At 69.6% G+C, this 53842-nt stretch carries 54 protein-coding genes (1 of these 54 cut by a window edge); 30 read left to right on the top strand and 24 right to left on the bottom strand.

Going from position 1 to position 53842, the window contains the following annotated elements; all coding sequences use genetic code 11:
* From AC1DYP_RS12870 to AC1DYP_RS12860, 3 genes are all read right to left on the bottom strand, one after another.
* Positions 1-343: the beginning of a M10 family metallopeptidase C-terminal domain-containing protein gene (locus tag AC1DYP_RS12870; RefSeq protein WP_477046664.1), read on the bottom strand. Its footprint begins 1886 nt before the window's first position; 343 of the gene's 2229 nt are visible here — the first part of the coding sequence; its start codon is at positions 341-343; the stop codon falls past the left edge of the window.
* A 159-nt stretch (positions 344-502) separates the two neighbouring features.
* Positions 503-1267 (bottom strand): DUF72 domain-containing protein, encoded by a 765-nt coding sequence (locus AC1DYP_RS12865; RefSeq protein ID WP_477046663.1) that lies wholly within the window; start codon positions 1265-1267, stop codon positions 503-505.
* Between the two features lie 38 nt (positions 1268-1305).
* Positions 1306-2280: an NAD(P)H-quinone oxidoreductase gene (locus AC1DYP_RS12860; protein WP_477046662.1), complete on the bottom strand. Its 975-nt coding sequence runs from the start codon at positions 2278-2280 to the stop codon at positions 1306-1308.
* 89 nt (positions 2281-2369) lie between these two features.
* Here AC1DYP_RS12860 and AC1DYP_RS12855 point away from each other — a divergent pair, with 89 nt between their 5' ends.
* Positions 2370-2576 carry a DUF1192 domain-containing protein gene (locus tag AC1DYP_RS12855; protein WP_477046661.1) on the top strand — a complete coding sequence of 69 codons (207 nt, stop codon included), beginning with the start codon at positions 2370-2372 and terminating at the stop codon, positions 2574-2576.
* A 177-nt stretch (positions 2577-2753) separates the two neighbouring features.
* On the top strand, positions 2754-3260 hold the full coding sequence (gene rcdA / locus AC1DYP_RS12850) for a protease adaptor protein RcdA (RefSeq protein ID WP_477032593.1): 507 nt from the start codon (positions 2754-2756) through the stop codon (positions 3258-3260).
* A 232-nt stretch (positions 3261-3492) separates the two neighbouring features.
* Here the strand turns inward: rcdA and rpmE are convergent, their stop codons facing one another.
* Positions 3493-3720, bottom strand: a complete 228-nt coding sequence (gene rpmE / locus AC1DYP_RS12845) for a 50S ribosomal protein L31 (RefSeq protein WP_477032590.1) — start codon at positions 3718-3720, stop codon at positions 3493-3495.
* A 112-nt stretch (positions 3721-3832) separates the two neighbouring features.
* Between rpmE and AC1DYP_RS12840 the strand changes: the two genes are divergently transcribed.
* Positions 3833-5686, top strand: a complete 1854-nt coding sequence (locus AC1DYP_RS12840; protein WP_477046660.1) for an ABC transporter transmembrane domain-containing protein — start codon at positions 3833-3835, stop codon at positions 5684-5686.
* Positions 5687-5754: 68 nt separating this feature from the next.
* The gene (locus AC1DYP_RS12835) at positions 5755-6297 is read left to right on the top strand and encodes a hypothetical protein (protein WP_477046659.1); all 543 of its coding nucleotides are present in this window, start codon (positions 5755-5757) and stop codon (positions 6295-6297) included.
* Here AC1DYP_RS12835 and AC1DYP_RS12830 read toward each other — a convergent pair.
* Both AC1DYP_RS12830 and AC1DYP_RS12825 read right to left on the bottom strand, forming a co-directional pair.
* Complete coding sequence (locus AC1DYP_RS12830; RefSeq protein ID WP_477046658.1) at positions 6294-6647, bottom strand: hypothetical protein; 354 nt, start codon at positions 6645-6647, stop codon at positions 6294-6296. The two genes, AC1DYP_RS12835 and AC1DYP_RS12830, sit on opposite strands and share 4 nt — an antisense overlap.
* Positions 6648-6895: 248 nt before the next feature.
* On the bottom strand, positions 6896-7603 hold the full coding sequence (locus AC1DYP_RS12825; protein ID WP_477046657.1) for an ArsR/SmtB family transcription factor: 708 nt from the start codon (positions 7601-7603) through the stop codon (positions 6896-6898).
* Positions 7604-7813: 210 nt separating this feature from the next.
* Here AC1DYP_RS12825 and AC1DYP_RS12820 point away from each other — a divergent pair, with 210 nt between their 5' ends.
* Together AC1DYP_RS12820 and AC1DYP_RS12815 are read left to right on the top strand one after the other, a co-directional pair.
* Positions 7814-9232 carry an MFS transporter gene (locus tag AC1DYP_RS12820; RefSeq protein ID WP_477046656.1) on the top strand — a complete coding sequence of 473 codons (1419 nt, stop codon included), beginning with the start codon at positions 7814-7816 and terminating at the stop codon, positions 9230-9232.
* A gap of 145 nt (positions 9233-9377) precedes the next feature.
* Positions 9378-11663 (top strand): PAS domain-containing sensor histidine kinase, encoded by a 2286-nt coding sequence (locus tag AC1DYP_RS12815; protein WP_477046655.1) that lies wholly within the window; start codon positions 9378-9380, stop codon positions 11661-11663.
* A gap of 232 nt (positions 11664-11895) precedes the next feature.
* Here the strand turns inward: AC1DYP_RS12815 and AC1DYP_RS12810 are convergent, their stop codons facing one another.
* The 3 genes from AC1DYP_RS12810 to AC1DYP_RS12800 form a co-directional block, all read right to left on the bottom strand.
* Positions 11896-12123, bottom strand: a complete 228-nt coding sequence (locus tag AC1DYP_RS12810; protein WP_477046654.1) for a hypothetical protein — start codon at positions 12121-12123, stop codon at positions 11896-11898.
* Between the two features lie 93 nt (positions 12124-12216).
* On the bottom strand, positions 12217-13770 hold the full coding sequence (locus AC1DYP_RS12805; RefSeq protein ID WP_477046653.1) for a hypothetical protein: 1554 nt from the start codon (positions 13768-13770) through the stop codon (positions 12217-12219).
* On the bottom strand, positions 13767-14462 hold the full coding sequence (locus AC1DYP_RS12800) for an ABC transporter ATP-binding protein (RefSeq protein WP_477046679.1): 696 nt from the start codon (positions 14460-14462) through the stop codon (positions 13767-13769). Before AC1DYP_RS12800 ends, AC1DYP_RS12805 begins: the two co-directional genes overlap by 4 nt.
* Positions 14463-14738: 276 nt before the next feature.
* Between AC1DYP_RS12800 and AC1DYP_RS12795 the strand changes: the two genes are divergently transcribed.
* Positions 14739-15041 carry an autorepressor SdpR family transcription factor gene (locus AC1DYP_RS12795; RefSeq protein ID WP_477032581.1) on the top strand — a complete coding sequence of 101 codons (303 nt, stop codon included), beginning with the start codon at positions 14739-14741 and terminating at the stop codon, positions 15039-15041.
* Complete coding sequence (locus AC1DYP_RS12790; RefSeq protein WP_477032580.1) at positions 15038-15427, top strand: ammonium transporter; 390 nt, start codon at positions 15038-15040, stop codon at positions 15425-15427. The genes AC1DYP_RS12795 and AC1DYP_RS12790 overlap by 4 nt, the downstream gene beginning before the upstream one ends.
* On the opposite strand, the gene AC1DYP_RS12785 is transcribed toward AC1DYP_RS12790, so the two are convergent.
* The 3 genes from AC1DYP_RS12785 to AC1DYP_RS12775 form a co-directional block, all read right to left on the bottom strand.
* Complete coding sequence (locus tag AC1DYP_RS12785) at positions 15424-15888, bottom strand: hypothetical protein (protein WP_477046652.1); 465 nt, start codon at positions 15886-15888, stop codon at positions 15424-15426. The genes AC1DYP_RS12790 and AC1DYP_RS12785 overlap by 4 nt on opposite strands.
* A gap of 174 nt (positions 15889-16062) precedes the next feature.
* Positions 16063-17568, bottom strand: a complete 1506-nt coding sequence (gene argJ, locus AC1DYP_RS12780) for a bifunctional glutamate N-acetyltransferase/amino-acid acetyltransferase ArgJ (RefSeq protein ID WP_477046651.1) — start codon at positions 17566-17568, stop codon at positions 16063-16065.
* On the bottom strand, positions 17565-18548 hold the full coding sequence (locus AC1DYP_RS12775; protein WP_477032577.1) for a peptidylprolyl isomerase: 984 nt from the start codon (positions 18546-18548) through the stop codon (positions 17565-17567). Before AC1DYP_RS12775 ends, argJ begins: the two co-directional genes overlap by 4 nt.
* Positions 18549-18837: 289 nt before the next feature.
* On the opposite strand from AC1DYP_RS12775, the gene secA reads away from it, so the two are divergent.
* A complete protein-coding gene (secA, locus tag AC1DYP_RS12770) occupies positions 18838-21603 on the top strand; it encodes a preprotein translocase subunit SecA (RefSeq protein WP_477046650.1) in 2766 nt (921 codons plus the stop codon).
* 201 nt (positions 21604-21804) lie between these two features.
* On the opposite strand, the gene AC1DYP_RS12765 is transcribed toward secA, so the two are convergent.
* The 4 genes from AC1DYP_RS12765 to AC1DYP_RS12750 form a co-directional block, all read right to left on the bottom strand.
* Positions 21805-22599: an FkbM family methyltransferase gene (locus tag AC1DYP_RS12765; protein ID WP_477046649.1), complete on the bottom strand. Its 795-nt coding sequence runs from the start codon at positions 22597-22599 to the stop codon at positions 21805-21807.
* 151 nt (positions 22600-22750) lie between these two features.
* A complete protein-coding gene (locus AC1DYP_RS12760) occupies positions 22751-24205 on the bottom strand; it encodes a DEAD/DEAH box helicase (protein WP_477046648.1) in 1455 nt (484 codons plus the stop codon).
* A gap of 255 nt (positions 24206-24460) precedes the next feature.
* Positions 24461-26065 carry a hypothetical protein gene (locus AC1DYP_RS12755; RefSeq protein ID WP_477046647.1) on the bottom strand — a complete coding sequence of 535 codons (1605 nt, stop codon included), beginning with the start codon at positions 26063-26065 and terminating at the stop codon, positions 24461-24463.
* Between the two features lie 71 nt (positions 26066-26136).
* The gene (locus tag AC1DYP_RS12750) at positions 26137-26472 is read right to left on the bottom strand and encodes a PRC-barrel domain-containing protein (protein ID WP_477046646.1); all 336 of its coding nucleotides are present in this window, start codon (positions 26470-26472) and stop codon (positions 26137-26139) included.
* A 179-nt stretch (positions 26473-26651) separates the two neighbouring features.
* On the opposite strand from AC1DYP_RS12750, the gene AC1DYP_RS12745 reads away from it, so the two are divergent.
* From AC1DYP_RS12745 to AC1DYP_RS12730, 4 genes are all read left to right on the top strand, one after another.
* On the top strand, positions 26652-27935 hold the full coding sequence (locus tag AC1DYP_RS12745) for an MFS transporter (RefSeq protein ID WP_477046645.1): 1284 nt from the start codon (positions 26652-26654) through the stop codon (positions 27933-27935).
* 7 nt (positions 27936-27942) lie between these two features.
* Positions 27943-29583 carry a glycoside hydrolase family 43 protein gene (locus AC1DYP_RS12740; protein WP_477046644.1) on the top strand — a complete coding sequence of 547 codons (1641 nt, stop codon included), beginning with the start codon at positions 27943-27945 and terminating at the stop codon, positions 29581-29583.
* 76 nt (positions 29584-29659) lie between these two features.
* On the top strand, positions 29660-30064 hold the full coding sequence (mutT, locus tag AC1DYP_RS12735) for an 8-oxo-dGTP diphosphatase MutT (protein ID WP_477046643.1): 405 nt from the start codon (positions 29660-29662) through the stop codon (positions 30062-30064).
* Positions 29980-30234, top strand: a complete 255-nt coding sequence (locus AC1DYP_RS12730) for a Flp family type IVb pilin (RefSeq protein ID WP_477046642.1) — start codon at positions 29980-29982, stop codon at positions 30232-30234. The genes mutT and AC1DYP_RS12730 overlap by 85 nt, the downstream gene beginning before the upstream one ends.
* A 25-nt stretch (positions 30235-30259) precedes the next feature.
* Here AC1DYP_RS12730 and AC1DYP_RS12725 read toward each other — a convergent pair whose 3' ends face one another.
* On the bottom strand, positions 30260-31174 hold the full coding sequence (locus AC1DYP_RS12725) for a methyltransferase domain-containing protein (RefSeq protein ID WP_477046641.1): 915 nt from the start codon (positions 31172-31174) through the stop codon (positions 30260-30262).
* Here AC1DYP_RS12725 and AC1DYP_RS12720 point away from each other — a divergent pair.
* From AC1DYP_RS12720 to AC1DYP_RS12705, 4 genes are read left to right on the top strand one after another with little or no spacing between them, the layout of a single operon-like run.
* Positions 31173-31952, top strand: coding sequence for a phosphoribosyltransferase family protein (locus AC1DYP_RS12720; RefSeq protein ID WP_477046640.1), 780 nt, complete (start codon positions 31173-31175; stop codon positions 31950-31952). The genes AC1DYP_RS12725 and AC1DYP_RS12720 overlap by 2 nt on opposite strands.
* Positions 31953-31983: 31 nt before the next feature.
* Entirely contained in the window at positions 31984-32238 is a 255-nt protein-coding gene (gene grxC, locus AC1DYP_RS12715; RefSeq protein ID WP_477032565.1) for a glutaredoxin 3, read from the top strand.
* Complete coding sequence (locus tag AC1DYP_RS12710) at positions 32235-33071, top strand: carbon-nitrogen hydrolase family protein (RefSeq protein WP_477046639.1); 837 nt, start codon at positions 32235-32237, stop codon at positions 33069-33071. The genes grxC and AC1DYP_RS12710 overlap by 4 nt, the downstream gene beginning before the upstream one ends.
* 15 nt (positions 33072-33086) lie before the next feature.
* Complete coding sequence (locus AC1DYP_RS12705; RefSeq protein ID WP_477046638.1) at positions 33087-33521, top strand: DUF1178 family protein; 435 nt, start codon at positions 33087-33089, stop codon at positions 33519-33521.
* A gap of 68 nt (positions 33522-33589) precedes the next feature.
* Here AC1DYP_RS12705 and AC1DYP_RS12700 read toward each other — a convergent pair whose 3' ends face one another.
* From AC1DYP_RS12700 to ubiG, 3 genes are all read right to left on the bottom strand, one after another.
* Positions 33590-33901, bottom strand: a complete 312-nt coding sequence (locus tag AC1DYP_RS12700) for a glycine zipper 2TM domain-containing protein (RefSeq protein ID WP_477046637.1) — start codon at positions 33899-33901, stop codon at positions 33590-33592.
* Between the two features lie 148 nt (positions 33902-34049).
* A complete protein-coding gene (locus AC1DYP_RS12695) occupies positions 34050-35087 on the bottom strand; it encodes a glycine zipper 2TM domain-containing protein (protein ID WP_477046636.1) in 1038 nt (345 codons plus the stop codon).
* Between the two features lie 168 nt (positions 35088-35255).
* Positions 35256-36032 (bottom strand): bifunctional 2-polyprenyl-6-hydroxyphenol methylase/3-demethylubiquinol 3-O-methyltransferase UbiG, encoded by a 777-nt coding sequence (ubiG, locus tag AC1DYP_RS12690; protein ID WP_477046635.1) that lies wholly within the window; start codon positions 36030-36032, stop codon positions 35256-35258.
* A 182-nt stretch (positions 36033-36214) separates the two neighbouring features.
* Here ubiG and AC1DYP_RS12685 point away from each other — a divergent pair, with 182 nt between their 5' ends.
* The 8 genes from AC1DYP_RS12685 to AC1DYP_RS12650 all read left to right on the top strand — a co-directional run bounded on the left by AC1DYP_RS12685 (position 36215) and on the right by AC1DYP_RS12650 (position 45128).
* The gene (locus tag AC1DYP_RS12685; protein WP_477046634.1) at positions 36215-37462 is read left to right on the top strand and encodes an aspartate kinase; all 1248 of its coding nucleotides are present in this window, start codon (positions 36215-36217) and stop codon (positions 37460-37462) included.
* 88 nt (positions 37463-37550) lie between these two features.
* Entirely contained in the window at positions 37551-38012 is a 462-nt protein-coding gene (locus tag AC1DYP_RS12680) for a hypothetical protein (RefSeq protein ID WP_477046633.1), read from the top strand.
* 22 nt (positions 38013-38034) lie between these two features.
* On the top strand, positions 38035-38787 hold the full coding sequence (locus tag AC1DYP_RS12675; protein ID WP_477046632.1) for a helix-turn-helix domain-containing protein: 753 nt from the start codon (positions 38035-38037) through the stop codon (positions 38785-38787).
* A gap of 98 nt (positions 38788-38885) precedes the next feature.
* Positions 38886-39539, top strand: a complete 654-nt coding sequence (locus tag AC1DYP_RS12670; protein WP_477032556.1) for a glutathione S-transferase family protein — start codon at positions 38886-38888, stop codon at positions 39537-39539.
* 153 nt (positions 39540-39692) lie between these two features.
* On the top strand, positions 39693-40637 hold the full coding sequence (locus tag AC1DYP_RS12665; protein WP_477046631.1) for a DMT family transporter: 945 nt from the start codon (positions 39693-39695) through the stop codon (positions 40635-40637).
* A gap of 291 nt (positions 40638-40928) precedes the next feature.
* Complete coding sequence (locus tag AC1DYP_RS12660) at positions 40929-41372, top strand: glycine zipper 2TM domain-containing protein (protein WP_477046630.1); 444 nt, start codon at positions 40929-40931, stop codon at positions 41370-41372.
* Positions 41373-41610: 238 nt separating this feature from the next.
* A complete protein-coding gene (gene ptsP / locus AC1DYP_RS12655; RefSeq protein ID WP_477032553.1) occupies positions 41611-43875 on the top strand; it encodes a phosphoenolpyruvate--protein phosphotransferase in 2265 nt (754 codons plus the stop codon).
* 167 nt (positions 43876-44042) lie between these two features.
* On the top strand, positions 44043-45128 hold the full coding sequence (locus tag AC1DYP_RS12650) for a helix-turn-helix domain-containing protein (protein WP_477046629.1): 1086 nt from the start codon (positions 44043-44045) through the stop codon (positions 45126-45128).
* Positions 45129-45289: 161 nt separating this feature from the next.
* Here AC1DYP_RS12650 and AC1DYP_RS12645 read toward each other — a convergent pair whose 3' ends face one another.
* Positions 45290-46093, bottom strand: coding sequence for a hypothetical protein (locus tag AC1DYP_RS12645; RefSeq protein ID WP_477046628.1), 804 nt, complete (start codon positions 46091-46093; stop codon positions 45290-45292).
* 121 nt (positions 46094-46214) lie between these two features.
* Here AC1DYP_RS12645 and ispG point away from each other — a divergent pair, with 121 nt between their 5' ends.
* Complete coding sequence (gene ispG, locus AC1DYP_RS12640) at positions 46215-47354, top strand: flavodoxin-dependent (E)-4-hydroxy-3-methylbut-2-enyl-diphosphate synthase (RefSeq protein ID WP_477032550.1); 1140 nt, start codon at positions 46215-46217, stop codon at positions 47352-47354.
* 130 nt (positions 47355-47484) lie between these two features.
* Here the strand turns inward: ispG and AC1DYP_RS12635 are convergent, their stop codons facing one another.
* Both AC1DYP_RS12635 and AC1DYP_RS12630 read right to left on the bottom strand, forming a co-directional pair.
* Positions 47485-47871 carry an OsmC family protein gene (locus tag AC1DYP_RS12635; RefSeq protein WP_477032549.1) on the bottom strand — a complete coding sequence of 129 codons (387 nt, stop codon included), beginning with the start codon at positions 47869-47871 and terminating at the stop codon, positions 47485-47487.
* A gap of 82 nt (positions 47872-47953) precedes the next feature.
* Positions 47954-49333 carry an aminotransferase-like domain-containing protein gene (locus AC1DYP_RS12630; protein WP_477046627.1) on the bottom strand — a complete coding sequence of 460 codons (1380 nt, stop codon included), beginning with the start codon at positions 49331-49333 and terminating at the stop codon, positions 47954-47956.
* A gap of 144 nt (positions 49334-49477) precedes the next feature.
* Between AC1DYP_RS12630 and AC1DYP_RS12625 the strand changes: the two genes are divergently transcribed.
* The 3 genes from AC1DYP_RS12625 to AC1DYP_RS12615 all read left to right on the top strand — a co-directional run bounded on the left by AC1DYP_RS12625 (position 49478) and on the right by AC1DYP_RS12615 (position 51865).
* Entirely contained in the window at positions 49478-50152 is a 675-nt protein-coding gene (locus AC1DYP_RS12625; protein WP_477046626.1) for a LysE family translocator, read from the top strand.
* A 253-nt stretch (positions 50153-50405) separates the two neighbouring features.
* Positions 50406-51179, top strand: coding sequence for a DUF3108 domain-containing protein (locus AC1DYP_RS12620; protein WP_477046625.1), 774 nt, complete (start codon positions 50406-50408; stop codon positions 51177-51179).
* 206 nt (positions 51180-51385) lie between these two features.
* A complete protein-coding gene (locus tag AC1DYP_RS12615) occupies positions 51386-51865 on the top strand; it encodes a molybdopterin-dependent oxidoreductase (RefSeq protein ID WP_477046624.1) in 480 nt (159 codons plus the stop codon).
* 58 nt (positions 51866-51923) lie between these two features.
* On the opposite strand, the gene AC1DYP_RS12610 is transcribed toward AC1DYP_RS12615, so the two are convergent.
* Positions 51924-52436 (bottom strand): DUF1993 domain-containing protein, encoded by a 513-nt coding sequence (locus AC1DYP_RS12610; protein ID WP_477046623.1) that lies wholly within the window; start codon positions 52434-52436, stop codon positions 51924-51926.
* A 173-nt stretch (positions 52437-52609) separates the two neighbouring features.
* Here AC1DYP_RS12610 and prfA point away from each other — a divergent pair, with 173 nt between their 5' ends.
* Positions 52610-53677 carry a peptide chain release factor 1 gene (gene prfA, locus AC1DYP_RS12605; protein WP_477046622.1) on the top strand — a complete coding sequence of 356 codons (1068 nt, stop codon included), beginning with the start codon at positions 52610-52612 and terminating at the stop codon, positions 53675-53677.
* The last annotated feature ends 165 nt before the right edge of the window (positions 53678-53842 follow it).

Raw genomic sequence — 53842 nt, 5'->3', positions numbered from 1 at the left:
CGAAGTTGGCGAACAGGATCGAGGCCGAATTCGAATATGCCTGCTCCCCGCCGCTCCCCGAGCCGGCGCGGACGAAGGTGATGTTGGCCACGTCGCTCCAGGACTGCAGCGCCAGTTCGGCCTGGGCGATCTGGGCGGCGTTGAAGCGCGAAAATCCGCTGGTGTCCTGCGGCATGGTGGACGGGGCGGTGGAGCGATAGGCGTAGCTGACCGTCGCGGGTTGGCCCAAGGCCGCCGACCATCCGGGTTCGCCGCCGACGAGGTGAAGTCCCGCCTGCTCTATGGTCAGGCTGGGCTTGCCGTTCATGGCCACGCCGCCGCGCTGTTCGGCGTTCTCGAGCATGCGCGGCGCGAAACCGCCATCATCTAAAGCCAACATGGAGCTAACCTGGAAGACCTAGTGGTTAATAGCATGTTCCCTGGCGGAAGTTTCCAACAGGGTGCGTCGCGCCGCTGAGGTGTAAAGTCGCATCGGTCTCCAGGTACCGGTCTAGCGGAGCCGTCACGCGCCAAGCGGATCCGCGCCATCGGCGACGCTTTTACTGACGAGGGACATCAACTTGTCCGCATCCGCGGGCGCGGCGCTTTTCACATCGTTGTCGAAATAGCTGAACACCGTCTTGCCCTGGTCGCGCCAATCGTCGACCTGTTTGGCCCAGGCCTTCAGTTCGGCGTCGGAATATCGCCCGTGATAGCGCCCGCCGGGACCATGACCGCGCACATAGGCGAAGTCGGCGGTGGCCAGCCACGGCGAGGGGGCGTCGTGGTGGTCCGAGACGCAAAAGGCGACGCCGTGGTCGCGAAGAATGTCGAACACCGCGTCCTCGTACCAACTGGCGTGGCGGAACTCGACGGTGACGCGGTAGCCCTTCGGCAGCCATCCCAGGAACCGCTTCAGCCGCTCGTCGTCGCGGTGGAGCATCGGCGGCAGCTGCACCAGGGCCGGGCCGGCCTTATCGCCCAGCGGCTTCATCCGGCCGAACACCAAGTCGACGCTGTCGCGGCAATCCTTCAGCTTCTTGTTGTGGGTGATGTAGCGCGAGACCTTCCAGGCGAAGCAGAAGCCGGCTGGAACCTGTTCGGCCCAGGCGGCGACGACCTTTTCGGTGGGCAGGCGATAGAAGCTGCCATTGATCTCGGTCGTGTCGAACCGGCTGGCGTAATAGCGCAGACGATCCTTCAGCTTGACCGTCTCGGGATAGAACGGTCCCCGCCAGTGGTCATAGGTCCAGCCGGAACAGCCGATGCGGGGGCAAGGATGGCGCATGTGTGACCAACGCCGTCGAGCCCGCGCGGGTTCTCGGGTCAGGCCAGCAGCACCACCTTGCCCACGTGCTCGCCGGCCTCTAGGTGGGCGTGGGCCGCCGACGCGTCCTCCAGGGGGAAGGTGGCGTCGATCACCGGCTTGAGCTTGCCCGCGGCGATCCACGGCCAGACCACGCGCTCGATCTCGGCCGCCAGGCGGGCCTTCTCGTCGGCCGAGCGGGGACGCAGGGTCGAGCCGGTCAGCACCGCGCGCTTCTGCATGATCTTCATCACCGGCACCTCCAGCACCGGCCCGGCCAGGGCGGCGATGTAGACGATGCGGCCGCCGGTGTTCAGGGCGTCGAGGTTCTTGTCGAAGTAGGGGCCGCCGACCATGTCCAGCACCACGTCGACCCCGCCGGCCGCCTTGGCGACCTCGGCGAAGTCCTCGGTCTTGGCGTCGACGGCGACGTCGGCGCCCAGGGCCAGGGCCTGGGCCTTCTTGTCGGCGCCGCGGCCGGTGGCGATCACCCGCGCGCCGTGCGCCTTGGCCATGGCGATCGCCGTTGTCCCGATACCGGACGTCCCACCATGAATCAGAAGGGTCTCGCCAAGCTTCAGCGCCCCATGTTCGAACACATTGGCGAACACCGTGAACACCGTCTCGGGCAGGGCGGCGGCGTGGGCGAAGTCGAAGCCTTCCGGCAGGGGCAGCGCATGGCGGGCGTCGACCACGGCGTATTGCGCATAGCCTCCGCCGCCCAGCAGGGCGCAGACCTTGTCGCCGGCCTTCCAGCGACCCGATCCGACTTCCACCTCGCCCGCGACCTCCAGGCCCAGGGTGGTCGGCGCGCCGGGCGGCGGCGGGTACAAACCCTGGCGCTGCAACAGGTCCGGGCGGTTCACCCCCGCCGCGCGCACGCGGATCAGGATCTGGCCGGGGCCCGGTACGGGGCGTTCCACGGTCTCGGGACGGAGGGCGTCGGCCGCCCCCTTGCCGCCTTCGATGGCGATGGCGGTCATGGTCTCGGACATGGTGGAACATCCCGTGAGGCTTGCGTCGCGCCCTTGGTAGGCGTCAGATGCCGGATCGAAAAGGGGTCGAGCAAAGGGAGACCGATCCGATGATCGAAGAACCGGTCGAGCCGCGCGCCTTCCGCGGCGATGCGCTCAACGCCACCACGCATGAAGACCTGGACACCTATGGCGTGGCCGAGCTGGAAGAGCGGATCGAGGCGCTGGAAGCGGAAATCGCCCGCACCCGCGCCCAGCTGACCAAGAAAAAGGCGGGACGGGACGCGGCCAATGCGCTGTTTGGTCGCCTAGACTAACGATCGGTTTACGCTACAGGCGGACTCTCCAGCTCGCCTGACTCGGATAATCGGCTTTCGGTCGGACTTTGGGGGAGGGGCGGTCGCGAAACGGGACGATCACGTCTGGCACGGGGGTTGCAGTCCCTCGGTCTGGCGAGACGGTCTCGCGGCCTTTCGAAGGGGCAATGAGTAGCTATGACCGAGTTGAACGTGGCCCAGGCCCCCTGGCGTGCTGGCGTGATCCAGGATTTCGCCCGCTCCGAGCTGTTTGACCGCACCTTCGAGGAAGGCATGACGCTGGTCGAGGAGACCGCCGCCTATCTGGACGGAGCCGGCCGCCACGACAGCAAGATCCTCTCGCGCAACGCCGCCCTGGCCTACGCCAGCGAAAGCATGCGCCTGACCACGCGCCTGATGCAGGTGGCCTCGTGGCTGCTGGTCCAGCGCGCGGTCAAGGAAGGCGAGATGGAGGCCCAGGCCGCCTGCGCCGAGAACTATCGCCTCGGCCTGGAAAGCGGCGAGCCCGCCGCCGTCGAGGACCTGCCCTTCGGTCTGGTCAATCTGCTGCAGCGCTCCGAGCGGCTCTATGAGCGCGTCCGCCACCTGGACAAGCGCATGTACGTCGAAGCCTCGGCCAACGAGGAAGCCCCGCGCCCGGTGCAGGCCCACTTCGACCGCCTCAGCGCGGCGTTCGGCGTCTAGCTCACCCTCTTCCCCCTCTGGGGGAGGAGGGCCGAAGGCCCGGAGGGGGCAAGTGTTAGCCGCACGACCGCTAACCTCTGTCGGCCTTGCCGTCCCCTACTTGCCCCCACCTGACCGCTTCGCGGTCTGTCCGCCCCCACAGGGGGCGGAGGAGTATCCCAAAACAGAAAAGGCCGGCCCGCTAACGCGGAACCGGCCTTTCGTCGCCCTTACGGCGAGAAGCGTGAAACGCTTACTTCTTGGCGGTGAAGCCGGCGAACTTCGCGTTGAAGCGCGAAACGCGGCCGCCGCGGTCCAGCATGGCGCTGTTGCCGCCGGTCCAGGCCGGGTGGACGCGCGGATCGATGTCCAGCGCCAGGGTCGCGCCTTCTTTCCCGTAGGTCGAACGGGTCTGATAGGACGTGCCGTCGGTCATGGTGACGGTGATGAAGTGGTAGTCGGGGTGAATGTCTTGTTTCATCGGGCGATCCAACCGACTTGAGGCGGCGTAATGTGGGCGGGCGCCAAACCTTGCGGGTGGCTCTCGGAGACGCGCGGCTATAAAGAAAGCGCGCGAATTTGGCAAGGGACAGTTGATGAGCGACGTGAACGCGGGCGAGATTTCGGCCGAAGGCAGGCCGAGCGCGGGCGCGGAGCTGGTGCAGAATCTGGCCGAAGCGGCCAACCGACGTCCCCGCCGCAAGGACATCCGTCCGCTGGCCCATCTGCTGCCTTTCGTGCGCCGCCACGTCGGCGACGCCTTGGCCGCCGGCTTCTTCCTGCTGTTCTCGACCGGCGCGACCCTAGGCCTGACGGGCGCTTTCAAGGGCGTGATCGACAAGGGCTTCACCAAGGGTTCGGGCGACGCGGTCAACAGCGCCTTCATCGGCCTGGCGGCGGTGGCGCTGCTGCTGGCCGTGGCCACCGCCCTGCGATTCTTCTTCGTCACCCGCCTGGGCGAGCGCGTGGTCGCCGACCTGCGGCGTGCGCTGTATGGCCACACCCTGAAGCTGGACCCGGCCTTCTTCCTCAAGACCCGCACCGGCGAGGTGCTGTCGCGGATGACGACCGACATCACCATCGTCGAGCAGTTGGTGGGCACCAGCGTCTCGGTCGCCCTGCGCAACATCCTCAGCCTGATCGGCGGCCTGGGCTACATGGCCGTGGTCAGCCCCAAGCTGGCGGGCTTCATCGTGCTGATGGTGCCGGTGATCCTGGCGCCGATCTTCCTGCTGGGCCGCAACGTGCGCAAGCTGTCGGTCAGCGCCCAGGACAAGTTCGCCGACGCGGTGGGCTATGCCGGCGAGAGCCTGGACGCGCTGGACACCGTCCAGGCCTTCGGTCGCGAGAGCGCGGCCGACAACCGGTTCGGCGGCGCCGTCGAGGCGGCCTACAAGGCGTCCATCCGGCGGGTCAACGCCCGCGCCAGCATGACCGCGGTGGTCATGGCCCTGGCGTTCTGCGGCGTCACCCTGCTGCTGTGGGTCGGCGCGCACCTGGTGCTGTCGGGCGAGATGACGCCGGGCACCCTGGCCCAGTTCGCCATGCTGGCGGTGTTCACCGCCGGATCGGTCGGCGCTCTGGGCGAGGTCTGGGGCGACGTGCAGAAGGCGGCCGGCGCCATGGAGCGGATCTCCGACCTGCTCAACTCCGAGCCCGGCATCGCCGCGCCCGAGAAGCCCCAGACCCTGCCGGTCCCGGCCCGGGGCGGCATCGCCTTCGAGGGCGTGACCTTCGCCTATCCCGGCCGTCCGGACCTGCCGGCCCTGAAGGGCTTCGACCTGGTCGTGAAGCCGGGCGAGACCGTGGCCCTGGTCGGTCCTTCGGGCGCGGGCAAGAGCACGGTGCTGCGGCTGCTGCTGCGCTTCTACGACCCGCAGGCGGGCGTGGTGCGGCTGGACGGCGTCGACCTGCGCGCCGCCGATCCGGGCGAGGTGCGCGAGCGCATGGCCCTGGTCGCCCAGGACTCGCCGCTGTTCTCGGGCTCGGCCCTGGACAACATCCGCTTCGGCCGCGAGGACGCCACTGAGGCCGAGGCTCGCGCCGCCGCCGACGCGGCCCAGGCCACGGGCTTCATCAACGCCCTGCCGCAGGGCTTCGACACCCCGGTCGGCGAGCGGGCCAAGACCCTGTCGGGCGGCCAGCGCCAGCGCCTGGCCATCGCCCGCGCCCTGGTCCGCAACGCCCCGATCCTGCTGCTGGACGAAGCCACCAGCGCCCTGGACGCCGAGAACGAGCGCCTGGTCCAGAAGGCCCTGCACGACGCCATGAGCCAGCGCACGACCCTGGTCATCGCCCACCGCCTGGCCACCGTGCTGAAGGCCGACCGCATCGTGGTCATGGAGGACGGCCGCGTCGTGGAGCAGGGCACCCACGCCGAGCTCTCGGCCCAGGGCGGCCTCTACGCCAAGCTGGCCCGGCTGCAGTTCGGGGTCGAGGCGGCCTGACCCCGGCGGCCCATTGACCGCTTCCGGACAACCCTCGATGGTGCGGTGAAGCTTTCGAGGGGTTTTGCGTGAACGCGTTTCTGCAGTCGATCAATCCGACCAAGCCGGTCAAGACCGAGGACGAGGCGCGGGCGGCCGCGCGAGCCGGCGCCTGGGGCGCGTTCGTGATGGCCGTGCCCAGCGCGGCGGCGGCCCTGAACATGCTGCTCACCGCCGACGCCTATCTGGTCAAGCTGCGCGCGGCCACGGTCGCCCTCTATGGCGAGGGCAGCGCCACGGCGGAGGCGGCCCTGACGATGATGACGCCGCAGTTCGTCTACATCACCGCCGTCACCAGCCTGATCTTCGCCCTGGTGATCGTCGTGGTGGGCGTGGTGCAGTGGAGGAAGCCCAACCTGGTGATCCCGCTGATCCTGGGCCTGCTGACCGCCTACGGCCTGCTGACGCTGCTGCTGGGTCTCCTGAACGGCGGCGCGGCCACGGCGGCCATGGTCCCGATGTGGCGCAACGTCCTGGCGATCGTCGTCGATGTGGCGTGCCTGGCGCTGTTCTGGGCCGGCTTCCGGGGCGGCAAGCGGCTCAGCGACCTGCGGCGCGCGGCGACCGCCTAGGCCTTCGCCCCTTCCATCGGCGCCGTCGCGGCGGGGAGGGCGGCCGACAGGCCCTCTTCGCGGCGGATGATGTCGATGTGCTCCAACTGCAGCCGAAGCTCCTGGATCGCCTTGGTCTCGGGCATGCCCTGGCTTTCGGCCCAGGCGGCGACGGCGGCCAGCGCCTCGCCGATCCGGCCCAGCTGCCGGCCGTAGGTGCCGACCTCGTTCAGCACCCGGGTCTCGACCTCGGGCGCCTTGGAGGTTCCCAGGTTGATGCTGAGCAGGCTGAAATTACCGAAGGTCCAGGACCACGGATTGATCGTCTGGGTCAGCTGGTTCGGGGCGAGGGCGAGCTTGAAGTCGGGCATGGCGGGGCTCCCGGGATGACGCACTATCAATGCTGAGATGTGTCTCGGCGTGGGACATCTTCTGGGAAGTCATGACAATCGTGTTCGCGCCTAACCAACAGGCGCCTTCCCTCCCCTTTTTGGGGAGGGTGGCGGCGAAGCCGACGGGTGGGGAGCGGTGCAGGGCGTCGCTCCAGAGAACTCGGTGCGGCGGCTCCCCCACCCGACCCCTTCGGGGCCACCCTCCCCACAAGGGGGAGGGAAGGGCCTTAGGCCGCCTGACGCCCTTCGATGCTTTCCAGATCTACCCCCAGCCGCTGGCGCAGCTCCTCCCGCCCCAGCGTCGTCAGCCGGGCGGCGCGGCTGCCGGCGACGGTCTCGATCCAGCCCAGGGCGACCATGCGGCTCAGCAGGCTCACGCCCAGCGGGCCGGCCAGGTGGTGGCGGCGTTCGGTCCAGTCCAGGCACTGGCGGGCCGCGCCGCGCTTGGAGCGCATCGCGTCCAGGTCCAGGCCCAGGTCCTCGAACCAGGCGCGGCCGGCGGGCGGGACGTCGTAGAGCTTGCCCTCGACCGGACGGATGATGTCTTGGGCCGCCAGGGCGTCGGTCACCGCGATGCCCAGCCGGCCGGCCAGGTGGCCGTAGCAGCAGCGACCGTCGCGCAGGGCGCGGGCCAGGGGCGAGCGCGGCTGTTCCAGCGAGCGGACGGGCGCGGCCAGCACGGCCAGGGCCTCCAGCACGTGGGCGACCTCGGCGTTGGCCAGGCGGTAGTAGCGATGGCGGCCCTCGCGCTCGACGCTGACCAGCCCGCCGTCGACCAGCTTGGTCAGATGGTTGCTGGCCGCCTGGGCGGTCAGGCCGGCGGCCCAGGCCAGGGCCCCGGCCGGATGGGCCCGGCCGTCCTGCAGGGCCTGCAGCATGGCCGCCCGGCTGGGATCGCCGATCAGGGCGGCGGGGGAGGCGATGTTGGCTTCCATGACAATAAAAACTCCGCTCATCCCGACGAAAGTCGGGACCCAAGCTGGCTCTCAGGATTGGCCTGGGATGATCGATTGTCCGTGACCTTCCCCCAAGCTCGGCTTGGGTCCCGACTTTCGTCGGGATGAAGGGAATATAGAGGAGGCATGGGCCCGATGCTTCATCCTTGCGTGTAACATCCCGCGGCGTCCTCGGCGAAGATCGGGCCCATGACCAACGTCCGAGTCGCGTCCTCCGCCCGTCCCGCCGGCCTGCCGATGATCCTGCTGGCCGCCAGCTTCGGCTTCACGATCGTCCAGCTGGACGTGACCATCGTCAATGTGGCCCTGGACGCCATCGGCCGCGAGTTCGGCGCGCCGACCGCCAGCCTGCAGTGGGTGGTCGACGCCTACACCCTGCTGCTGGCGGCGCTGCTGCTGTCGGCCGGGGCGCTGGGCGACCGGTTCGGACCGCGCCGGGCCTTCCTGACGGGCCTGGTGCTGTTCGCCCTGTCCTCGGCCGCCTGCGGCCTGGCGCATGACGCCCTGCAGCTGATCCTGTCGCGCGCCGTCCAGGGCGCGGCCGCCGCCCTGCTGGTGCCGCCGTCCCTGGCCCTGATCACCCACGCCGCGGCCGGCGACGACAAGGCGCGGGCCTGGGCCGTGGGCTGGTGGACGGCGGCCGGCGGGGTGTCGATCGCCGCCGGACCGGTGATCGGCGGCCTGCTGATCGGCGCCCTGGGCTGGCGCTGGGTGTTCCTGGTCAACCTGCCGCTCTGCCTGCTGGGCGCGGCCCTGACCCTGGCCTTCGTGCCCGAGGTGCCGCCGCGCGAGAAGCGGCCGCTGGATCTGCCCGGCCAGGCCCTGGGCTTCGTCGCCCTGGCCTGCCTGGTCGGGGCGGTGATCGAGGGCGGCCATCGGGGCTGGGGCGATCCGCTGGTGCTCGGCGCCCTGGTCGCCGGCTTCGCGGCGGCGGCGGCCTTCCTGGCGGTCGAGACGCGCAGCGCGCATCCGGCGGTGCCGCTGGCGGTGTTCCAGAACCGGATGGTCTGGTCGGCGGTGGTGATCGGGGTCGCCGTCAACTTCACCTACTACGGCGTGATCTTCGTGCTGGGCCTCTTCCTGCAGCGGTCGGCGGGCTACGACGTGGTGCGGGCGGGCCTGGCCTTCCTGCCGCTGACGGCGACCTTCATCGTCTCCAACCTGCTGAGCGGGCGCATCGCCCATCGTTTCGGCGCGGCGCGGACCATGGCCGGCGGGGTGCTGGTGGCGGCGCTCGGCTACGCCCTGACCAGCCGGCTGTCGGCGCACAGCCCGTTCTGGGCGATGATCCCCGGCTTCCTGCTGATCCCCGCCGGCATGGGAACCGCCGTGCCGGCCATGACCAGCGCCCTGCTGGCCAGCGTCGACCGCCATTTCTCGGGCACCGCCTCGGGCGTGCTGAACGCCTGTCGCCAGGCGGCGGGCGCGGCGGGGGTGGCTGTGATGGGCGCCCTGGCGGCCGGCGGACCCGAGCGGATCGCCGCGGGCCTGCGGACCTCCGGCCTGATCGCGGCGGCGGTCCTGCTGGGCGCGGCCTGGGTGGCCTGGCGCAGCGAGGGGCGGAAGACCGCCGCGACTGTCGGCCAGCCGCCGCAACCGAATGAATGATCGGCCGTTTCCGCCCTCGCAGGTGGGAACGGGCTGATTTTCGTTGGATGAGAGTCCCACGTTCCCGCGCCGCGGCTTGAAACCCCGCCTGCCATGAGGTCTGCTGCATCTTGGCCGTTGATCGCGGCCGGGAAGGAACACGGGCATGGTGGACACCCGTGACAAGGGGCTCGCCCCGGACACGTCTGCACCCGACGACACGCTCGCGCCGGACGACATGCGCGAACGGATCGACCAGTTCGACTGGGCGGCAACCCCGCTCGGCGCGCGCGAGACGTGGTCGCCCAGCCTGAGCCTCGCCGTCGACATGATCGTCGCCAGCTGTTTCCCCACCGCTCTGCGGTGGGGCCCCGAACTGGTGCTGATCTACAACGACGCCTACGCGCCCATGCTCGGCGAGCGGCATCCCCACATGCTGGGCAAGACCTTCGCCGAGGCGCCGCCGACCTCGGCCGCCGATTCCGAGGAGCCCGAACGGGCGATCCTGGCCGCCGCCAGCGGCGGCAGGATGATCGAGGACCTGTTCCTGACCACGGTCCAGCCGGACGGCTCGGTCACCGAGGGCTATTTCACCATCCGCCTGAGCCCGATGCCGGACGCCGCCGCGCTCTCCGGGGTTGGCGGGGTGCTGATCGGCCTGAGCGACGTCACCCGACGGGTGAGGGCCGAGAAGGCCCTGCGCGCCAGCGAGGAGCGCTACCAACTGGCCCTGAGGGCGGCCAGCGGCGTGGGCACCTGGGACTGGGACATCGTCGCCGACAAGGTCTATGCCGACGCCCGCTACGCCGTGTTCCACAATGTGGACCCCGAGCGGGCCGCCGCCGGCGTCTCACTGGCCGAATACAGCAAGGCCCTGCACCCCGACGACTTCGCGCGGATGCTTCAATCGGGGCGCACCCATCTGAAGAACACCGGTGATTTCGACGAGGAGTACCGGCTGATCCAGGCAGACGGCTCGATCCGCTGGGTGCAGACCCGCGGCCGGGTCGAGCGCGACGCCAACGGCTGGGCGGTCCGCCATCGCGGTGTGATGGTCGACATCACCGAGCGCAAGCGCATCGAACAGGCCCTGGAAGCGGCCGAGGCCGACCTGCGCATCGCCGTCGACGCAGCCGGCCTGGGCCGCTGGGACCACAATCCCCAGACCGGCGAGCGCTACTGGGACAAGCGCTGCCGCGAGATCTACGGCCTGCCGGACGGCATGATCGAGAACCCGCTCGACGCCTTCGAACGCCTGGTCCACCCCGACGATCTGCCGTCGGTGATGGAGGCCGTGCGGACCGCCATGGACCCGGCCAGCGACAACACCATCAATCGCGAATACCGCATCCGGCGCGACAACGACGGCGCGGTGCGCTGGATCGAGACCTTCGGCCGGGCCTTCTTCCACGACGGCCAATGCGTGCGCATCGTCGGCGTGGTCTCCGACGTCAGCGACCGCAAGGAGGTCGAGGCCGACCAGGTGCTGCGCGAGGCGACCATGGCGCTGGCCCTGGACGCGGGCAATGTGGGCACCTGGGACTACGACGTCCGCAAGCGCCTGCTGCGTTGGTCGGAACGCGGCTACGACATGTTCGGCATGACGCCCGGAGCGGACGTCGGCCTGGACGACTTCTACGCCGCCATGCATCCCGACGACCGCGAGGCCACCCGCCAGGCCCTGCTGGCGGCGATGGATCCGGGCCAGCGCGCCGACATCGACGTCGAGTACCGCACGATCGGCCGCGACGACCGCCAGGAGCGCTGGATCTCGGCCAAGGGGCGGGGCTTCTTCGACGAGGCCGGCAAGCCGGCGCGGGTGGTCGGCGCCACCGTCGACATCACCGAGCGCAAGAAGGCCGAGCTGCACCTGCGGCTGCTGGTCAACGAGCTCAATCACCGGGTCAAGAACTCGCTGGCCACGATCCAGGCCATCGCCGCCCAGACCTTCCACGCGGCCCGCTCGCTGCCCCAGGCCCAGGAGGCCTTCTCGGCCCGCATCGTCGCCCTGGCCGAGGCCCACGACCTGCTGACCCGCGAGAACTGGGAGGGGGCGGACCTGCTGGACCTGCTGGGCCGGCTGGAGGACCTGCACGGCGGGTCCGGGCGCTTCACCACCGAGGGCGGATCGGTGCGGCTGTCGCCGCGCATGGCGCTGTCGCTGTCGATGGCCCTGCACGAACTGGCGACCAACGCGGTCAAGTACGGGGCGTTGTCGAGCCTGGAGGGCCAGGTGCGGATCTCGTGGGTCGTGGTTCCGGGCGGCGCTCATCCCCGGCTGGTGCTGACCTGGACCGAGAGCGGCGGCCCGCCGGTGTCGCCGCCCACCCGGCGCGGCTTCGGCTCGCGGCTGATCGAGCGCGGCCTGGCCGCCGAGCTGTCGGGCGAGGCGCGCATCGACTTCCAGCCGAACGGCGTGGTGTGCCGGATCGAGGCGGGGCTGGACGGGTAGGGGGCGACACACAGCGCTTGGGGCTGGTCGATCAGTTACCACCCTCATTTCAACCGTCATTCCCGCCCTTGTGGCGGGAACCCCTGGTTCAGCTGACGGTGAGACGCCTTGGCGCGCCAGCGCGCCACACAACCGCACCTGCGACGGACAGAGGGGTTCCCGCCACAAGGGCGGGAATGACGGCTGAATTGAAAGCTTGCCTGAATGTTGGTCCCGCGTGGGCGGTCCAGTCTCAGGAATCGACGGTCGTCGGCGCCGTCGTCTTCACCGCCGCCGGCTTCAGCGCCTGGACCACCGTGGCGCCCAACGCCAGCAGGGCCATCGGAATCAGGGCCAGCAGCCAGACGAGGACGATCATGGCCAGTTGCAGCACGCTGATCGCCACGACCAAGGCTTTGGACTCCTGGCGGAGGCCTCCCCGGTGGTTCTGCGAACGGAACGTGGTGTGCACGGCGGGCATGGATACTCTCGACTCAACTCTATGTCCCCGACCCGACATAGAGCCTAGCTGCGTCGGAATGCCGCGCAATCAGGTAAAACCCTAATTGGAGCTTTACCGTAAACGAAGGTTGCGGGCGATCTGGGCGTCGCTGCGCCGCAGGCTCACCAGGGCCGCGCCCGCCAAGCCCAGCGGGATCAGGGCCCAGGGCCAGAATCCGGCCACGGCGATCCCCGTCGCCCCGGCCACCAGGGCCGAGACCAGCATTTCGGCGATGGTGGCCATCCACGAGGATCCGCCGCGCCGCTTGAAGTCCGACCGCTTGCCCGGCCGCTGATGCCAGATGTTGATCAGGCCGCTGCTCCAGGCCGCCAGGGCCGCGCCCAGCGCCGTCCAGGCGCCGGCGGCTGGCAGGAACCAGGTCAGGGCGGCGATCGGCAGGAGCAGGAACAGCGCCACGGGGATCAGGGCGGCGGCGACCTTGGCGCGGCGCAGGGTGCGGATTCTGGCCGGCGACACGGCCAGCAGGTCGGGCGCCTCCTCGGCCGACAGGGTGATCCAGGCGAGACTCCCGGCCACCTGTCCGGCGAGGAACGCCACCACCCCCGCGCCGCCCGCCAGGGCCGGCCCGGTCCCGTGGACGGCGTTGCGGCTGAGCACCAGGGCGGTGGGGATCAGGTACAGCACCCGCAGCAGCACCTGGGACAGCAGGGCCGCGTCGCGGCCGATCAGCAGCAACTCCTTGCGCAGGGTGGCCAGGAACGGGCCGGCGGCGAAGGCGCGGCGGGCCTCGCCGCGGGTCGCCTTGGCCGGCCTGGCGGCGGTCTTGCCCTGGGTGGCGGCCGCGGAGTCCGAGAACCGCCGACCCAGGGTCAGGGCGGCCAGGGCGAACAGCGCTGCTGATCCGGCAAGCAGGGCCAGCAGCGGCAGGGGCTCGCCCAGCATGGCCCGCAGCGGCAGGCTGACGATCGGCGCCGGATGCAGCCGGCCCTCCTGGGCCTGGCGGGTGATCTCGGCGAACAGGCTGTTGCTCTTCTGGGCGCCCAGGATCGTGCGGGTCTGGCTGACCAGGAAGAAGGCGGCGCCGACCAGGGCCGCCAGCACCTGGGCCACGGTGCGGGTGCGGCGCGGGCCGATCAGGGCGAACAGGGCCATGGCCAGCAGCAGGCCGGCGGCGGTCGAGGCCAGGGCCAGGGCGCCCAGCACCCCGAACACCCCGATCCAGCCCGGATGGCCATAGACGACCGACGGCCCCAGCAGCGGCGTGACGATCAGCAGGAAGACGGTGATCACCCCGCCGGCCACGCCCAGCGAGCGCACGAACAGCACCTTGGCCGGCCCGATCGGCGAGGAGAACAGCAGGTCCAGGTCGCCCCGGTCGTACAGCGCCTCGCTCGAGGCGCTCAGGGTCTGGGACAGCATCAGGGTGAAGATCACCAGGCTGCCCAGGGCCGCCAGGCTGATCGAGATCGGATTGATCGGGACCTCGACGTCATGCAGGCCTAGGGCCGCCAGCACCCCGCCGCCCAGCATCATCGCCCCGACGACGATCAGGCTGATCAGTCCCCGCGCGCCCTTGCCGGCCCGCCCGGCGCGGAAGTTGCGCCAGTAGATCCGCATCTCGTGGGCCAACAGCCAGAGGATCGAGCCCGGCGCGATCAGCGTCACGCGGCGGCTCCGGCGTCGGTCGCTGTCAGCTGCAGGAAGACGTCTTCGAGGCTGGAGCCGCCCTTGCCCTCGCCGGCCTGGGTCCGCAGGGCGTCCAGCGTGCCCTCGGCCAGCAGGCGGCCGCCGGCGATGATGCCGATGCGGTCGGCCATCCGTTCGGCCACTTCGAGAATGTGGGTGGTCAGGATCACCGATCCCCCGGCCCGGACGCGGTCCTGCAGCATGTCCTTGACCAGGCGGGCGGAGGCGGCGTCCAGGCCGGTCAGGGGCTCGTCGAGGATCAGCAGGCGGGGATCGTGGATCAGGGCCCCGGCCAGGGCGACCTTCTGCTTCATGCCGCGCGAGAAGCCCTCGCAGCGCGTGCGGGCCTCGGCGGCCAGGCCCAGCTTCGAAAGCAGCGCCTCGGCCTGGGCCTTGGCGGCCTTGGGCTCGACGTTCCAGAGGCCGGCCACGAACTCCAGATATTCCAGCGGCGTCAGCCGGTCATAGACCATGGCCTCGTCCGGGGCCCAGGCGGTGATCGCCTTGGCGGCGGCCGGATCGGCCCGGGCGTCGATCCCGAAGACGCTGATCTCGCCCTTGTCGGGCTTGGTCAGGCCCGCGACCATCCGCAGGGTGGTGGTCTTGCCCGCGCCGTTCGGCCCCAGCAGGGCGTACAGCTCGCCGGCGTGGACGGTGAGGTCCAGGTCCATGACCGCCGGCTTGGTGAAGGTCTTGTCGAGGCCGCGAACGATCAGAGCTTCGGTCAAGCGCGGCGTCTCCCCTGGTGCGGGGTCATGTGAACGCGATTGGGAAGAGGGTTTCAAGCGGTGCGGTGAACACTTGCCCCCTACAAGCCTTCGGCCGTCTTCCCCCGCAGGGGGGAAGAGGAGTCCTGCGCGCGTCCTCCGCCCCCCAATGAGGGCGGACAGACCGCCGCGCGCGGATCGCCTCTTGACTCATTTCGACGATTAGCTAATCGTCTCATCATGAGCCAGGTCTTCAAAGCCCTTTCCGATCCGACCCGCCGGCGGGTGCTGCACCTCCTGCGCAAGGGACCGATGAGCGCGGGCGAGCTCAGCGACCAGTTCGACGTCTCCAAGCCGACGATGTCGGCGCACTTCGCGGTGTTGAAGGAGGCCGAGCTGGTGCACGCCGAGAAGGCCGGCAAGTCCGTGATCTACCACCTGAAGCTCTCGGTGCTCGAAGAGGCGCTGCTGGGCTTCGTCCACTCGTTCGGCCTGGGCGCGGAGGAGCCCCAGGCCGAACCCACGAAGGAGCCAGCACGATGAGCAAGGACACGATCCACCGGGAAATGACCGAGGGCCTGGCCTGGGCCGGCGGCATGATCGCCCTGGCGCTGGGCGCGACCCTGGCGCGCAGGCTGGGCGCTATCGACGCCGACACGGTCCTGAGGCTGGTCATCGGCGTCAACGGACTGATGGTCGCCTGGTACGGCAACCGCATGCCCAAGACCTTCGTCCCCAGCGTCCGGGCGCAACAGGCCAAGCGGGTCGGCGGCTGGTCCATGGTGCTGAGCGGTCTGGCCTACGCCGCGCTCTGGGTGTTCGCGCCGATCCGGGTGGCGACGTTCGGCGGGTGCGCGGCGCTGATCGCGGGAATCGCGGTGACGGTCGGCTATTGCCTGTGGCTGCGGGCCAAGGCCAAAGCCGTCTAGTTCGGCCGCCCGTCGGGCTCCAGCTCAAAGGCCGCGTCCAGGGCGACCTCGTCGACGACGGTCCCCTTCAGCGCGGCGTCCAGCACCTCGCCCAGCGAGCTCCAGACGAAGGCCAGCTGCTCCAGCACGGCTGGCAGGCGCTCGGGCTCGAAGCCCGGATAGAGGTCGGCGACCAGCCACAGGCCGGTCAGCACGTCGAAGCCGAACCGGCAGCCGATCATCCGGAACTGAGCGCGGGCGATCGTCTCGAACAGGGCGTCCAGGCTGCGGGCCTGGTCCAGGTCGGCCTGGTCGAACACCTGGCAGCGCACCTGCAGCCAGTCGCCCTCGGGGAACAGGTAGAACGCCCCGCCGTCGTCGGACCCGGACACTTCCAGGCCGCGATCGATCTCGGCGACCACGTAGCCGGCCTCGCGGCAGGCGTCGGCGATGTCGGCGAGGTCGATGGGGGTGTCAGACATCAGCCTGTCCTTTTCTATCCGCTCATCCCGGCGAATGCCGGGACCCAGATCCCATAACAGTATGGCTGATTGGAAGGACTCAGAGTCCCTGGCGTCAGCCTCAAAGCCATTCCATCTGGGTCCCGGCATTCGCCGGGATGAGCGGTTCTTTATTGGGAATCCAGGAGCGGAGTCCTAGCTCCGGTAATCCCCGTTGATCGCCACGTACTGCTTGGTCAGGTCGCAGGTCCACACCGTGGCCGAGCCCTTGCCGACGCCGACGTCCACCGAGACCTCGAACTCCTGCCTCTTGACGTACTTGCTCATCGCCGCCTCGTCGTACTCGGCTGAAACCAGGCCGTCGCGGGCGGCGTAGAGGTCGCCGAACTTGACGCTGATCCGCTCGCGATTGACCGGCTCGTCGGCGCGGCCCACGGCCATGACGATGCGGCCCCAGTTGGCGTCCTCGCCGGCGAAGGCGGTCTTGACCAGCGGGCTCTCGGCGATGGTGCGGGCGATCTTGCGGGCCGACAGCGGGCTCTCGGCGCCGTTGACGGTGATCTTGACGAACTTGCTGGCGCCCTCGCCGTCGCGGACCAGTTGCAGGGCCAGGTCCAGCAGCACGGCCTCCAGCTTCTCGCGGAAGTCGGCCAGGCGGCGGTCGCCCGCGCGGTGGATCTTGGGCGCGCCCGACTTGCCGGTGGCGAACAACAGCAGGGTGTCGTTGGTCGAGCGGTCGCCGTCCACCGTCACGCAGTTGAAGGTGGTGCGGGTGTAGAGGCTGACCAGGGTCTGCAGGGCGGCCGGGGCGATGGCCGCGTCGGTGGCCACGAAGGCCAGCATGGTGGCCATGTCGGGCGCGATCATGCCCGAGCCCTTGGCGACGCCCGCGATCCGGACCTCATGGCCGTCGATCACCGCCGTGGCGTAGGCGCCCTTCGGGAAGGTGTCGGTGGTCATGATCGCCGAGGCCGCGCCGGCCCAGGCGTCCTCGGTGAAGCGGGTCTCCACCTCGCGCAGGTTCGAGATGATCTTGCTGTCGTCCAGGATGACGCCGATCACGCCGGTCGAGGCCATCATCACGTCGCGCTGGCGGCAGTCGAAGCGCTTGCCCACGGCCGTGGCCACCCGGCGCACGGCGTCGGCCCCCGGCTTGCCGGTGAAGCTGTTGGCGCAGCCGGCGTTGACCACCAGGGCGCGGACATCCTCGCCCTTGCTGGCGGCCAGCTGGCGCTTGCACCAGTCGACCGGGGCCGAGCCGACGCCGTGGCGAGTGAACACGCCGGCGCAGCTGGTGCCCTCGGCGAAGCGCATCAGAAGCATGTCCTCGCGGGCGTGCTTGTAGAAGCCGGCGCGGCCGGTGGCGATCTCCACACCGGCGATGGGCGGGATGGTCGGGAACGGCACGGCCAGCGGCGAGACGGCCAGGCCCGGCTTGCCCGGAGCGGGCGAGGCGACGGCCGGCTTGGCGGCCTGGACAGCTTCGGGCGAACCCTGGCTGGCGTCCTTCTGGGCGCGGCGCAGGCCAGCGCGCTTGAGGGCGGCGGTCAGCGGGTCCAGCGCCCGCTCCAGGGTGTGGCCGACGCTGGCGCCGACCTGGCCGACGATCTCGGCCGGGGTCGAGGCGGGCGCGGCCTTCGAGGCGGCTTTCGGAGCGGCCTTGGCGGTCTTCTTGACCGCTGGCTTAGGGGTCTTGGTCATTTCTTGGCCGGAGCTTGAGCGGCGGGAGCGGACGCCGGCGGGGCGTCGTCGAGGTCGGAGGAGGGGGCCTGGTCGGCCGAGCCGGGAGGCGCCGAGGCCGGCTCCTGCGGGGCGCCGGGCACGTCCTGGGGCTTGCCGGTCAGCATCTCGACCTTGGAGCCGCCGCGCAGCTTCTCCAGCAGGTCGCGGACCTGGTCATAGGTCAGGAAGCGCACGATCTGCGGCCGGGCGGCCTCCAGCGTGATCGGTTCCTCCAGGCGCTTGTCCTCGACGCGCAGCACGGCCCAGCCGCCCTCGGTCTGGAACGGACCGACCAGCGCGCCCTTCTCGGCGCCCTGCAGGGCCCCGGCATAGGCCGGCGGCATGACGTCGACGGTGAAATAGCCCAGGTCGCCGCCGTTGAAGCGGGTGGCCGGGTCGGTCGAGCGCTCCATGGCCAGGGCGTCGAACGACGCGCCGGCGATCAGCAGCTTCTTGACCGCCTCGGCGTCGGCCTGGCTGCCGACCAGGATCTGGCGGGCGCGGATCTCCTCCGAGCGCTTGGACAGCTTCTGCTGCTCGGCATAGAGGCCGCGGATGGCGTTCTCGTTGACGGCCTTCTCGACGACGCTTTCCACCAGCATGTCGCCCAGGATGCGCTCGCGCGCGGCGGCCAGGCGGCGCTGAGCCACCGGATCCTTGTCCAGCTTCTGCTTGAGGGCCTCGGAGGCCAGCAGCTTCTGGTCGATCACCTCGTCCAGGCGCTGGCGGAACAGGTCCGAACCGATGTCCAGCGGCTCGCCCTCGCTGATCAGCCCCTGGGCCACGGCCTCGCGCTTGACGTCCGAAGCCCACACCGTGTGCCCGTCGACCCGGGCGACAGCGGTGTCTCCAGGCTCGGGCGGACGCTCGTCGGCCTTGTTTCGGCCGCAGGCGGCGATCAACAGGCTTAGGACCAGGATGGCCGCGAGGCCATACGCACGAGGCTTACCAATATTCATCTGGGGCCGATCTCCGGCTGACTATCCCTCAGCGCTCTAGCGCGGTTTATCGCCAAGAGGAAACAGCTTCGCGATATGGATCGGAAAACGCGCGAAGCGGTTAAACCGGGCGCAAACCGTAACCATGGGCCCCCGCCTCGCGTTGACACCCGCTAGGCCGGTGCTTAAGTCTCCGCGCGCGTACAAGAAGTGGAAATCCCGCTAGCTTCGACGCCTATAATTTACCGTAGTGAAGGCCTTCAAGCCCTAGCGCCGGCCTCACAGACACCCGCTCCGGAACCCTCACTTCATGCTCGGCTTCGCCAAAAAGTTCTTCGGCTCTTCCAACGAACGCAAAGTCAAGGCGATGTCCGCCAAGGTGGCGAAGATCAACGCCCTGGAGCCGGAATACGCCGCGCTGTCGGACGAGGCCCTGAAGGCCAAGACCGACGAGTTCAAGGCCCGCCTGGCCAAGGGCGAAACCCTCGAGGACCTGCAGGTCGAAGCCTTCGCCGTGGTCCGCGAGGCCAGCAAGCGCGTGCTGGGCATGCGCCACTTCGACGTCCAGATGGTCGGCGGCATGGTCCTGCACGGCGGCGGCATCTCGGAAATGCGCACCGGCGAGGGCAAGACCCTGGTCGCCACCCTGCCCACCTACCTCAACGCGCTGGAAGGCAAGGGCGTCCACGTCATCACCGTGAACGACTACCTGGCCAAGCGCGACGCCGAGTGGATGGGCCAGATCCACAACTTCCTGGGCCTGTCGTACGGCGTGATCGTCAACGGCCTGAGCCAGGGCGAGCGCCAGCGCGCCTATCGCAGCGACATCACCTACGGCACCAACAACGAATTCGGCTTCGACTATCTGCGCGACAACCTCGTCTACAGCGTCGAGGAAATGGTCCAGCGCGGCCACCACTACGTCATCGTCGACGAAGTGGACTCGATCCTGATCGACGAGGCCCGCACGCCGCTGATCATCTCGGGCCCGACCGAGGACCGCAGCGAGTTCTACAAGATCATCGACGTCCTGGTGAAGGAGCTCATCAAGGACAAGACCAACTACGATCACGACGAGAAGCAGAAGCAGGTCATCCTCACCGAGGAAGGCCAGGAGCGCATCGAAGAGATCCTGATGGCGGGCGGCCACCTGGCCGAGGACACCGCCGGCCTCTACGACGCCGCCAACATCTCGGTCGTGCACCACGTCAACCAGGCCCTGCGCGCCAACGTGCTGTACACGTTCGACAAGGACTACATCGTCAAGGACGGCGAGGTGATCCTGATCGACGAGTTCACCGGCCGCATGATGACCGGCCGCCGCCTCTCGGAAGGCCTGCACCAGGCCATCGAGGCCAAGGAAGGCGCCAACATCCAGCCCGAGAACCAGACCCTGGCCTCGGTGACCATCCAGAACTACTTCCGCCTCTACAAGAAGCTGGCCGGCATGACCGGCACGGCCGCGACCGAGGCCCAGGAATTCGACGACATCTACAAGATGGGCGTCAGCGAAATCCCGACCAACCGCCCGGTCCTGCGCATCGACGACGACGACGAGGTCTATCGCACCGAGCGCGAGAAGAACGACTCGATCCTCAAGCAGATCACCGACTGCCACGCGCGCGGCCAGCCGATCCTGGTCGGCACCGTGTCGATCGAGAAGTCGGAAGAGCTGTCCAAGCTGCTGTCGACCTATGACTGGGAATGGGAAGGCAAGAAGCACAAGGGCATTCCGCACCAGGTGCTGAACGCGCGCTTCCACGAGCAGGAAGCCGGCATCGTCGCCGACGCGGGCGTGCCCGGCGCGGTGACCATCGCCACCAACATGGCCGGCCGCGGCACCGACATCCAGCTGGGCGGCAACATGGACATGCGGCTGGCCAACTGGCGCCAGCAGCAGAAGGGCCTGGGCATCACCCCGACCCACGAGGACGAACTGGCCCAGCGCGCCGAGCTGGAAGTCGAGATCGGCGAGGCCAAGGCCAAGGCCCTGGCCGCCGGCGGCCTGTTCGTCCTGGGCACCGAGCGCCACGAAAGCCGCCGCATCGACAACCAGCTGCGCGGCCGTACGGGCCGTCAGGGCGACCCGGGCCGTTCGAAGTTCTTCCTGTCGTGCGAGGACGACCTGCTGCGCATCTTCGCCGGCGAGCGCCTGGACGCGATCATGCGCACCTTCGGGGTCCAGGAAGGCGAGGCGATCACCCACAAGTGGCTGAACAACGCCATCGCCACCGCCCAGAAGCGCGTCGAGCAGCGCAACTACGAGATCCGCAAGAACCTCCTGAAGTACGACGACGTCGTCAACGACCAGCGCAAGGCCGTGTTCGAGCAGCGCCAGGAGTTCATGGAGGCGACCGACCTCTCGGAGATCATCACCGAGATGCGCCATGACGTGGTCGACGATTTCGTCGCCCGCTACATGCCGCCCAAGGCCTATGCCGAGCAGTGGGACATCGAGGGCCTGGACGAGCGCGTCCAGGCGATCCTGGGCCTGACCCTGCCGCTGAAGGAATGGGCCGCCGAGGAAGGCATCGGCGACGAGGAGATGCGCGAGCGCATCACCAAGGCCGCCGACGCCTACGCCGCCGAACGCGAAGTGATCATCACCCCCGAGCAGATGCGCTCGGTGGAGAAGAACTTCCTGCTGCAGATGATCGATCTGCAGTGGCGCGAGCACCTGATGCACCTGGACCACCTGCGCAACGTCATCGGCCTGCGCGGCTACGGCCAGCGCGACCCGCTGAACGAGTACAAGACCGAGGCCTTCTCGCTGTTCGAGAAGCTGCTGGGCGACCTGCGCACCAACACCACCCGCTGGCTGATGACGGTCGAGATCGCCTATGCCGAGCCCGAGCCGCTGCATTCGCCGGAAGGCCTGGTCGAGGTGCACCTTGATCCGCTGAGCGGCGAGAACGTCGCGGTGGCCGGCGCCCTTCCGGAGGGCCTGTCGCCCGAGCAGCGCGAGGCCCTGCCGGTCTCGGTCCTGCCGGAAGGCTGGGAATTCACCGCCCGCAACGGCGCCTGCCCCTGCGGGTCGGGCAAGAAGTTCAAGCACTGCCACGGGGCGCTGGTTTAAGCCCCGAGCGCTTGGTGATCTGGAAACGCCCGCCCTGGGAAACCGGGGCGGGCGTTTTCTTGTCCGCTTTCCCTCCCCCTTGTGGGGAGGGTGGCGGCGAAGCCGACGGGTGGGGGATCGGTGCAGAGAGTCAGCAAGCCCCACCCGACCCGCTGCGCGGGCCACCCTCCCCATGAAGGGGAGGGAAGGGGGCAAGCGTCCTCACCCCCCCGCGATCAGCCCCCTGGCCGGGTCCGTCTCGTGCACCGCCAGCAGGTTCATGCCCGCCTCGAACACCGCGTAGCCGTGCTGGGTCAGGAAGGCGCGCAGGGCGGCCTCGTCGGCCTTGATCCGCTCGATCAGCATCTGCGGCCTGCAGGCCGCGATCGTGGCCCGGGCGCCCAGCAGGGCGTCCATCTCCATGCCCTCGATGTCGATCTTGATGAAGTCCAGGCGCGTCAGGCCCAGGTCGTCGATCGCCATCAGCCGGGTGGGCTGGGCCGCCGCGTAGTCGATCGCCTGGCCGATGAACTCGGTCGTCGCCGTCTGGCGGATCTCCAGGCTGCCGAAGCTGGAGGGCGTGAAATAGTCGGGGGCGGGCACGGCGATGATCCCGGCTTCCTGGCCGATCGCCGCCCAGATGGCCCGGGCGTTGAAGCAGTTGTTGAGCGTGATGTTGCCGGCCAGGGCGTAGAACACCCGCTCCTGGGCCTCGAAGGCCACGACCTCGCCCCAGCCATGCATCAGCTGCGCCCACTCGATCGTGTGCACGCCGATATTGGCCCCGCAATCCAGCGCCATGACCCCGTCGCCGAAGTGGCTGCGCCGCATCTCCAGCAGCTGCAGCACGACGTTGACCTCCTCCGGATCGAAGGCCGAGGTCTCCAGCAATTGGTGGCCGACGCCGTAGCCGCCGCCGTCCGCCAGACGATGATAGTCGTGCCGGTTGACCAGCATCGCGCCGTGGATGGTCGAGGCCAGCACGAAGGCCGTGGGGCGGGAATTGAACTTGCGCATGGGACCTCGACGATTCTGCCCGTCCAGCAGGCCGCCAAGGCGCTGTTTGGGTCAAGCCGCTGGCCCTGATCACCGCTGGACGCCAAACGAAAACGCCCGCCCCGGTCTCCCGGGGCGGGCGTTTCTGATGGGATCGAACGGCCGCTGGGCCTTAGTCGATCGGGTTCCAGCGTTCCGACGGGGCGGCCGCGCGCTTGGGGCCGCGGAAGTCGCCGCCGCCCGAGCGGGCCTGGCCCTGGGCGGCTTGACCCTGACCGCCGCCGTTGCGACCACGGTTGTCGGTGCGACCTTGGCCGCCCGACTTGCCCTGGCCCTGACCTTGGGCCTTCTGGCCCTGGCCGCCGCCCTTGTTCGGACGGTTGCGCTGGCGGCGCAGTTCCGAGGGGACGTTGTTGCGCGGGTCGGCGCGGCGCGGATCGACGTACTTCTCCGGCGGGGCCAGCTTGTCGGCCACGGCCGCGGCGGCCGCCAGGTTCTTGTCGTTGCGACGGTCGAAGGTCGGGATCGTCTGGCGGGTGGCCTTCTGGATGTCCTTCAGCAGCGGACGCTCGTCATCGGCGCAGAAGCTGATGGCGACGCCGTCCTTGCCCTTGCGGGCGGTGCGGCCGATCCGGTGGACATAGGCCTCCGGCACGTTGGGCAGCTCGTAGTTGAACACGTGGCTGATGTCGTTGACGTCGATGCCGCGCGCGGCGATGTCGGTGGCGATCAGCGCCTTGACTTCGCCGGCCTTGAACGAGGCGAGAGCCCGTTCACGCTGGCCCTGGGTCTTGTCGCCGTGGATGGCGGCGGACTCGATGCCGCTGGCGGTCAGGTACTTGGCCACGCGGTCGGCGCCGCGCTTGGTGCGGGTGAAGACGATGGCGCGCTCGACGGCCTTGTCGGCCAGCAGTTCGGCCAGCAGGGGACGCTTGCGCTGGGCTTCGATGAAGATCAGCGACTGGTCGATGCGCTCGACCGTGGTGGCCTGCGGGGTGACCGACACCTGGGCCGGGTTCTTCAGAAGCTCGCCGGCCAGCTTGCCGATCTCGCTGGGCATGGTGGCCGAGAAGAACAGGTTCTGGCGTTCCTTGGGCAGCTGGCTGGCGATCTTGCGGATCGGCACCACGAAGCCCAGGTCCAGCATCTGGTCGGCTTCGTCCAGGACGAAGATCTCGACGCCGTTCAGGTGGGCGGACTTTTCGCCCAGGTGGTCCATCAGGCGGCCCGGGGTGGCCACGACCACGTCGACGCCGGCCGCCAGGGCCTTCATCTGCGGGCCGTACTTCACGCCGCCGAAGATGGTGGCGACGGTCAGGCCCATGTGGGCGCCGTAGGCCTTGAAGTTGTCGGCGATCTGGGTGGCCAGCTCGCGGGTCGGGGACAGGACCAGGCAGCGGAAGCCGCGGCGCGGGGCCGGCTTACGGTCTTCGGCCAGGCGGTGCAGGATCGGCAGGGCGAAGGCGGCGGTCTTGCCGGTGCCCGTCTGGGCGATGCCCAGCAGATCGCGGCCCGACAGCACGGTCGGGATGGCTTGCGCCTGGATCGGGGTGGGCGTGGTGTAGCCCTTGTCGGTCAGCGCCTTCAGCAGGGGTTTGGCGAGGCCGAGATCGGTGAATTGAGTCAAGTCAGATGCTTTCGTGCAGCCACGAGACGGCGCATGCGATCCTCGCACGGCTCGCCTGGCGGCGGGTCGGTGGGGAGCGCCCCGCGTGACACGGGCGGTCTGATGAGAAGCTTTCAGGGCGCTCGACAGGCTGGACCAGGAAGGTCCCTCACGCGGCTGGAGCACCGATAACGCCAGATGGCGTAGCCGCTATGTCGTTTATTGCAGGTGCGAAGTCAAGGGGAAGCCAAGAACGGCAAGGATTTGACCGTCGGCTCAGGCATGGGTGTCGATCCGACGGCTGGTCGCCAGGACGTTCCGGACGGGCGCGTCCTCGGTCCCGCGCGACCTGACGCCCTCTAGGAAGCGCTTTTGGCTGTCGGCGACGTGCTTGAGGGTTTCCAGGACCCTGGCGCTGGCGGCTTCTTCGGGGGTCTGGGCCGCCTTGGCTTTGGCCGGGGCCTCGTCGTCCAGGCTGTCGAGCAACTTGCGGGCCTGGCCGGTCCAGGAATCGTAGCCCTGGTCATTGGTCCAGCGCAGGCTCTGCAGCGTCTTGAACAGCGGGCTGCCGGTGAAGGCGGGGTCGTTGATCTTGGACGCGTCGTCGACGCCGTAACGGGCCAGGATCCCGGCATAGAGGGTGTTGATCGCGCTGCGGGCCGAGTAATTGTGCTTCATGCTGTCGAGCGAGGCGAAGCGGACCTTGCCCGCGTCGTCGTGGCTGTTCAGCGCGAAATAGGCCTGTTGATCATCGTCCGACAGCCGGTTCAGGCGGTCGAGCTGCACCTTCGGCGCATCCGTGCCGGGGCCCAGGCCGCCGCTTACCGCGTCGTCCAGGCCCCAGACGTGCTGTGCGAAGGTCGCGGCCGAGAAGGCCTTGGCGATGGCCGCTCGGGCCGGCCCGACATTGTCAGTGGCTCTCAGATAACCGTTGACCATGTCGTAGGCGGCCAACTGGTCCGCGACGGCGGCCTTGCCGGAGGTGTCGTTCAGCGTGGCCAGGGCGGCCATCAGGGTCTTGCCGCTAGGGCCGGAGGGCGCGGACAGCGAAAGCGACGTCGGGGCCGGCGACGGAGCCTCGGCGGCCGGGGCGGGCCCGTACTGGGCGAAATGGGCCTGGACCTTGGCGGTCCAGTCGTCGGTGTCCGGCGGGGTGTGCGAGAGCTTGGCCAGCGCCACGGTGGCGTCGTCTCCGGCCGCGCCGGCCACCGCCACCAAGGCGTCGCGGCGACCGTAGAAATCGTTGGCCCCGCCATAGGGGTTGGTGGCGATCAGGCTGGCATAGGTCGGATTGGTCTCGGCGGCGGCCAGGGCGCGCTCAACGGCGGCACGGGCCTGCTGATTGGCGCGGTAGGCGTAGACCGAGGCGTTGGGCGTCTCGCCGCTGATCATCTGGTTCTGCAGGCCGATGGCGCCGACATAGATCTGCTGGTCGCTGGCCGACAGGGAGTCGAAGGCCGCCAGGGCGTTGTCGAACGAGTCGGCGGTCTTGGTCCCGCCGGACCAGTCCTTCAGGCCGGCGATGGCGGTGAGCAGGGATTGGGCGCGACGGGCGAACGGCGAGTCGAGCAGCGCGACGCCGGCTGGGCCCGTGTCGCCCTTGGCGGCCAGGTCGGCCACCAGCTTGTAGGCCTGCAGCTGGTCTTCGATCGAGGCCTTGCCCGAGGTGTCGTTCAAGGCGGCGACCGCCCGGTTGAGGTCGTCCGCCGACGGCGGCTCCGAAGCGGCGGCCAGGGCTTGCTGGGCCTCCGGCGACAGGGAGACGGAATCGGCGGGAGTGTCCGGCGTCGTGGTGACCGGCGGCGGCGGCGCGGCGGGAGGGCTCATCGCGGTCGCGGTCGCGGGCGTGGCGGACGGCGTCGTCGTAGGGGCGATGAGCATGGATGGAACTCCCTGGTCTCATCAGCTCCATGCAATCTTAAGTTTCAGTGAAAGAGCCGTTTACGGGCCTTTCACTCGAAAAACTTCTCGACCTGAGCGCCCCAGCCGTAGGTGGCGCTGCCCAACTGGTCGCGGTCGTAGGCCGGGGCCTCCTTGAAGCGGTCCTTGGTCAGGTCGGCGACATAGACCTCGTCCTTGTCGTCCCAGGTCAGCAGGCGCCAGGGCAGGGGGCGGAACTTGCCGCCGGCCGCGAACAGGCCCGCCGGTTCGACGGCCACGTAGCGGGCGATGCCGGCGTCGCGGTCGATGAACACCTCGCGGATCACGCCCAGCTTGTGGCCTCCGGCGTCGTTGATCTTCACGCCGATCAGGGCGGCGCTCTTCACCAGGCGATCTTCGACGCTCATCGGGGTCTCCTTCGGGTTGTTCCGGGGAACAAACGCGGCCACGGCGAAGATCGATCCATTGGTCAGACCTTGGTCGGGATGGTCAGGCCACTCGCCTTGCGAATGATAGTGGGCCCGTCTATGCCTGTTACCGCTACCGTCGCGGCAGGGCCGTCACAGGCGGAGCTGGGGAGAAACGCATGAGCGGCAAGATCCGGGGCCTGCGCTGGTGGATGATCGGTCTGGTGATGCTGGGCGCGGTGCTCAACTACCTGACCCGCAGCACCCTGGGCGTCGCGGCCCCGACCGTGCTGGCCGACCTGCACATCGGCCCTCAGGAATATTCCTGGATCACCGGCGCCTTCCAGCTGGGGGTCATGCTGCAGCCCCTGTGCGGCTACGTGCTGGACTCGATCGGGCTGAAGCTGGGCTTCGCCCTGTTCGCCACCGCCTGGTCGCTGATCACCATGGCCCATGGCTTCGCGGGCAATTGGCAGATGCTGCTGGGCATGCGCGGCGCGCTGGGCGTGGCCGAGGGTTGCGCTCAGCCCGCCGGAATGAAGGCGGTGTCGACCTGGTTCCCCGCCAAGGAGCGAGGCTTCGCCGGCGGGTTCTTCAACATCGGCGCCTCCATGGGGGCCGTGCTGGCGCCGCCGCTGGTGGCATGGTCGATCCTGCTGTGGAACTGGCGAGCCGCCTTCCTGGTGGCCGGCGGCCTGGGCCTGGTGTGGGTGGTGCTCTGGCTGTTCGCCTACCAGTCGCCCGACAAGCACAAGGCGTTGACGGACGCCGAGCGCGACCTGATCGCCTCGGGCCAGGAGACTCACCTGGAGGACGCCGGAACCAAGCCGTCGATGCTCAGCCTGCTCAAGCGCCGCAACTTCTGGGGCATCGCCCTGCCCAGATTCCTGGCCGACCCGACCTGGGGCACGCTGTCGTTCTGGGTGCCGCTGTATTTGACGACCGTACGCCATTTCGACCTCGCCCAGATCGCGATGTTCGCCTGGCTGCCGTTCGTGGCCGCCGACATAGGCTGCCTGTTCGGACCGGCCGTGGTGCTGTTCCTGCAGAAGCGCGGAGTCAGCCTGATCGACGCTCGCCGCTGGGCCTTCACCCTGGGGGCGGTGTTGATGACCGGCATGATGTTCGTGGGCCGTGTCGAAAGCCCCTACCTGGCCATCGCCTTGCTGTGCCTGGGCGGCTTCGCGCACCAGACCCTGTCGGTGACGGTGATCACCATGTCGTCCGACCTGTTCCGCCGCAACGAGGTGGCGACCGTGGCGGGCATGGGCGGGTTCTGCGGCAATCTGGGCGTGCTGATCTTCTCGCTGCTGATCGGCGGACTGGTGGCCAAGGTCGGCTATGATCCGTTCTTCGTCGCCCTGGGCGTGCTCGATCTGGCGGGGGCCGTCCTGCTGTGGACCCTGGTCCGCGACCCTGGCCGCCTGTCACCGACCAAGCCCGTCGCCATTCCGGCCCTGTAGAGTTCCCATGCCGCAAGACCTGATCCAGAACCCGATCCTGCGGGGCTTCAATCCCGACCCGTCGATCATCCGGGTCGGCGAGGACTATTACGTCGCCACCTCGACCTTCGAGTGGTTCCCGGGCGTGCAGATCCACCACTCGCGGGATCTCGTGAACTGGCGGCTGCTGAGCCGGCCCCTGACCCGTCCCAGCCAGCTGAACATGCTGGGCGCGCCCGACAGCTGCGGGGTCTGGGCCCCGTGCCTGACCCACGCCGACGGCAAGTTCTGGCTGATCTTCACCGACGTGAAGCGCTACGGCCGCACCACGGTGGGCGGGGCGTCGGGCGCGTCCCTGCGCGACTTCCACAACTATCTGGTCACCGCCGACGACATCGAGGGGCCGTGGTCGGACCCGGTGTTCCTCAACAGCAGCGGCTTCGACCCCTCGCTGTTCCACGACGACGATGGCCGCAAGTGGCTGCTGAACCAGCTGTGGGACCACCGGCCGGGCCGCAACCGCTTCGCCGGCATCGTGGCCCAGGAGTACGACGCCGTCGCCGCCAAGCTGGTCGGCGAGCGCAAGCTGATCTTCCCCGGCACGCCCCTAGGCCTGACCGAGGCGCCGCATCTCTACAAGCGCGGCGGCTGGTACCACCTGATCACCGCCGAGGGCGGCACGGGCTTCGGCCACGCCGTGACCATGGCCCGCTCGCGCACCCTGGAGGGGCCCTACGAGCTGCACCCCGACGGACCGGTGCTGACCTCGCGCGACCGGCCGCACGCGGCGCTGCAGCGGGCCGGCCACGCCGACCTGGTCGAGACGCCCGACGGCACGACCTGGATGGCCTACCTCTGCGGTCGACCCTTGCCCAACCGCGGGCGCTGCGTGCTGGGCCGCGAGACGGCGATCCAGCCGATGACCTGGGGCGACGACGGCTGGCTGCGCACCCGCGACGGGTCCGGCGATCCGGAACTGACGCCGCCGTCGCCAGGCCTGGCGCCGCATCCGTTCCCGCCGACGCCGGACTGGACCGACTTCGACGGCCCCGACCTGCCGCTGGACTTCCAATGGTTGCGCTCGCCGTTCCCCGACGACCTGTTCAGCCTGACCGCGCGCCCCGGCTGGCTGCGCCTGTTCGGCCGCGAGACGATGGGCAGCCAGTACCGCCAGACCCTGGTCGCCCGCCGCCAGCAGGCGATGTGCTACGGCGCCCGCACGGTGCTGGACTTCGCGCCCGAGCACTACCAGCAGGCCGCCGGGCTGGTCTGCTACTACGGGGCCAACAAATTCCACTACCTGTTCGTGTCGCGGGACGAGGAGAACGGCCGCCACGTCCAGGCGATGTCGGCCCTGCCCGACAGCCCCCAGGCCGACGCCTTCACCAGGCCGATCCCGCTGCCCGCTGACGGCCTGGTCCACCTGCGGGTCGAGGTCGACTACGAGCGCCTGCGCTTCGCCTTCAGCCTGGACGGCGAGGCCTGGACCTGGCTGCCGCAGGTGTTCGACGCCTCGATCCTGTCGGACGAGGCCACCAGCCCGGGCGCCCCCAACTTCACCGGCGCCTTCGTCGGCATGGCCTGCCAGGACCTGTCGGGCATGGCCTTGGCGGCGGACTTCGACGGGTTCGGGTATGTGGAGCGGGAGTATGTGGCCGTGGTGGGGTGAGCGCGCCTGAATCCCTCTCTCTTTGAGAGAGGGATTCACGGTTGCCAAGCCGTGCTTGACGTTCAACTAAGGCCCCATGATCAAGCCCACCGTCCTCGTCGCCGCCGCCGCCTTGATCGATGTCGACGGCCGCGTGCTGATCTGCCAGCGCCCCCAGGGCAAGCAGCTGGCCGGTCTGTGGGAGTTTCCCGGCGGCAAGGTCGAGCCCGGCGAGACGCCCGAACAGTGCCTGATCCGCGAGCTGGACGAGGAGCTGGGCATCAAGGTCGCCCAGGCCTGCCTGGCCCCGTTCGTTTTTGCCTCGCACAGTTACGAGTCCTTTCACCTACTCATGCCACTGTACCTGCTGCGGCGCTGGGAAGGACTGGTGACCGCCAAGGAGCACGAGGCGCTGAAATGGGTGAAGCCGGACCAGTTGGCGGACTATCCGATGCCGCCGGCCGACCTGCCGTTGATCGCCTGGCTGCGCGATCTGCTCTGAGCCGCTTTTGGCGCGACGAGCGCGGCGCCACGGCCGTCGAGCTCGGCTTCATGGTCGCCATGATCGCCCTGGCCCTGGTCGGCATCCTGGGCGCCCTGCAGGGCAATATCTCGATCTCGTTCGGCAAGATCGCCTCGACGATGGACAAGGCCAACGCCGAGAACCCCTAGGGCTGAAGCGCCCTAGCCGCCGGCCCTAACCGCCCGCCTTGTCGCCCGCCGGCTGCTCGACCGTGTTCAGGGCGTCGGCCAGCCGCATCTTGGCCGAGCCGGGGCGCAGGGGCTTCTGCTGGCTTTCGTGCGGAGCCCAGCCCGTCACCGTGATGATCTCGAACGTGGCCGGCACGCGGCCGTCGGGCTCGGCGAAGCGCTGCTGATAGATCTCCATCGCCCGCAGCAGCACCTTGCGGCCCAGCGGCTTGCGCGAGCGGTCGATCAGCACGCTGGTCTCGCCCATGGTCCGCAGGTCCTTGAGCAGGGCGATCGGATGGGCGTAGCGCACCTTGACCCGGTCCTTGTCGGCCACGGGCAGGGCGAAGCCGGCGCGCTGCAGCAGGCCGGCGGCGTCGACCGTGTCGGCGAACGGCGAGACGCGCGGGAAGGCCCCGCCGGTGACCTCGTCCTCGGCGGCCAGCAGGGCCTGGCGCAGCTCGGTCAGGGTGGCCCCGCCGAACAGGGCGCCGACGAACAGGCCGTCGGGCTTCAGCGCGCGGCGGATCTGGATCAGGGCCCCGACCAGGTCGTTGGTCCAGTGCAGGGCCAGGGTCGAGACGGCCAGGTCGATCGACGCGTCGCCGAACGGCAGGCGCTCCTCGTCGACCGCGATCCGCAACCCGCCGCGGCCGGCGAGCATGCCCTCCGACAGGTCGGTCTCGATCAGAAGGCCGATCTTGGCGCGGGCGTCGCTGTCTTCCAGGGCGCGCGAGAAAGCGCCGTTTCGGCTTCCGAGATCGACCGCCACCGGAAACTCCCGCAGGATCGCCTCCAGGCGCATCACCGCGTCCTCGGCGGCGCGGGCCTTCAGGAAACCGGCGGCGTCGAAGCCGGGGGCGGCGCGGTCGAGACGGGCGCGCAGCAGGGCGCGGTCGAAGAGCAGGGGGGCGGTGGTCATGTCCGCGCAAGATGGGACTTCTCGCGCCTTATGGAAACCTCCCGCTGGCGTCACGGCGTTCGCGCAAGGGATGCTGGACCTGATCCTGCCGCCGCGCGCCTTCGACGGCGGGGCGGCCCTGACCTCGGGCCTGTCGGCCCAGGCCTGGAGCCGCATCACCTTCCTGGACGGCCCGGTCTGCGACGGCTGCGGCGCGCCGTTCGCCTTCGACACCGGCGAGCTGCGCTGCGTCCTGTGCCAGACGAGAGACCGCGCCTTTGCCCGGGCGCGGGCCGCCTGCCTGTACGACGAGCACTCCCGCGACCTGATCCTCAAGCTCAAGCACGCCGACCGCACCGACCTCTCGAGCCTGTTCGCCCGCTGGCTGTCGCGCTGCGCCGCCGACCTGCTGGAGGAAGCGCAGGCCGTGGTCCCCGTGCCGATGCACCGCTCGCGCCTGCTGCGCCGCCGCTACAACCAGGCCGCCGAGATCGCCCGGCCGCTGTGCGCCATGACGGGCAGGACCTATCTGCCCGACACCCTGGTGCGAAAGCGCGACACCGACAGCCAGGGCGGCAAGTCGGCCGACGGCCGCCGCCGCAACGTCGCCGCGGCCTTCGCCGTGCCGGAGTCGAAGCGTCATCGGGTGATCGGCCGCAAGGTGCTGCTGATCGACGACGTCCTGACCACGGGCGCCACCGCCGAGGGCTGCGCGCGGGCTTTGTTGGCCGCCGGCGCCACGCAAGTGTCACTCGCGGTCGTCGCGCGCGTTACAGAAATGCAAGCGCGTCCTATATGAGGACGGAAACGACTTCTGTTACGGATTCCCCATGGCCAAGGTCACCATCTACACCCGTCCGTTCTGCGGCTACTGCGCCCGGGCTTTGAAGCTGCTCAACGACAAGGGCGCCGACTTCACCGAGGTCGAGGCGGGCATGGATCCGGCGCTGCGCAAGGAGATGATGGACCGCTCGGGCCGCACCACCTTCCCGCAGATCTTCGTCGGCGAGCAGCACATCGGCGGCTGCGACGACATGTTCGCCCTGGAGCGCGAGGGCAAGCTGGACCCGCTTCTGGCCGCATGACCCCCCTTCAAGCGCCCTTGCGCGTCGGCCTGATCCAGACCCGCACCCCGGCGACCCACGAGGCGGCGCTGGCCCATGTCGCGCCGATGGTGCGCGAGGCGGCGGCGCGGGGCGCCAAGTTCATCCTGACGCCCGAATGCACCAACGTGCTGCAGAAGGACCGGGCCAGGCTGCTGCCGACCCTGGTCTCGCTGGACGACGACCTGGTGGTGCGCGGCCTGCGCGACCTGGCCCGCGAGCTGGGCGTCTGGATCGACGTCGGCTCGGCGCTGGTCAAGCGCGAGGACGGCAAGGCGGCCAATCGTCAGGCTGTGATCGACCCGACCGGCGCGATCGTGGCCACCTACGACAAGCTGCACATGTTCGACGTCGACCTGCCGACCGGTGAGACGGCGCGGGAATCGGCGACCTACGAGCCCGGCGAGCGGGCCACGGTGGTCGAGACGCCGTTGGGCGCCTTCGGCCTGACCATCTGCTACGACATGCGCTTTCCGGCCCTGCACCGGGCCCTGGCGTTGGGCGGGGCCAAGATCCTGACTGTTCCGGCCGCCTTCACCCGGCCCACCGGCGAGGCCCATTGGGACATCCTGCTGCGGGCCCGGGCCATCGAGACCGGCTCGTTCGTGATCGCGGCGGCCCAGGGCGGCTTCCACGAGGACGGCCGCGGCACCTGGGGCCGCTCTATCGTCGTGGGCCCCTGGGGCGAGGTGATCGGGAAACTTGACCACGACGAGCCGGGCGTGTTGATCGCCGACCTCGACCTCGCGGCCGTCGACAAGGCCCGCGCGGCGATCCCGGCTCTGAAGAACGCCCGTGCCTTCACGGGTCCCTGACCCCATATAGGCTGCATGATCAAGTACGCGCTCGCTTGCGACCACGACCACGCCTTCGAGGGTTGGTTCGGCTCGTCGTCCGACTATGACGACCAGGCCGCGCGCGGGCTGCTGGAATGCCCGCTGTGCGCCTCCAAGACGGTGCGCAAGCAGATCATGGCTCCCGCCGTGGCCGGGACCAAGGCCCAGAAGGCCGCGCCCGAGCCCAGCGCCGCCATGCGCGAGATGATGATGACCGCCATGGGCGAGGTCCGCCGCCAGGTCGAGGAGAACTTCGACTATGTCGGCGACCGCTTCGCCAAGGAGGCGCGCGACATCCACGACGGCAAGTCCGAGGAGCGCGGCATCTACGGCGAGGCCTCGCCCCGGGAGGTCAAGGCCCTGGTCGAGGACGGCATCAAGGTCGCCCCCCTGCCGCCGCCCCCGCCGAAGAAGACGGACGTGAACTAGGCCGGGGAGCGCGCACGAAAAAGGGGACGGTTTCCCGTCCCCTTTCCCGACGTGCCGTTCAGAGCCGCTTAGTAGTAGCGGTACTCGTAGTGGCAGTTCTTCTTCTTGGAATTCTTCTTGGCGATCTGGTTGCCGGCGACCGCGCCGACCACGCCGCCCAGCACCGCGCCTTCGGTCTTGGCGCCGTTGCCGGCCACCACCGCGCCGAGCGTGCCGCCCGACAGAGCGCCGATCACGGTGCCCTTGTTGCGAGCGCTCTTGGTGCTCTTGCAGACCCAGACCTTGTGACGGGTCTGAGCTTCGGCCGCCGTGACGGCGATCGAGGAGGCCGTGAAGCCGAGAGCGACCACGACGGCGAGAGTCTTAAGTTGAGCGCGCATGGCGAGCTCCCTTCATTGCTGTTGAATGTCTTGAGCGGTGAAACGCCCAAGCTGGGATTGGGTTCGATGAGTGTCGACTTTCCGACCTGAACGGGGGATGAAACGACGGCGGCGCCGCCGTTCATCTCCGCGTCAGGTCGGGCGCCGGTCAGCCCTGGACGCGATAGCGGCCCTCGCTGTCGGGGCAGACGCGGACGTAGCGGGTCTCGACGCGGCCGTTGTAGTCGGTGTCGGCCGGGGCCAGGCGGCAGCGCTTGGAATAGTTGTCGTAGACGGCGCTGGAGCTGGCGCGATAGCGGCTGCTTTCGCGATAGGGCACGGTGTCGTCATAGGTCCAGTACTGGCCGGCGGTGTCGCAGCGGCCCTTGGCCGAGGCGTTGCCGATGCTGGCGCCGATGCCCGCGCCGACCAGGGCGCCCAGCACGGTGCCTTCCGGCTTGGCGTTGCGGGCGGCGATGTTCGAGCCGGCCACGGCTCCGACCAGGGCGCCGATCACGCCGCCGGCGGTGGCGTTCTTCTTGGCGTCGGTGCGGCAGGGCTCGTTGTACGAGACGTTGTCGCCGTAGCCGCCGGCATAGGGCGCGCTGTAGCGGGTGGCGTAGTCGGGATAGCGGCGATCATACGAGCCCGAGCCGTAGCGACGGTCGTAATCGGCGCGCGACCGCTCGTAGTCGGCGCGATCGCGTTCATACTGGGCGCGCTGGCTCAGATAGTCGCTGTTGCTGGTGGTGTAGCCGCTCCCGTTGACGCTGAAGCGCCGGGCTTGATCCGGATAGCGACGGTCATAGGCGCCGTTGCCGTTGCGACGGTCGTAGTCGCGGCGGGTGTCCTCATAGACCTGGCGGTCGTGATCGAAGGCGGTCTGCTCGCGATAATAGTCCGAGCTGTTCTGATAGCCGGGGCTGTCGAAGCGGGTGGCGTACTGCGGATAGCGGCGGTCGTAGGCTCCCGAGCCGTAGCGACGGTCATAGTCGGCGCGGGCCCGTTCGTACTTGGCGCGTTCGGCCTGGTAGGCCTTCTGCTGGGAGCGATAGTCGGCCGAGCGCTCGTCATAGGCGGCGCGCTGGTCGCCGTAGGTTTCCAGGCGCTGCTGGTAGGCCGCGTCAGCCGACTGGGCGAAAACAGGCGCGGCGGTGCTCAGGGCGACGGCCGAGGCCATCAGCCACACAGTGGTCTTGGAAGTCATGATAGCTCTCTCCGTTCCGACGAACGGATCGACGTCTGGCCCCCGAAACGAGCCGCCAATCCTTTGCAGGGTGTCCCTGGCCAATAGAAGGCGCGACAGCGGTACAGGTTCCGTTTCGACGCTGGAGCGCCCCCATCTTGTCTCTGGAGCGTCTTGCCTGCGGGGCGCCTAGTCCTTGGTGACGGTCATCATGTAGTTGATGTCGCAGTCGACCGAACGGCTCCAGCGGCCGGTCAGCGGGTTGTAGGCCACGCCGTACGGGCCGTGCACCCGGACGGGTTCGCCGGCCAGGAAGGCGCGCAGTTCGTCGGGCTTGAGGAACTGCTTCCAGTCGTGGGTGCCGGGCGGCACCCAGCGCAGCACGTATTCGGCGCCGATCTTGGCCAGGGCCAGGGCCTTCAGCGTGCGGTTCAGGGTGGCGACGATCAACAGGCCGCCGGGCTTCAGCAGCCTGGCGCAGGTGCGCAGGAATTCCCCCGGATCGGCCACGTGCTCGATGACCTCCATGGTCAGCACCACGTCGAACGGCCCCGCGCCCTCGGCCAGCAGCTGTTCGGCGGTGGCCGGGCGATAGCCGATCTCGATCCCTTGCTCGGCCGCGTGGGCGGCGGCGGTCTTGATGTTGTTCTCCGAGGCGTCGATCGCGGTGACGGTGAAGCCCAGCCGCGCCATCGGCTCGCTCAGCAGGCCGCCGCCGCAGCCGATGTCCAGCAGCGACAGGCCCTCGAACGGGGTGCGAGCATTGCCGTCGCGGTCAAACCGCTCGAGCGCCTGCTCGCGGATGAAGCCCAGCCGGCAGGGGTTGAACACGTGCAGCGGCGCGAACTTACCGTGCGGGTCCCACCACTCCGCGGCGATGGCCGAGAACCGCGCCACGTCGGCGGGGTCGATGCTCCAGGAGGGGGCGTTTCCGGCGGAAGGGGGCGCGTCGGCGGACTGGCTCATGCTCCTCATGTAGCAACGACGTGGCAAGCGGCACAGGGCATGGCGTCACACTCGACGAAAAAGACACCCGCGCGACATTGCCGTTGCGCCTCCGCGCCGCTAGAAGACCACGCCTTGCGCGAGCGGCGCGGTTCGTCCGCTCCCGGCGCAAGAATTGACCTTAGGTTTTTACGGGGTAGGGCGTGTCACGTCTGGTGATGAAGTTCGGCGGCACCTCGGTGGCCGACCTGGAGCGCATCCGCCGGGTGGCGCGCCTGGTCGCGGCCGAAGTGGCCACGGGCAAGCAGGTCGCGGTGGTGGTCTCGGCCATGTCGGGCAAGACCAACGAGCTGGTGGCGTGGACCGACGGCTCGGGCCGCGCGGCCCAGGGCCTGCCTGAATCCGACGACGAGTACGACGCCGTCGTGGCGTCCGGCGAACAGGTCACGGCCGGCCTGCTGGCCATGACCTTGCGCAACATGGGCCTGAACGCCCGCTCGTTCCTGGGCTGGCAGGTGCCGATCCTGACCGACGACGCCCACGGCCGGGCCCGCATCGAAGAGATCCCGCCGGCCAATCTGGAGGCCTGTTTCGCGGCCGGCCAGATCGCCGTGATCGCCGGCTTCCAGGGCGTGACCAGCGACCGGCGCATCACCACCCTGGGCCGGGGCGGCTCGGACACCAGCGCCGTGGCCATCGCCGCCGCGATCAAGGGCGACTGCGACATCTATACGGACGTCGACGGCGTCTACACGACCGATCCCCGGATCGAGAGCAAGGCCCGCAAGCTGGCCAAGATCTCGTACGAGGAAATGCTGGAAATGGCCTCGCTGGGGGCCAAGGTGCTGCAGACCCGCTCGGTCGAGATGGCCATGGCCCATCGCGTCCCGGTGCGGGTGCTGTCAAGTTTCGTCGAGCCGGGCGAAGCCCCGGGCCAAGGTACGATCGTCTGCGACGAGGAAGAAATCATGGAAAAGCGCATCGTCTCGGGCGTCGCCTATAGCCGCGACGAGGCCAAGATCACCCTGCTGGGCCTGCCCGACCATCCGGGCGTGTCGTCGCAGATCTTCGGCCGCCTGGCCGACGCCAATGTGAACGTCGACATGATCGTGCAGTCGCGCGCCCGCAGCGCCGACACCGCCAACATGGAGTTCACGGTCGGCAAGCGCGACGCCGTCCGCGCCGTCGAGATCGTCCGCGCCGCCCAGAAGGAGATCGGCTTCGAGGACGTGGCCGTCAACGAGGACGTGGCCAAGGTGTCGGTGATCGGCGTGGGCATGCGTTCGCACGCCGGCGTGGCCCAGTCGATGTTCCAGGCCCTGGCCGAGAAGAACATCAACATCCAGGTCATCTCGACCTCGGAGATCAAGATCTCGGTCCTGATCGACGCGGCCTACACCGAACTGGCCGTTCGGGCCCTGCACGCGGCCTACGGGCTGGACCAGCTGTAGCCTTGCTGGGGGGAGGCGACGTTTCGCCGTTAGCGAAACGTCGCGTTCTGACGGTATGAAGGGCCTCGAATCCCCTTCAGGAGCCTCCATGTCGGTCTTCCATTTCGATCCCGAGAAGAAGTCCGTCACGTTCGAGGGCGATGCGGGGCTGGACCTGCTGTACGACCTGCTGCTGCGGGCCAAGTTTGGCGACGGCTACGAGAAGCCCCTGCTGGTCAGCCCTTGGCTGGCGGCCCTGCTCAAGCAGCTGGACAAGTTCCTGCCCGACGACGGCCAGTGGTTCCCCGAGCAGCCCGGCCGGCCGATCTTCGACGAGGACGACCTGCTGGCCATGGGCGACGCGGTGATCGAGGAGGGCCACACCGTCGGCTGGTGGACCATGACCGAGCCCGAGAAGCGCGCCTATTTGCGCGAGGTCATCGCCGCCCCACATCCCCTGACGGACGCCGAGGTCGAGTTCATCGAGCGCGACATCGACGGCGCGGTCGAACAGGCCAAGCAACTGGTGGAAGCGATCAGCGAGCCCCTGGCCATGCCGGGGCACGGCTGACGAGATAGGGAAGGCGGCGGCGATGGACCATGGACTGAACGGCCGCCCCGCCCAGCTTTCCCTTCGCCGCTACGGCGCCGACGCCGATCCGCACGCCCACGACGACTTCGACCAGATCGTCCTGCCGCGCCGGGGCGTGCTGGAGATGGAGATCGACGGGCGCGGCGGCCGGGTCCAGGCCGGCCAGGCGGCCCTGGTCCGCTGCGGAACCCGCCACGCCTTCGCCGCCGACGGCGACAACCTGTTCGTGGTGGCCAATATCGGCGCCGACCTGATCGCCCCGTTCGAGGCCCTGCGGGATCGCGCCTTCCTGCCGGTGAACGCCCCGGTGCGCGGCCTGCTGGACTTCGTCTGCGGCGACGCGGCGCGCGAGGTCGAGGACGAGGTGGCGGCCCTGTGGGCCCCGCTGCTGCTGCGGGCCCTGGCGGCCGGCGGGCCCGAGTCTGGATTGGGACCGGATCCACGCCTGGCCCGCGCCGCCGCCCTGATCGAGCGCGACTTCGCCCGGCCGCTGGCGGTCGCCGACCTGGCGGCCGAGGCGGGCATGAGCCAGAGCCGGTTCTTCGCCGGCTTCGCCGCGGCGTTCGGCCGCTCGCCGCACGGACAGTTGGCCGACACCCGCCTGCGCGCGGCCCAGCGCCTGCTGACCGACACTCGCCTGTCGATCGCCCAGATCGCCGCGCGCACCGGCCACGCCGACCAGAGCGCCCTGACCCGGGCCATGCGGAGCCGGCTTGGGGTGACGCCGGCCGCGTGGCGGCGCGGTTCGCGCTAGCTCGACCTCCAGATTTTTTCCCAGCCCCTGTCGAAATCGCGCGCCCTGGCGCGACTTCTCCTCGAAGGCCCGTGGGGCCCGCAACGAGGAGCATCGAGATGATCACGATCAGTGCGTTCGGCATGGTGCCGCCCTTCGCCCAGGGCCTGGTGCGCGATCTGCGCGTGCGTTGGGCGCTGGAGGAAGCGGGCATCCCCTATCAGGCGCGGCTGCTGGAGCAGGAGGACAAGAACACCGCCGCCTATCGCGCCCTGCAGCCGTTCGGCCAGGTGCCCTACTTCCAGGAGGGCGACTTCGTGATGTTCGAGACCGGCGCCATCGTCCAGCACATCGCCGAGCGCTCGCCGACCCTGTCGCCGCTGGACCCCGAGGGGCGGCTGCGGATGAACACCTGGCTGTTCGCGGCCCTCAACTCGGTCGAGCCGGCGCTGGAGAACGTGATCCATATCGACCTGTTCTACCCGAACGAGGCCTGGGCCAAGGAACGTCGCCCCGGCGCGGTGGCCTTCGCGGTCAAGCGCCTGGAAGGGCTGGCCGCCTGGCTGGACGGCCGCGAGTACCTGGAGGACGACCGCTTCACGGCCGCCGACCTGATGATGACCACGGTCCTGCGCATCCCGCGCAACACCGACCTGGTGACGTCGAACCCGGTGCTGGACGCCTATGTCCGCCGCTGCGAGGCCCGCCCGGCCTTCCACCGCGCCCTGGCGGCCCAGGCGGCGCCGTATGCGGAGGCGACAGCGGCGGCTTAGGGACAAAACGGTTGTCATCCCGGACAAGCGCGCAGCGCGCAGATCCGGGATAACAACGTTTGGATGGTTGAAGAGGAGGCCATTGGGACGCCGTGCCCAATCTCCGGGAGCTTTCGCCAAGCCTCCTGGAGCGGGCTCTGCTAGGTCCAGGGCATGAGCCAACAGCAGCGCCTCGCGATCGGACTTCTCTGCGGCCTCGTCGCGGGGGCGTTCTGGGGCGGGGTGTTCCTGGCGCCCAAGCTGCTCCACGCCTTCACGCCGCTGCAGATGACCGCCGCGCGCTATCTCTGCTACGGCCTGGCCTCGGCGGTCCTGCTGGCCCCCGTCGCGCGCGGGGTGCTGGCCCGGCTTACCCTGGCCGACTGGCGCGACCTAGCGGCGCTGAGCCTGCTGGGCAACATCGTCTACTACGTGTTCCTGGCGATGTCGGTGCAGATCGCCGGGGTCGCCCCCGCCTCGCTGATCATCGGGCTGCTGCCGGTGACCATCACCCTGGTCGGCGCCAAACCGGGGGAGGGCGTGGCCCTGCGCCGGCTGGCCGCGCCGCTGCTGCTGGTCGGAGCGGGCGTTGTCTGCATCAACATCGCGGCCTTCCAGACCGCCGCCGGCGTGGGCGTCGGACGGCTGGTGCTGGGCCTGCTGGCGGCGGTCGGGGCCCTGGCGGTGTGGACGGTCTACGCCGTCTGGAACGCCCGCCGCCTGGCCGCCACCCCGCGCTTCAACAGCCACGAGTGGTCGCTGCTGACCGGGGTGGTCACCGGCCTGCTGTCGCTGCTGCTGGTGGTTCCGGCCTTCCTGGGCGGAGCGCCGCATGTCCTGGACGCCTGGATGCTGTTCTGGGGCGTCAGCCTGGCCGTGGCCCTGGGCGCTTCGGTGATCGGCAACGGCCTGTGGAACGCCGCCAGCCGCCTGCTGCCCCTCAGCCTGTCGGGCCAGCTGATCGTGTTCGAGACCCTGTTCGCCCTGATCTACGGCTTCCTGCACGAAGCCCGCTGGCCGCTGCCGCTGGAGGCCGCCGCCATCGTCCTGATGCTGGCCGGCGTGCTGTGGTCGGTGCACCTGCATCGGCCGGAGGCGCAGGGGCATCCGGCGGAGTAGGGCGCCCAACCTTCCTCCATCTTTTTGCCTGTCATCCCGGGCGTAGCGAAGCGAAGACCCGGGACCGACGCCTGAGCGCCGCGCTTCCGGCGGTCCCGGATCTTCGCGCTACGCGCTCGTCCGGGATGACAGGTTTTAGCGGGAGAGGGGGTGCTCCAGCCCGTCCCCCAAACATGACTGTTAGCTGAACATCACCGTTCAGATCGGGTTCAAAGGCCAAGGCACATAAAGGCTTCAACAGCGCCGAACCGGACTTCCCCGGACATGACGCTTCGAATTGGAGCAAGTGCCATGAAGACCACCAAGTTCACGAAGATCGCCGTCGCCGCGGCCGTGACCGGCGCCCTGGTCCTGCCCGCCTCGGCCGCCTTCGCCGGCGACAAGAGCAACAAGACCGAACGCGCCATCATCGGCGCCCTGATCGGCGGCATCGCCGGCGCGGCGCTGTCGGACGGCGACAAGGGCGGCATCGCGATCGGCGCCGTCGCCGGGGCCGCCTTGGGCGCCTCGACCGGCAACAACGACCGCGATCATCGCTATTCCAGCGGCTATCGCGACACCCGTTACGGCAACGGCTACGGGTCGAGCTACAACAGCGGCTACGGCTACAACAACGGCCGGGGCCAGTCGTACAACAACGGCTACGGCCGCGACCGTCGCAACGACCGCTACAACACCGGCTACCGTCAGGACGGCGGCCAGTATGGGAACGGCTACTACGGCCAGCGCCGCTAACCGCCTCCCAGCCGAAACGACCGGCGCCGTCCCTCCGGGGGCGGCGCCTTTTTCGTGCGCGAACCACGATTTGACCGCGAGCGAACGCTGTGCGCAGCGCGAAATCTGCTATAGCCCGCCTGAGGGCGATGCGGCTTCTTAACCTTCGACGCGTTCTGTCGGGAGCGGCCGTATCGGACCAAGGCCAAAGGGCGGCCAGTATGGCCAACCGGTCAAGGTGGGGAGTGCGCGCGCAAACATGGCGGCGTCCGGGATCGCTGTTCGGGGACCACGCAGCCTGCTTCGGCAGATTCGCGAGGCCATGGCCGGTGGCGGACCCGCCCAGGCCAAGCTCGACATGGTGGTGCGCACCATCGCCATCTCGATGGTCGCCGAGGTCTGCTCGATCTATCTGCGCCGCGCCTCGGGCGACCTGGAGCTGTTCGCCACCGAAGGCCTGTCGCGCGACGCCGTCCACGTCACCCGCATGAAGCCGGGCGAGGGCCTGGTCGGCGAGACCATGCGCCTGGGCCGGCCGCTGAACCTGTCCGACGCCGCCAGCCACCCGTCGTTCTCGTACCGCCCGGAAACCGGCGAAGATCCCTACCACGCCTTCCTGGCCGTGCCGCTGCTGCGCGGCGGCCGCACCATCGGCGTGCTGGTCGTCCAGAACCGCACCGAGCGGGTCTATGACGAGGAGGAGGTCGAGGACCTGCAGATCATCGCCATGGTCCTGGCCGAGATGGTCAGCGCCGGCGAACTGCTGGGCCTGACCGAACTCAAGGACGTCGAGATCGCGCCGCACAAGCCCGAGCGGCTGAAGGGCGCGCGCTTCGCGGAAGGCCTGGCTTACGGCGTGGCCGTGCTGCACGAGCAGCCGGTGGCCCCCGAACAGCTGCTGTCGGACGACGCCCTGGCCGAGGAGGCCCGGCTGAAATGGGCCATCGAGGCGCTGCAGACCCAGATCGACGAGATGCTGGAAGGCCAGCACGGCCTGGTCGGCGCCAGCTACGAGGTTCTCGAGACCTACCGGATGTTCGCCCACGACCGGGGCTGGAACCGGTCGCTGCAGGAGGCCGTGCGCTCGGGGCTGACCGCCGAGGCCGCGGTCGAACGTGTGAGGTCGGAGCACCGCGCCCGCCTGGGCCAGGCCCGCGACCCCTATCTGCGCGAGCGCCTGCACGATCTGGAAGACCTGAACGACCGGCTGCTGCGCCACCTGTCGGGCGACGTCCACGCCGTGCGCGTGCTGCCCGAGGACGCGATCCTGATCGCCCGGAACCTGGGTCCCGCCGATCTGCTGGAATACGACCGCACCAAGCTCAAGGGCATCCTGCTGGAGGAAGGCTCGGCCGCCAGCCACGCCGGCATCGTGGCCAGGGCCCTGGACATCCCCTGCGTCGGCCGCCTGGCCGGCCTGCGCGACCGGGTCAGCGAGGGCGACCCCGTGGTGGTCGACGCCGAGACGGCCGAGGCCTGGCTGCGGCCGCGCGCCGACGTGATCAAGGCGCTGAAGGCCCGGATGGAGGTCCGCGCCCAGCGCAAGGCCGAGTTCGCCCGGATCCGCGACACGCCGGCGGTGACCAAGGACGGCGACAAGGTCACCCTGCTGATGAATGCCGGCCTGGCCGTCGACCTGGACATCCTGGGCGAGACGGGCGCGGAGGGCATCGGCCTGTTCCGCACCGAATTCCAGTTCATGGTCGCCGAGGAGATGCCCCGGCTCGAGGCTCAGACCAGCCTCTACGAGAAGGTGCTGGAGGCCGCCGACGGCATGCCGGTCACCTTCCGCACCCTGGACCTCGGCGGCGACAAGCTGCTGCCGTACATGGAGCTGGAGCGCGAGGACAATCCGGCGCTGGGCTGGCGCGCCATCCGCATGGGCCTGGACCGGCCGGCCCTGCTGCGCATGCAGATCCGCGCCCTGATCAAGGCCGCGCGGGGCCGCGAGCTGCGGATCATGTTCCCGCTGGTGGCCAATGTGGACGAGTTCCGCGCCGCCCGCGCCTTCGTCGACCAGGAAGTCGCCTGGGCCCTGAAGCGTGGCCGGCCCGAGCCGGCCCGCCTGGACGTCGGGGCGATGATCGAGGCCCCCTCGCTGCTGTGGCATCTCGACGCGCTATTGCCGATGACGGACTTCGTTTCGGTCGGCACCAACGACCTGATGCAGTACTTGTTCGCCGCCGATCGGGGCAATCCCAGGGTTTCGGACCGCTACGATCCGCTGTCGCCGGCCGCCCTGCGCGCGCTGAAGACCATCCAGCAGGCCTGCGCCGACACCGGCACCCCGGTCTCGGTCTGCGGCGAGATGGCGGGGCGTCCATTGGAGGCTTTCGCCTTGCTGGCCTTGGGTTTCGACCGCCTGTCGATGCCGCCGGCCGGCATCGGGCCGGTCAAGCAGATGGTGCTGTCGTGCGATCGCGAGGCCGCCCGGCGCAATGTCGAGGCCCTGCTGAAGACCTCGGCCGGATCGCTCCGTGGCGAGATCGAAACCCTGGCGCGCAAGCTTTACGTCGCCATCTAGACACGGCCACGGTTAACCAAGCGCCGCCTTATAGTGTATTGAATCCGGCGACTTACTTTGATATCGACCATAAAGTATTAACAAATCCCGGCTAGGACGGGTGGGGCAAGTTGTCGGGTTGGTCTCCCAGGGGGCTGAATTCTCCGATAACGCGAATTTGGGGTCTCATGGCAGCCATGCCGCTGGATACGGGCAGGGTCTCGCACTTGCATCTGGTCGCCGACGGCGAGCGCGAAGACGCGCCGATGGCCGCGCACCAGCCTTCGATCGATTACGGCGTCGACATCGGTTCGGCCCTGCGCGCGGCCCGCGAATTTCGCGGCCTGAACCTGCAGGACGTCGCCGACGCCACCCGCATCCGCATGAGCTATATCGAGGCGCTGGAGGACCTGCGCCTGGATGAGCTGCCCTCGCGCCCGTTCACGATCGGCTATGTGAAATCCTACGCCAAGATGCTGGGCCTGGACGGCGACGCCGCCGTGGCCCGCTTCAAGGTCGACGTGCCCGACGACAGCGAGCCGCTGCGCGCCCCAGTCGGCGTGCGTCACGAACGCGATCCGCGCCTGGGCCTGATCCTGGCGCTGGGCGTGCTGATCGTGGCCGCCATCGTGCTGTGGAACGTCGCCCAGCGCGCCATCGCCAAGGACGCCCCGCCGGCCCAGGTGGCCCAGGAGCAGGCGACCGCCGCGGTGTCGTCGCCCGCCGCCGTGCCGGTCGATCCCAACGCCGTGCCGGGTTCGGTCTCGCTGGGCGCGCCGCTGCCGGCCCCGGTCGAATCGACCACGCCCGAGCCTTACAAGACCCCCGGCCTCGACGACGCCGCCGCCAACGGCGGTTCGGCCGACGCCGTCAGCGCCGCCTCCAAGGCCCGCGCCTCCGAAGCGGCCAAGAGCGGCGTCGATCCCAACCAGGTGTTCAACGTCGGCGCCCCGTTCCGGGCCAAGGGCGCGATGTACGGCGCGGCCCCGGCCGAGGCCTCGGGCCTGATCCTGCAAGCCCGCAAGCCGGGCTCGCTGACTGTCCACGACGCCGGCGGCGCGATCTATTTCAGCCGCTGGATGGCGGCCGGCGAGGCGTTCCGCGCCCCGCGCAACGGCGGCCTGATCGCCGAGGTCTCCGACCCGGGCGCCTTCGAGGTCTACAACGGCGGCGCCCTGACCAGCCGCATGCCCGGCCTGACGGCCTCGCTCGGCAAGCTGACGACGGCTCCGGTTGCTCCGGTCGCGGCCCAGCCGCCCAAGCCGCAGGGCTAAGCACTCCAAACGGCTGTCATCCCGGACGAGCGCGCAGCGCGAAGATCCGGGACCGACGCGTGAGCTCAGCGCTTCCGGCGGTCCCGGATCTGCGCCCGGCTTTCGCCGGGCTTGTCCGGGATGACAGCGATTTGAGCGGCACGCGGGGAGCGTGAAGCCCCCTAACCCCGCGACCGCCCCGACTTCGCGAACAGCAAATCCGACCAGTTCCAGGCCCGTGAGCCCAGCGCCAGCCTTGGCGCGCCCGGGCCGTCGCTGAGCGAGATCAGCACCAGGCCGCGCATCGGGTCGTCGCGGCAGGCCTTGGGCGCGAACGCCACCTCCAGCATGATCAGCTCGCGCACGCCCGCCAGGCCCTTGCCCTCCTGGCCCGGGCTCTGCACCCAGTCGCCGTTCCAGACCAGCACCGCCTTGCCCTTGGCCGCGGCCTCGGGATGGACCTGGGCCAGGGCGGCGCGGACGCGCGGGTTCTTGCGCAGGGCGTCCTGCAGCAGTCGGACCATGTCGCAACCGCCGCCGCCCGGACCGCTCCCGACGCCGCCGGCGCCCGAACCGCTGCCGGCGGTCGCGGCGCCGGCCAGCTCGGCCTCGCCCAGTTCGGCCACCACCACCGGCCTGGGGGCGGGCTTGGCGGGCAGGGGCTCGACCTCCGGCGGCGGGACCAGTTTCGGTGGGCGCACGGGCAGCTTGGGCGGCGAGACCTTGGCCGGGGCCGGATCGCCGGCCGGTTCGGGCGCCAGCTTCGGCGGCTCGGGCGGAGGCGGCGGCGGCTCATACAGGGCCACGACGATCGGATCGGGCTCCGGGGCCATCGGCGGCTGGACGCGCACCGTCCACAGGGCCAGCAGCAGCGCGCCGTGGGCCGCGACGCTGAGCGCCCCGGCGATGACGCCGTCCGCCGTCGCGCGCCGGCGTCGGACCGGCGTGGGGACCAGGGGATCGTACGGCTGCGGTCGCCCGCTCATCGAAACTCCAGAACCGTCCAAGGGACCGTCTAGAGACCACCCGCCCGAGTCAGGATCATGGCGCCCGCGACATTTGCGCGACGGACTTGGGTTCCGCCGCCAAACCCCTTAGATTGGGCGCATGGCCACCGACCACACCCACCTTCGTCCCTGGCGCCAGATCGAGCGTCGCCAGTCGCGGAAGATCCGCGTCGGCAATGTCGAGGTGGGCGGCGACGCGCCGATCACCGTCCAGTCGATGACCAACACCCTGACCAGCGACGCCGCCGCGACGCTGGAGCAGATCCGCCAGCTGGAGGAGGCCGGCGCCGACATCGTCCGCGTCTCGTGCCCCGACACCGACTCGACGGCGGCCTTCAAGACCATCGCCCGCGAGAGCCGGGTGCCGCTCGTGGCCGACATCCACTTCCACTACAAGCGCGGCATCGAGGCGGCCCAGGCCGGCGCGGCCTGCCTGCGGATCAATCCGGGCAACATCGGTTCGCCCGACCGCGTGCGCGACGTGATCCAGGCGGCCCGCGACCACGGCTGCTCGATGCGGATCGGCGTCAACGCCGGCTCGCTGGAGCGCGAACTGCTGGAAAAGTACGGCGAGCCCTGCCCCGACGCGATGGTCGAGAGCGCCCTGAACCACGCCCGCATCCTGCAGGACCACGACTTCCACGAATTCAAGATCTCGGTGAAGGCGTCCGACCCGTTCATGACGGTGGCGGCCTACTACCAGCTGGCCGAGCGCATCGACTGCCCGCTGCACCTGGGCGTCACCGAGGCCGGGGCCCTGCGCACCGGCACGGTCAAGTCGTCGATCGGCATCGGCTCGATGCTGTGGGCCGGCATCGGCGACACCATCCGGGTGTCCCTGGCGGCCGATCCGGTCGAAGAGATCAAGGTCGGCTTCGACATCCTCAAGTCGCTGGGCCTGCGCCACCGCGGCGTCAACATCATCGCCTGCCCGTCGTGCGCCCGTCAGGGCTTCAACGTCATCAAGACGGTGGAGGCCCTGGAGCAGCGGCTGGCCCACATCAGCCAGCCGATGTCGCTGTCGATCATCGGCTGCGTGGTCAACGGGCCGGGCGAGGCGCTGATGACCGACCTGGGCTTCACCGGCGGCGGCGCGGGTTCGGGCATGGTCTACATGGCCGGCAAGCCCGACCACAAGCAGTCCAACGACGGCATGATCGACCACATCGTCGAGCTGGTCGAACAGCGCGCGGCCCAGCTGAAGGCCGCGGCCGACGCCGAGGCGATCGCGGCCGAGTAGGGGCGGCTAATACTTGCCCCCTACGGGCCTTCGGCCCTCTTCCCCCGTAGAGGGAAGAGGAGCCGCGCTCGACGTCCTCCGCCCCCATGGGGGCGGACAGGCGGCGAAGCCGCCAGGTGGGGGCAAGCGATCACCCCAAAGACGTCTGGATCGGCACCCCGCCCTTGATGGCCAGGGTCACCGGCGTCCGCTCGGCCACATCCGCCAGCCGCGCCCGCTGCGCCTCGTCCAGCGGACCCGCCGGGAGCAGCACGCGCTCGATCCGGGGCGGGGTCTCGCCGCCGTGGTAGTGCAGCTGGACCTCCAGCGACTCCAGCGGCCATTGCTTGTGCTCGGCGTACATCTTCAGGGTCATGGCCGTGCAGGCGCCCAGCGAGGCCAGCAGCAGGTCGAACGGCGCCGGCCCGACGTCGGCCCCGCCGTTGCGCTCGGGCTCGTCGGCCGTCAGGGCGTGGCGGCCGGTGGTGATCGCGGTGGCGTAGCGGGCTTCGCCGATGCGGACGGTGGCGGTGGCCATGGATGGCTCCTCGTGGTGTCTTGGTCCTGAAAGTGGTGTCGGGCGCCGGGGTCGGAAGCGCTAGAACAAACAGGCCGGAATCTCAGATCACCGCCCGCGAGCGCTCGTCCGCCCCGGTCAGCGCCGTCGCGACGACGCGCAGGCCTTGCTCCAGCTCGGCCAGGTCCATCGCCGGGCCCAGGCAGATGCGGACGCCGGTCTCCAGGCCCGGCGCCACGACCGGGGCGCCGGGCGGGGTGACCTCGACGCCGCCGCGCAGGGCCCGGCCGGCCAGGCGTTCGGCCTCCAGCTCGCCCATCGGCAGCCACAGGTGGGGCGCGGCGGGCGAGGCCGGGGGCTCCGCCGCCGAGCCCAGGAACGCCATCGCCATCGCCAGGCGGGTGGTCGTCTCCGCCACGCCGGCGGCGGCGATGACGTCGGCGGTGCCGTCCTCGATCCATTGGGTGGCGATCAGCCCGCCGAGGGCCGGCGGGGCGTAGGTCAGGGCGCGGGCGGCGCGCAGCACCCGGTCCAGGTGCTCGCCCGGGGGCGTGACCAGGTAGCCGGCCCGCAGGCCCGGGGCCAGCGACTTGGACACCCCCGAAACGTGGAACACACGCTCGGGCGCCAGCACGGCCAGGGGCGGCGGATGGTTCGGGCCGGCATAGATCGCGTAGATGTCGTCCTCGACCAGCCAGAGGTCGTGCTTGCGGGCGACGGCGACGATCTCTTCACGCCGGTCCAGGCTCATGATCCGGCCGGTGGGGTTCTGCAGCGTGGGCAGCAGGACCGCCACCCGCGCGCCGTCCCGGGCGGCCGCCTCCAGCGCGTCGGGCCGCACGCCGTCGGCGTCCATGGCCAGGCCCCGCAGCCGCAGGTCGCCATACTCGGCGATGGCCTTGACGCCCTGGTAGGTCGAGGCCTCGCACAGCACCGTGCCCCCGGGCCGGGCCAGGGCGCCGAGCGCCAGGGCCAGGCCCTGCTGGGCGCCGGCGCAGCAGACCAGCCGCGTCCAGTCCGCCCCCTCGAGCCCCCCCGTTCGCGCCAGCCAGGCCGCGCCGGCCCGCCGCTGGGTCTCCAGCCCCGCCACGGGCGCGTAGGCCAGGTGGTCCAGCAGGTCGGGACGTCGCCGCAGCTTGGCCAGGGCGTCGACCAGATGGTCGGCGGCGGCCCGCTGCGGCGCGATGTTCTGGGCCAGGTTGATCGGTCCCGACGGGACGGCCGCGCGCGTCTGCGACGCCGCCCCGCGCACGAAACTGCCGCGTCCGACGTGGGCCTGCACCAGCCCGGCCTTCTCGGCCTCGACATAGGCCCGGGTCACCGTGCCCAGGCCCAGGCCCAGGCGGTGGGCCAGGTCGCGCTGCGGCGGCAGGCGATCGCCTTCGCTCAGGGCGCCCGAGGCGATGTCCTCCCGCAGGGCGTCCAGCAGGCGCTCATACAGCGGCGCCTCGCCGGGCGAGAGGGTCGGGGTCCAGCCGGCCATCAGCGATCTCCAAAATTGTCACTGAAACAATATAGGTTTTGACTCATGATGCAATTGGCAAGATGACCGTGACATTCCTGTCCTCCGTCCCTGTATGTCACGCCTTGCCTCAAGTTGGGGCGCCGCCTCAGAGGAGTGCCCGCCATGACCGCCCAGCTTCTGCTCGCCTTCGCCCTGTTCGCCTTCGCCACCGCCGGCACGCCCGGTCCCAACAACATGATGCTTCTGGCCTCGGGCGCGAACTTCGGGTTCCGCCGCACGGTGCTGCACATCCTGGGAATCAGCGTGGGTCTGGGCGTTATGGTCGTGGCCATGGGGCTGGGCCTGGGTGGCGTTTTCAAGGCCTGGCCCGTGCTGCACGACGTGCTGAAGTGGGTGGGCGGCGCCTACATGCTGTGGCTGGCCTGGAAGATCGGCACGGCCACGGGGATTTCCGACAAGGGGACCGGCGCCAAGCCGATGACCTTCCTGCAGGCCGCGGCCTTCCAGTGGGTCAATCCCAAGGCCTGGGCCATGGCCCTGACCGCCGCCACCACCTACACGCCCGAGGGCTCGACGATCGGGGTGTTCTTCGTGGCCGGGACCTTCATGCTGGTCGGCGCGCCGTGCAGCGCCGCCTGGGCCGGTTTCGGCCAGGGCATGCGGCGGTTCCTGGACCGGCCGCCGGTGCTGCGGGCCTTCAACCTGACCATGGCCGCCCTGCTGGTGGTCTCGCTCTACCCGCTGGTGGTCGAGACCCGTCCGGCCGGGGTGTCCAAGGAAGCGCCGCGCGTGCTGGCCGACCTGCCGCCGACGCCGCGCTGGTCGTCTCGCGGCTAGGGCCGCTTGGTTGCACTCAAATGCGTCCCAAAAATAGAACCGTCATTCCCGCCCTTGTGGCGGGAACCCCTCTGTCCGCCGCAAGGGCGGTGGTGTGGCGCGCTGGCGCGCCAAGCGATCTCACCGTCAGCTGAACCAGGGGTTCCCGCACAAGGGCGGGAATGACGGATCAATTAGAGGCGCATTACCGAACCTTAAGTGGTGCGAAGAAGGCGCCTGAGGTCTGGTGCGGCCACCAAATCCGGAGCTGTCCATGTCTCTCGCCGCCCGTTCCGCCATTTTGGCCGTCTTGCTGTTGGCCGGAAGTATCGCCACGGCCCAGGCCGCCGTCACCCCGGTGCCGGTGGGCCAACCGCTGGCCCGCTTCGCCAACATCAAGCCCGGCGTGCACCGCTACCTGCGCTTCAAGCAGGCCGGCGACACGATCCGCGTCGCCGACGTCTGGACCCGCGAGGTGCGCTTCGAGGACCAGGACGGCCAGCGCCGCCTGCACATCGTCCAGCACTGGGACGGAGTGGGCGCCACGCCGTCGGACCGCCAGCTGGACAGCTGGTTCGAGGTCGGCACCTTCCGTCCCCTGACCCACATCCGCCGCTCGCAGAAGGACGGCGTCGCCAAGGTCGAGGGCTTCGCGTTCAGGCCCGACAAGATCGTCGGCCTGAAGGACCTGCCGGACAACGCGGCCAAGGATTTCGAGGTCGCCTCGCCGCAGCCCAGCTTCAACTTCGAGACCGACATGGAGTTCATCCAGGCCTTGCCGCTGGCGGCGGGCTACGAGGCCAGCATCGTCTTCACCCATCCGGGCGGCGGTCCGCCGGCCGCCTATGTGTTCAAGGTGGCCGGCTCCGAAGTGCTGGACCTGCCCGGCGGCGGCAAGGTCGACTGCTGGGTGGTCACCGCCGACTACAACCATCCGGAAATGCCGGTGACCCGCTTCTGGTTCGCCAAGGCGGGGCAGGTGATGATCAAGCAGATCTCGCCCCTGCCGGACGGGTCGGGGGTGCTGGGGAAGACGCTGCTGTACTGATCCTCTTTAAAATCCGCTCTTCCCGGCGAAGGCCGGGACCCAGATGGAATGGCTTTGAGGCTGACGCCAAAAGCGCTGAGCTTCTCCAATCCGCCACGCCGCCATGGAATCTGGGTCCCGGCATTCGCCGGGATGAGCGGAGGTTGGGGGCTTGTTCGGCGGGGCGGATCAAGTCCAGATCGGGCCCTCACATGAGGTCCCGGTCAATGCGCTCGCTCCTGCTCTCCGCCCTGATCACCCTGGCCGCGACGCCGGCCCTGGCCCTGGCCCAGGACCTGAAGGTCACCGTCCAGGGGCGTGACTCCGTGATCCTGACGCCCGCCGACCTGAAAGCCCTGCCGCGCGCCAAGGCGACGTTCACCGCCCACGGCAAACAGATCACCTACGAGGGCGCGCTGCTGAACGCCGCCCTTAAGCAGGCGGGCGTGGTGTCGGGCGACCGGCTGATGGGCCGCTATCTGAACCAGGTGGTGGTCGCCAAGGGCTCGGACGGCTTCACCAGCACCTACTCGCTGGGCGAGACCGACCCGATCTATCGCGCCAATCCGGTGATCATCGCCGACAGCAAGGACGGCCAGCCGCTGGACGCCAAGGAAGGTCCCTACCGCCTGGTGGTCGACGGCGACCTGCGCCCGGGACGCTCGCCGCGGATGCTGGTGTCGATCGAGGTGAAGGCGGTTCCGTAGGAGCGGTCGGAGCGACGGACGGGGACAGGCGCATGCGCCTGTCCCAGCGCTTGTGCGACTAGCTCCGCACAGGCCCCATATAGTCCAGCTTGCCGATCTGCACGCCCTTGTGACGCAGCACGTCGTAGGCGGTGACCACGTGGAAGAAGAAGTTCGGCAGGGCGAAGGTCAGCAGGTAGTCCTCGCCGGTGAAGGTCAGGGTTCCGCCCGGCAGCTTCAGCTCGACGATGCGGTCCTCGCTGCCCTCGAAGGCCTTGGGATCGACGCTTTCGATATAGGCCAGGGTGTCGGCGACCCGCTTCTGAAGATCCGCGAACGTGGCTTCCTCGTCGGGCATGGCGGGCGCCTCGACGCCGGTCAGGCGGGACACCGCGCCCTTGGAGGCGTCCGACGCGCGCTGCACCTGGCCCGACAGCGGCAGCATGTCCTCGGTCAGGCGGGCGGCGACCAGGTCGTTCGGGTCCTGGCCCTGGGCCTTGGCGTGGGCCTCGCCCTTTTCGAGCAGGCTCGCCAGCACCTTCAGGGCGCGGACGAAGACGGGGACCGAGGCGCGGTGCATCGACAGGGGCATGGAAAGCTCCGAAAGCGAAAGGCGGCGCGGGGGATGTTTCGCCGCCCCCGGCAGATGGGGGCGCGGGGTGAAGCTTTACAACCCCGCGCCGGCCCGCGACCGACCAAGGGGTGACGCGGGGCGTGCGGAGCGGTAGAGAGACCGCCCAATCTCCCACAGCGTGACGTTTCCCCTTGCGACTGCCCCAGGCCCGCCTCGACCAAGTTCTCGACCGCTTCCGTGAAGTCGAAGCCCGCATGGGCGCGGCGACGGACGGCGCCGAGATCGTCAAGCTCTCCAAGGAGCACGCCGAGCTGCGCCCGGTGGCCGAATCCGTCCAGGCCCTGGCCAAGCTGAGCGCCGAGCGCGCCGAACTGGAGGAGATGGCCGGCGATCCGGAGATGGCGGCCATGGTCGCCGACGAGATCCAGGCGCTGGACGAGAAGCTGCCGCTGATGGAGCGCGAGCTGGCCCTGATGCTGGCCCCGCGCGACAAGGACGAGAACGCTTCCGCTATTCTAGAAGTTCGGGCTGGCACTGGCGGCGACGAGGCCGCCCTGTTCGCCGGCGACCTGTTCCGCATGTACCAGCGCTACGCGACGCTGCAGGGCTGGAAGGTGGAGGTCGACAGCGTCTCGGAAGGCGAGATGGGCGGCTACAAGGAAATCATCGCCTCGGTCACCGGCGACGGCGTGTTCGGCCGCTGGAAGTTCGAGAGCGGCGTGCACCGCGTCCAGCGCGTGCCGGCCACCGAGGCGCAGGGCCGCATCCACACCTCGGCCGCCACCGTCGCGGTGCTGCCCGAGGCCGAGGACGTCGAGATCGAGATCAACGACAGCGACCTGCGGATCGACACCTACCGCTCGTCGGGGGCCGGCGGCCAGCACGTCAACAAGACCGACTCGGCCGTGCGCATCACCCACTTGCCGACCGGCGTGGTGGTGACCAGCTCGGAAAAGTCGCAGCACCAGAACCGCGCCCGGGCCATGAAGAACCTGAAGGCTCGGCTGTACGACATGCAGCGCGAGGCCCTCGACTCGGCCCGCTCGGACGCCCGCAAGAGCCAGGTCGGCAGCGGCGACCGCTCCGAGCGCATCCGCACCTACAACTTCCCGCAGGGCCGGGTCACCGACCACCGCATCAACCTTACCCTCTACAACCTGGCCAAGGTGATGGAGGGCGACGCCCTGGACGACGTGATCAAGCCGCTGATCGCCGAGGACCAGGCCGCGCGTCTGGCCAGCCTGGAAGAGGGCTACTAGCCGCCCTCCGCCCGCGGGGCGTTCCTGGGGTCATCGACCTTCAGCGGCTCGGACGCCGGTAATCTCCGAACTCTTTGAGTCAGTCATTCCCGCCCTTGTGGCGGGAACCCCTCGTTCAGCTGACGGTGAAGCGCTTTGGCGCGCCGGCGCGCCCCACCCCAGCCC

The organism is Caulobacter sp. P1_D6, assembly GCF_056406095.1.
This window is presented reverse-complemented; position numbering and strand designations above follow the sequence as displayed.

What these genes read in the sequence shown, in the direction of transcription:
- AC1DYP_RS12820 (WP_477046656.1), top strand. Translation starts at nt 7,814, where the DNA reads ATGACCAACGTCCGAGTCGCGTCCTCCGCCCGTCCCGCCGGCCTGCCG.
- AC1DYP_RS12860 (WP_477046662.1), bottom strand. Translation starts at nt 2,280, where the DNA reads ATGTCCGAGACCATGACCGCCATCGCCATCGAAGGCGGCAAGGGGGCG.
- AC1DYP_RS12725 (WP_477046641.1), bottom strand. Translation starts at nt 31,174, where the DNA reads ATGACCACCGCCCCCCTGCTCTTCGACCGCGCCCTGCTGCGCGCCCGT.
- ubiG (WP_477046635.1), bottom strand. Translation starts at nt 36,032, where the DNA reads ATGAGCCAGTCCGCCGACGCGCCCCCTTCCGCCGGAAACGCCCCCTCC.
- AC1DYP_RS12765 (WP_477046649.1), bottom strand. Translation starts at nt 22,599, where the DNA reads ATGCGCAAGTTCAATTCCCGCCCCACGGCCTTCGTGCTGGCCTCGACC.
- AC1DYP_RS12865 (WP_477046663.1), bottom strand. Translation starts at nt 1,267, where the DNA reads ATGCGCCATCCTTGCCCCCGCATCGGCTGTTCCGGCTGGACCTATGAC.
- AC1DYP_RS12710 (WP_477046639.1), top strand. Translation starts at nt 32,235, where the DNA reads ATGACCCCCCTTCAAGCGCCCTTGCGCGTCGGCCTGATCCAGACCCGC.
- AC1DYP_RS12650 (WP_477046629.1), top strand. Translation starts at nt 44,043, where the DNA reads ATGGCAGCCATGCCGCTGGATACGGGCAGGGTCTCGCACTTGCATCTG.
- AC1DYP_RS12695 (WP_477046636.1), bottom strand. Translation starts at nt 35,087, where the DNA reads ATGACTTCCAAGACCACTGTGTGGCTGATGGCCTCGGCCGTCGCCCTG.
- secA (WP_477046650.1), top strand. Translation starts at nt 18,838, where the DNA reads ATGCTCGGCTTCGCCAAAAAGTTCTTCGGCTCTTCCAACGAACGCAAA.
- AC1DYP_RS12810 (WP_477046654.1), bottom strand. Translation starts at nt 12,123, where the DNA reads ATGCCCGCCGTGCACACCACGTTCCGTTCGCAGAACCACCGGGGAGGC.
- grxC (WP_477032565.1), top strand. Translation starts at nt 31,984, where the DNA reads ATGGCCAAGGTCACCATCTACACCCGTCCGTTCTGCGGCTACTGCGCC.
- AC1DYP_RS12785 (WP_477046652.1), bottom strand. Translation starts at nt 15,888, where the DNA reads ATGTCTGACACCCCCATCGACCTCGCCGACATCGCCGACGCCTGCCGC.
- AC1DYP_RS12635 (WP_477032549.1), bottom strand. Translation starts at nt 47,871, where the DNA reads ATGGCCACCGCCACCGTCCGCATCGGCGAAGCCCGCTACGCCACCGCG.
- AC1DYP_RS12615 (WP_477046624.1), top strand. Translation starts at nt 51,386, where the DNA reads ATGCGCTCGCTCCTGCTCTCCGCCCTGATCACCCTGGCCGCGACGCCG.
- AC1DYP_RS12620 (WP_477046625.1), top strand. Translation starts at nt 50,406, where the DNA reads ATGTCTCTCGCCGCCCGTTCCGCCATTTTGGCCGTCTTGCTGTTGGCC.
- AC1DYP_RS12630 (WP_477046627.1), bottom strand. Translation starts at nt 49,333, where the DNA reads ATGGCCGGCTGGACCCCGACCCTCTCGCCCGGCGAGGCGCCGCTGTAT.
- mutT (WP_477046643.1), top strand. Translation starts at nt 29,660, where the DNA reads ATGATCAAGCCCACCGTCCTCGTCGCCGCCGCCGCCTTGATCGATGTC.
- ptsP (WP_477032553.1), top strand. Translation starts at nt 41,611, where the DNA reads ATGGCGGCGTCCGGGATCGCTGTTCGGGGACCACGCAGCCTGCTTCGG.
- argJ (WP_477046651.1), bottom strand. Translation starts at nt 17,568, where the DNA reads ATGACCAAGACCCCTAAGCCAGCGGTCAAGAAGACCGCCAAGGCCGCT.
- AC1DYP_RS12800 (WP_477046679.1), bottom strand. Translation starts at nt 14,462, where the DNA reads ATGGACCTGGACCTCACCGTCCACGCCGGCGAGCTGTACGCCCTGCTG.
- AC1DYP_RS12830 (WP_477046658.1), bottom strand. Translation starts at nt 6,647, where the DNA reads ATGCCCGACTTCAAGCTCGCCCTCGCCCCGAACCAGCTGACCCAGACG.
- AC1DYP_RS12720 (WP_477046640.1), top strand. Translation starts at nt 31,173, where the DNA reads ATGTCCGCGCAAGATGGGACTTCTCGCGCCTTATGGAAACCTCCCGCT.
- AC1DYP_RS12665 (WP_477046631.1), top strand. Translation starts at nt 39,693, where the DNA reads ATGAGCCAACAGCAGCGCCTCGCGATCGGACTTCTCTGCGGCCTCGTC.
- AC1DYP_RS12730 (WP_477046642.1), top strand. Translation starts at nt 29,980, where the DNA reads ATGGGTGAAGCCGGACCAGTTGGCGGACTATCCGATGCCGCCGGCCGA.
- rpmE (WP_477032590.1), bottom strand. Translation starts at nt 3,720, where the DNA reads ATGAAACAAGACATTCACCCCGACTACCACTTCATCACCGTCACCATG.
- AC1DYP_RS12645 (WP_477046628.1), bottom strand. Translation starts at nt 46,093, where the DNA reads ATGAGCGGGCGACCGCAGCCGTACGATCCCCTGGTCCCCACGCCGGTC.
- AC1DYP_RS12790 (WP_477032580.1), top strand. Translation starts at nt 15,038, where the DNA reads ATGAGCAAGGACACGATCCACCGGGAAATGACCGAGGGCCTGGCCTGG.
- AC1DYP_RS12625 (WP_477046626.1), top strand. Translation starts at nt 49,478, where the DNA reads ATGACCGCCCAGCTTCTGCTCGCCTTCGCCCTGTTCGCCTTCGCCACC.
- AC1DYP_RS12660 (WP_477046630.1), top strand. Translation starts at nt 40,929, where the DNA reads ATGAAGACCACCAAGTTCACGAAGATCGCCGTCGCCGCGGCCGTGACC.
- AC1DYP_RS12610 (WP_477046623.1), bottom strand. Translation starts at nt 52,436, where the DNA reads ATGCCCCTGTCGATGCACCGCGCCTCGGTCCCCGTCTTCGTCCGCGCC.
- AC1DYP_RS12795 (WP_477032581.1), top strand. Translation starts at nt 14,739, where the DNA reads ATGAGCCAGGTCTTCAAAGCCCTTTCCGATCCGACCCGCCGGCGGGTG.
- AC1DYP_RS12825 (WP_477046657.1), bottom strand. Translation starts at nt 7,603, where the DNA reads ATGGAAGCCAACATCGCCTCCCCCGCCGCCCTGATCGGCGATCCCAGC.
- AC1DYP_RS12670 (WP_477032556.1), top strand. Translation starts at nt 38,886, where the DNA reads ATGATCACGATCAGTGCGTTCGGCATGGTGCCGCCCTTCGCCCAGGGC.
- AC1DYP_RS12705 (WP_477046638.1), top strand. Translation starts at nt 33,087, where the DNA reads ATGATCAAGTACGCGCTCGCTTGCGACCACGACCACGCCTTCGAGGGT.
- AC1DYP_RS12700 (WP_477046637.1), bottom strand. Translation starts at nt 33,901, where the DNA reads ATGCGCGCTCAACTTAAGACTCTCGCCGTCGTGGTCGCTCTCGGCTTC.
- AC1DYP_RS12740 (WP_477046644.1), top strand. Translation starts at nt 27,943, where the DNA reads ATGCCGCAAGACCTGATCCAGAACCCGATCCTGCGGGGCTTCAATCCC.
- AC1DYP_RS12680 (WP_477046633.1), top strand. Translation starts at nt 37,551, where the DNA reads ATGTCGGTCTTCCATTTCGATCCCGAGAAGAAGTCCGTCACGTTCGAG.
- AC1DYP_RS12775 (WP_477032577.1), bottom strand. Translation starts at nt 18,548, where the DNA reads ATGAATATTGGTAAGCCTCGTGCGTATGGCCTCGCGGCCATCCTGGTC.
- AC1DYP_RS12675 (WP_477046632.1), top strand. Translation starts at nt 38,035, where the DNA reads ATGGACCATGGACTGAACGGCCGCCCCGCCCAGCTTTCCCTTCGCCGC.
- AC1DYP_RS12755 (WP_477046647.1), bottom strand. Translation starts at nt 26,065, where the DNA reads ATGCTCATCGCCCCTACGACGACGCCGTCCGCCACGCCCGCGACCGCG.
- AC1DYP_RS12855 (WP_477046661.1), top strand. Translation starts at nt 2,370, where the DNA reads ATGATCGAAGAACCGGTCGAGCCGCGCGCCTTCCGCGGCGATGCGCTC.
- rcdA (WP_477032593.1), top strand. Translation starts at nt 2,754, where the DNA reads ATGACCGAGTTGAACGTGGCCCAGGCCCCCTGGCGTGCTGGCGTGATC.
- AC1DYP_RS12815 (WP_477046655.1), top strand. Translation starts at nt 9,378, where the DNA reads ATGGTGGACACCCGTGACAAGGGGCTCGCCCCGGACACGTCTGCACCC.
- AC1DYP_RS12745 (WP_477046645.1), top strand. Translation starts at nt 26,652, where the DNA reads ATGAGCGGCAAGATCCGGGGCCTGCGCTGGTGGATGATCGGTCTGGTG.
- ispG (WP_477032550.1), top strand. Translation starts at nt 46,215, where the DNA reads ATGGCCACCGACCACACCCACCTTCGTCCCTGGCGCCAGATCGAGCGT.
- AC1DYP_RS12750 (WP_477046646.1), bottom strand. Translation starts at nt 26,472, where the DNA reads ATGAGCGTCGAAGATCGCCTGGTGAAGAGCGCCGCCCTGATCGGCGTG.